General features: G+C 40.2%; 53 protein-coding genes and 1 tRNA gene. 32 read left to right on the top strand and 22 right to left on the bottom strand.

Annotated features, from left to right (window positions below; translation table 11 throughout):
- Positions 1–270: 270 nt before the first annotated feature.
- The 5 genes from ebgA to CXF93_RS03205 all read left to right on the top strand — a co-directional run bounded on the left by ebgA (position 271) and on the right by CXF93_RS03205 (position 7517).
- Complete coding sequence (gene ebgA, locus CXF93_RS03225) at positions 271–3354, top strand: beta-galactosidase subunit alpha (protein WP_101060984.1); 3084 nt, start codon at positions 271–273, stop codon at positions 3352–3354.
- The gene (locus CXF93_RS03220; RefSeq protein WP_101060982.1) at positions 3354–3806 is read left to right on the top strand and encodes a beta-galactosidase subunit beta; all 453 of its coding nucleotides are present in this window, start codon (positions 3354–3356) and stop codon (positions 3804–3806) included. Before ebgA ends, CXF93_RS03220 begins: the two co-directional genes overlap by 1 nt.
- 130 nt (positions 3807–3936) lie before the next feature.
- The gene (locus CXF93_RS03215) at positions 3937–5367 is read left to right on the top strand and encodes an amino acid permease (RefSeq protein ID WP_101060980.1); all 1431 of its coding nucleotides are present in this window, start codon (positions 3937–3939) and stop codon (positions 5365–5367) included.
- Between the two features lie 225 nt (positions 5368–5592).
- Positions 5593–7023, top strand: a complete 1431-nt coding sequence (locus tag CXF93_RS03210; protein WP_101060979.1) for an amino acid permease — start codon at positions 5593–5595, stop codon at positions 7021–7023.
- A gap of 116 nt (positions 7024–7139) precedes the next feature.
- Positions 7140–7517: a nucleoside 2-deoxyribosyltransferase gene (locus CXF93_RS03205; protein ID WP_101060978.1), complete on the top strand. Its 378-nt coding sequence runs from the start codon at positions 7140–7142 to the stop codon at positions 7515–7517.
- A 104-nt stretch (positions 7518–7621) separates the two neighbouring features.
- On the opposite strand, the gene aroC is transcribed toward CXF93_RS03205, so the two are convergent.
- Positions 7622–8710 (bottom strand): chorismate synthase, encoded by a 1089-nt coding sequence (gene aroC, locus CXF93_RS03200; RefSeq protein WP_101060976.1) that lies wholly within the window; start codon positions 8708–8710, stop codon positions 7622–7624.
- Between the two features lie 471 nt (positions 8711–9181).
- On the opposite strand from aroC, the gene CXF93_RS03195 reads away from it, so the two are divergent.
- Positions 9182–9745 (top strand): hypothetical protein, encoded by a 564-nt coding sequence (locus CXF93_RS03195; RefSeq protein WP_101060974.1) that lies wholly within the window; start codon positions 9182–9184, stop codon positions 9743–9745.
- A gap of 92 nt (positions 9746–9837) precedes the next feature.
- Here CXF93_RS03195 and prmB read toward each other — a convergent pair whose 3' ends face one another.
- On the bottom strand, positions 9838–10767 hold the full coding sequence (prmB, locus tag CXF93_RS03190) for a 50S ribosomal protein L3 N(5)-glutamine methyltransferase (protein WP_101060972.1): 930 nt from the start codon (positions 10765–10767) through the stop codon (positions 9838–9840).
- A 77-nt stretch (positions 10768–10844) separates the two neighbouring features.
- Here prmB and smrB point away from each other — a divergent pair, with 77 nt between their 5' ends.
- Entirely contained in the window at positions 10845–11471 is a 627-nt protein-coding gene (gene smrB, locus CXF93_RS03185; RefSeq protein WP_101060970.1) for an endonuclease SmrB, read from the top strand.
- Between the two features lie 22 nt (positions 11472–11493).
- Positions 11494–11760, top strand: a complete 267-nt coding sequence (locus tag CXF93_RS03180; protein WP_101060968.1) for a hypothetical protein — start codon at positions 11494–11496, stop codon at positions 11758–11760.
- A 105-nt stretch (positions 11761–11865) separates the two neighbouring features.
- Here the strand turns inward: CXF93_RS03180 and CXF93_RS03175 are convergent, their stop codons facing one another.
- Positions 11866–12063 carry a DUF1107 family protein gene (locus CXF93_RS03175; RefSeq protein ID WP_017222965.1) on the bottom strand — a complete coding sequence of 66 codons (198 nt, stop codon included), beginning with the start codon at positions 12061–12063 and terminating at the stop codon, positions 11866–11868.
- Between the two features lie 159 nt (positions 12064–12222).
- Positions 12223–12690 (bottom strand): phosphohistidine phosphatase SixA, encoded by a 468-nt coding sequence (gene sixA / locus CXF93_RS03170; protein ID WP_101060966.1) that lies wholly within the window; start codon positions 12688–12690, stop codon positions 12223–12225.
- A gap of 329 nt (positions 12691–13019) precedes the next feature.
- Between sixA and CXF93_RS03165 the strand changes: the two genes are divergently transcribed.
- Complete coding sequence (locus CXF93_RS03165; RefSeq protein WP_101061506.1) at positions 13020–15827, top strand: insulinase family protein; 2808 nt, start codon at positions 13020–13022, stop codon at positions 15825–15827.
- Between the two features lie 103 nt (positions 15828–15930).
- Here the strand turns inward: CXF93_RS03165 and CXF93_RS03160 are convergent, their stop codons facing one another.
- The 5 genes from CXF93_RS03160 to traF all read right to left on the bottom strand — a co-directional run bounded on the left by CXF93_RS03160 (position 15931) and on the right by traF (position 22087).
- Positions 15931–16542 (bottom strand): LysE family translocator, encoded by a 612-nt coding sequence (locus tag CXF93_RS03160; RefSeq protein ID WP_101060965.1) that lies wholly within the window; start codon positions 16540–16542, stop codon positions 15931–15933.
- Positions 16543–16610: 68 nt separating this feature from the next.
- Complete coding sequence (locus CXF93_RS03155; protein WP_101060963.1) at positions 16611–17537, bottom strand: LysR family transcriptional regulator; 927 nt, start codon at positions 17535–17537, stop codon at positions 16611–16613.
- Complete coding sequence (locus CXF93_RS03150; protein WP_101060961.1) at positions 17530–19983, bottom strand: bifunctional acetate--CoA ligase family protein/GNAT family N-acetyltransferase; 2454 nt, start codon at positions 19981–19983, stop codon at positions 17530–17532. Before CXF93_RS03150 ends, CXF93_RS03155 begins: the two co-directional genes overlap by 8 nt.
- Positions 19984–20000: 17 nt before the next feature.
- Complete coding sequence (locus tag CXF93_RS03145) at positions 20001–20822, bottom strand: crotonase/enoyl-CoA hydratase family protein (RefSeq protein WP_101060959.1); 822 nt, start codon at positions 20820–20822, stop codon at positions 20001–20003.
- Positions 20823–20995: 173 nt separating this feature from the next.
- Complete coding sequence (gene traF / locus CXF93_RS03140; protein WP_101060957.1) at positions 20996–22087, bottom strand: conjugal transfer protein TraF; 1092 nt, start codon at positions 22085–22087, stop codon at positions 20996–20998.
- A 415-nt stretch (positions 22088–22502) separates the two neighbouring features.
- Between traF and CXF93_RS03135 the strand changes: the two genes are divergently transcribed.
- The 3 genes from CXF93_RS03135 to CXF93_RS03125 all read left to right on the top strand — a co-directional run bounded on the left by CXF93_RS03135 (position 22503) and on the right by CXF93_RS03125 (position 25378).
- Positions 22503–22590, top strand: a tRNA-Ser gene (locus tag CXF93_RS03135).
- 149 nt (positions 22591–22739) lie between these two features.
- Positions 22740–24398: a site-specific integrase gene (locus CXF93_RS03130; protein WP_157824411.1), complete on the top strand. Its 1659-nt coding sequence runs from the start codon at positions 22740–22742 to the stop codon at positions 24396–24398.
- Between the two features lie 113 nt (positions 24399–24511).
- The gene (locus tag CXF93_RS03125; protein ID WP_101060953.1) at positions 24512–25378 is read left to right on the top strand and encodes a hypothetical protein; all 867 of its coding nucleotides are present in this window, start codon (positions 24512–24514) and stop codon (positions 25376–25378) included.
- A gap of 2 nt (positions 25379–25380) precedes the next feature.
- Here CXF93_RS03125 and CXF93_RS03120 read toward each other — a convergent pair whose 3' ends face one another.
- Positions 25381–25914, bottom strand: a complete 534-nt coding sequence (locus CXF93_RS03120; protein ID WP_101060951.1) for a recombinase family protein — start codon at positions 25912–25914, stop codon at positions 25381–25383.
- A gap of 601 nt (positions 25915–26515) precedes the next feature.
- On the opposite strand from CXF93_RS03120, the gene CXF93_RS22460 reads away from it, so the two are divergent.
- Together CXF93_RS22460 and CXF93_RS03115 are read left to right on the top strand one after the other, a co-directional pair.
- On the top strand, positions 26516–26662 hold the full coding sequence (locus tag CXF93_RS22460; RefSeq protein ID WP_369832188.1) for a helix-turn-helix domain-containing protein: 147 nt from the start codon (positions 26516–26518) through the stop codon (positions 26660–26662).
- Positions 26663–26797: 135 nt separating this feature from the next.
- A complete protein-coding gene (locus CXF93_RS03115; protein WP_101060949.1) occupies positions 26798–28174 on the top strand; it encodes a primase-helicase family protein in 1377 nt (458 codons plus the stop codon).
- A 430-nt stretch (positions 28175–28604) separates the two neighbouring features.
- On the opposite strand, the gene CXF93_RS03110 is transcribed toward CXF93_RS03115, so the two are convergent.
- From CXF93_RS03110 to CXF93_RS03100, 3 genes are all read right to left on the bottom strand, one after another.
- Positions 28605–29009: a hypothetical protein gene (locus CXF93_RS03110; RefSeq protein ID WP_101060947.1), complete on the bottom strand. Its 405-nt coding sequence runs from the start codon at positions 29007–29009 to the stop codon at positions 28605–28607.
- Between the two features lie 52 nt (positions 29010–29061).
- Positions 29062–30288 (bottom strand): OmpP1/FadL family transporter, encoded by a 1227-nt coding sequence (locus tag CXF93_RS03105; RefSeq protein ID WP_101060945.1) that lies wholly within the window; start codon positions 30286–30288, stop codon positions 29062–29064.
- Between the two features lie 76 nt (positions 30289–30364).
- Complete coding sequence (locus tag CXF93_RS03100; protein WP_101060943.1) at positions 30365–31195, bottom strand: SDR family NAD(P)-dependent oxidoreductase; 831 nt, start codon at positions 31193–31195, stop codon at positions 30365–30367.
- A 343-nt stretch (positions 31196–31538) separates the two neighbouring features.
- Here CXF93_RS03100 and CXF93_RS03095 point away from each other — a divergent pair, with 343 nt between their 5' ends.
- The 5 genes from CXF93_RS03095 to CXF93_RS03075 all read left to right on the top strand — a co-directional run bounded on the left by CXF93_RS03095 (position 31539) and on the right by CXF93_RS03075 (position 35897).
- On the top strand, positions 31539–32084 hold the full coding sequence (locus CXF93_RS03095) for a hypothetical protein (RefSeq protein ID WP_101060941.1): 546 nt from the start codon (positions 31539–31541) through the stop codon (positions 32082–32084).
- 81 nt (positions 32085–32165) lie between these two features.
- Positions 32166–32654 carry a methylated-DNA--[protein]-cysteine S-methyltransferase gene (locus tag CXF93_RS03090; RefSeq protein WP_101060939.1) on the top strand — a complete coding sequence of 163 codons (489 nt, stop codon included), beginning with the start codon at positions 32166–32168 and terminating at the stop codon, positions 32652–32654.
- A gap of 339 nt (positions 32655–32993) precedes the next feature.
- Positions 32994–33947 (top strand): DUF1722 domain-containing protein, encoded by a 954-nt coding sequence (locus CXF93_RS03085; protein WP_101061505.1) that lies wholly within the window; start codon positions 32994–32996, stop codon positions 33945–33947.
- A gap of 19 nt (positions 33948–33966) precedes the next feature.
- Positions 33967–35388, top strand: coding sequence for a deoxyribodipyrimidine photo-lyase (gene phrB, locus CXF93_RS03080; protein ID WP_101060937.1), 1422 nt, complete (start codon positions 33967–33969; stop codon positions 35386–35388).
- A 161-nt stretch (positions 35389–35549) separates the two neighbouring features.
- On the top strand, positions 35550–35897 hold the full coding sequence (locus CXF93_RS03075) for a winged helix-turn-helix domain-containing protein (RefSeq protein ID WP_232784088.1): 348 nt from the start codon (positions 35550–35552) through the stop codon (positions 35895–35897).
- A gap of 186 nt (positions 35898–36083) precedes the next feature.
- Here the strand turns inward: CXF93_RS03075 and CXF93_RS03070 are convergent, their stop codons facing one another.
- Positions 36084–36938: a crotonase/enoyl-CoA hydratase family protein gene (locus CXF93_RS03070; RefSeq protein ID WP_101060933.1), complete on the bottom strand. Its 855-nt coding sequence runs from the start codon at positions 36936–36938 to the stop codon at positions 36084–36086.
- A 372-nt stretch (positions 36939–37310) separates the two neighbouring features.
- Here CXF93_RS03070 and CXF93_RS03065 point away from each other — a divergent pair, with 372 nt between their 5' ends.
- Complete coding sequence (locus tag CXF93_RS03065; protein ID WP_101060931.1) at positions 37311–37784, top strand: ATP synthase subunit I; 474 nt, start codon at positions 37311–37313, stop codon at positions 37782–37784.
- Positions 37785–37838: 54 nt separating this feature from the next.
- Here CXF93_RS03065 and CXF93_RS03060 read toward each other — a convergent pair whose 3' ends face one another.
- Both CXF93_RS03060 and CXF93_RS03055 read right to left on the bottom strand, forming a co-directional pair.
- On the bottom strand, positions 37839–38498 hold the full coding sequence (locus CXF93_RS03060) for a DUF2913 family protein (protein ID WP_101060929.1): 660 nt from the start codon (positions 38496–38498) through the stop codon (positions 37839–37841).
- Between the two features lie 17 nt (positions 38499–38515).
- On the bottom strand, positions 38516–38758 hold the full coding sequence (locus CXF93_RS03055) for a hypothetical protein (RefSeq protein WP_101061504.1): 243 nt from the start codon (positions 38756–38758) through the stop codon (positions 38516–38518).
- Between the two features lie 195 nt (positions 38759–38953).
- Here CXF93_RS03055 and CXF93_RS03050 point away from each other — a divergent pair, with 195 nt between their 5' ends.
- Genes CXF93_RS03050 through CXF93_RS03030 form a run of 5 tightly spaced genes read left to right on the top strand, consistent with a single transcriptional unit; the run spans position 38954 to position 42879 of the window.
- A complete protein-coding gene (locus CXF93_RS03050) occupies positions 38954–39397 on the top strand; it encodes a YHS domain-containing (seleno)protein (RefSeq protein WP_101060928.1) in 444 nt (147 codons plus the stop codon).
- A 52-nt stretch (positions 39398–39449) separates the two neighbouring features.
- The gene (locus CXF93_RS03045) at positions 39450–39953 is read left to right on the top strand and encodes a hypothetical protein (protein WP_101060926.1); all 504 of its coding nucleotides are present in this window, start codon (positions 39450–39452) and stop codon (positions 39951–39953) included.
- Between the two features lie 49 nt (positions 39954–40002).
- Positions 40003–40830: a hypothetical protein gene (locus CXF93_RS03040; protein WP_232784087.1), complete on the top strand. Its 828-nt coding sequence runs from the start codon at positions 40003–40005 to the stop codon at positions 40828–40830.
- Positions 40790–41698: a cyanophycin synthetase gene (locus tag CXF93_RS03035; protein ID WP_101060923.1), complete on the top strand. Its 909-nt coding sequence runs from the start codon at positions 40790–40792 to the stop codon at positions 41696–41698. The genes CXF93_RS03040 and CXF93_RS03035 overlap by 41 nt, the downstream gene beginning before the upstream one ends.
- Positions 41698–42879, top strand: a complete 1182-nt coding sequence (locus CXF93_RS03030) for a hypothetical protein (RefSeq protein ID WP_101060921.1) — start codon at positions 41698–41700, stop codon at positions 42877–42879. Before CXF93_RS03035 ends, CXF93_RS03030 begins: the two co-directional genes overlap by 1 nt.
- A gap of 119 nt (positions 42880–42998) precedes the next feature.
- On the opposite strand, the gene CXF93_RS03025 is transcribed toward CXF93_RS03030, so the two are convergent.
- Both CXF93_RS03025 and CXF93_RS03020 read right to left on the bottom strand, forming a co-directional pair.
- Complete coding sequence (locus CXF93_RS03025) at positions 42999–43868, bottom strand: NRDE family protein (protein ID WP_101060919.1); 870 nt, start codon at positions 43866–43868, stop codon at positions 42999–43001.
- Positions 43856–44398 carry a hypothetical protein gene (locus tag CXF93_RS03020; protein WP_101060917.1) on the bottom strand — a complete coding sequence of 181 codons (543 nt, stop codon included), beginning with the start codon at positions 44396–44398 and terminating at the stop codon, positions 43856–43858. The genes CXF93_RS03025 and CXF93_RS03020 overlap by 13 nt, the downstream gene beginning before the upstream one ends.
- Before the next feature lie 228 nt (positions 44399–44626).
- On the opposite strand from CXF93_RS03020, the gene CXF93_RS03015 reads away from it, so the two are divergent.
- The 3 genes from CXF93_RS03015 (at position 44627) to CXF93_RS03005 (ending at position 47901) form a co-directional block, all read left to right on the top strand.
- Positions 44627–44968 (top strand): HopJ type III effector protein, encoded by a 342-nt coding sequence (locus tag CXF93_RS03015; RefSeq protein WP_101060915.1) that lies wholly within the window; start codon positions 44627–44629, stop codon positions 44966–44968.
- 182 nt (positions 44969–45150) lie between these two features.
- The gene (locus tag CXF93_RS03010) at positions 45151–45828 is read left to right on the top strand and encodes a hypothetical protein (RefSeq protein ID WP_101060913.1); all 678 of its coding nucleotides are present in this window, start codon (positions 45151–45153) and stop codon (positions 45826–45828) included.
- A 243-nt stretch (positions 45829–46071) separates the two neighbouring features.
- Positions 46072–47901 carry a methyl-accepting chemotaxis protein gene (locus CXF93_RS03005; protein ID WP_101060911.1) on the top strand — a complete coding sequence of 610 codons (1830 nt, stop codon included), beginning with the start codon at positions 46072–46074 and terminating at the stop codon, positions 47899–47901.
- Between the two features lie 104 nt (positions 47902–48005).
- Here the strand turns inward: CXF93_RS03005 and CXF93_RS03000 are convergent, their stop codons facing one another.
- Both CXF93_RS03000 and CXF93_RS02995 read right to left on the bottom strand, forming a co-directional pair.
- Complete coding sequence (locus CXF93_RS03000; protein WP_101060909.1) at positions 48006–48545, bottom strand: acyl-CoA thioesterase; 540 nt, start codon at positions 48543–48545, stop codon at positions 48006–48008.
- Between the two features lie 125 nt (positions 48546–48670).
- Positions 48671–49285 (bottom strand): LysE family translocator, encoded by a 615-nt coding sequence (locus CXF93_RS02995; RefSeq protein ID WP_232784086.1) that lies wholly within the window; start codon positions 49283–49285, stop codon positions 48671–48673.
- Between the two features lie 132 nt (positions 49286–49417).
- Between CXF93_RS02995 and CXF93_RS02990 the strand changes: the two genes are divergently transcribed.
- The 3 genes from CXF93_RS02990 (at position 49418) to CXF93_RS02980 (ending at position 55071) form a co-directional block, all read left to right on the top strand.
- A complete protein-coding gene (locus CXF93_RS02990; RefSeq protein WP_369832187.1) occupies positions 49418–50404 on the top strand; it encodes a GlxA family transcriptional regulator in 987 nt (328 codons plus the stop codon).
- A 170-nt stretch (positions 50405–50574) separates the two neighbouring features.
- A complete protein-coding gene (locus CXF93_RS02985; RefSeq protein WP_198551574.1) occupies positions 50575–53310 on the top strand; it encodes an EAL domain-containing protein in 2736 nt (911 codons plus the stop codon).
- Positions 53311–53778: 468 nt separating this feature from the next.
- A complete protein-coding gene (locus CXF93_RS02980; protein WP_101060905.1) occupies positions 53779–55071 on the top strand; it encodes a serine/threonine transporter in 1293 nt (430 codons plus the stop codon).
- 79 nt (positions 55072–55150) lie between these two features.
- Here the strand turns inward: CXF93_RS02980 and CXF93_RS02975 are convergent, their stop codons facing one another.
- Both CXF93_RS02975 and yjjG read right to left on the bottom strand, forming a co-directional pair.
- Positions 55151–55753, bottom strand: coding sequence for a hypothetical protein (locus CXF93_RS02975; RefSeq protein WP_101060903.1), 603 nt, complete (start codon positions 55751–55753; stop codon positions 55151–55153).
- A gap of 155 nt (positions 55754–55908) precedes the next feature.
- Positions 55909–56589 (bottom strand): pyrimidine 5'-nucleotidase, encoded by a 681-nt coding sequence (gene yjjG / locus CXF93_RS02970; RefSeq protein ID WP_101060901.1) that lies wholly within the window; start codon positions 56587–56589, stop codon positions 55909–55911.
- A 490-nt stretch (positions 56590–57079) separates the two neighbouring features.
- On the opposite strand from yjjG, the gene CXF93_RS22030 reads away from it, so the two are divergent.
- The gene (locus CXF93_RS22030; RefSeq protein ID WP_174216915.1) at positions 57080–57247 is read left to right on the top strand and encodes a hypothetical protein; all 168 of its coding nucleotides are present in this window, start codon (positions 57080–57082) and stop codon (positions 57245–57247) included.
- The last annotated feature ends 424 nt before the right edge of the window (positions 57248–57671 follow it).

Here is a 57671-nt window from a genome sequence, read left to right as displayed (position 1 = left end):
TACCTACCAATCCGCTATTAACATTTAAAATTACGCATTAACATTACGAGATCTACATCACACTAGCACCACATTCTAGCTACATCGCAACGAGTCATTAACGTTAGCCAGCTCACAAACCTCGCCATCAAGTGTGATCAAGTTAAAACTAAAACAACATTTTTATTTGTTTTACTAAAACTTTAGTTAATATCATTTACCAGAAAGCAGCTCGCTAAAATTAACTCGTATTATTTATTCGCATTGTCGTTATCGACTTGGAGGCTACACGTGAACAACTGGGAAAACTTCTTCCGCCTTAATGAAAATAGAATGGCACCACGTGCTTACTTTTTCTCATATGACTCAGTATCAACAGCAACAACGTTCCAACGTGAATTAAGCAGCCACTACCAACTATTGAGTGGCCAATGGAACTTTAACTTCTTCACTAACCCGCTGTTAGTACCTGACGAATTCTATACTCAGTACATGAATAACTGGGACAAGATCACTGTTCCGAACATGTGGCAAATGGAAGGCCACGGCGATCTTCAATATACCGATGAAGGTTTCCCATTCCCAATTGATGTACCTTTTGTGCCAAGCGACAATCCAACCGGCGCTTACCAACGTACATTTACGCTTGGCGAAACATGGACAGATAAACAAACCATTATCAAATTTGACGGCGTTGAAACTTATTTTGAAGTTTATGTGAATGGCCACTACGTTGGCTTTAGTAAAGGCAGTCGCTTAACCGCTGAATTCGATATATCTGCATTCGCACAGCAAGGTGAAAACTTATTGTCTGTACGCGTTATGCAATGGGCTGATTCAACTTACATCGAAGATCAAGACATGTGGTGGACAGGCGGGATCTTCCGTGATGTTTACTTAATTGGTAAAGAACAAGTACACGTGCAAGATCTAACAGTTCGCACAGACTTTGATGAGTCTTATCAAAGCGCAACGCTTTCTTGCAAAGCAGTAATTGAAAACTTAACTGCAGATCCTGTGGCTAGCTATTCCCTTGAATATACTTTATTCGATGGTGCTACCGCACTGGCAGCAGGCAATATCGAGTCACTGAGTTTTTCGTCGACTGAAGATGTAAACGTTACCATTGATGTGGTAAACCCGACTCACTGGACTGCTGAAAATCCATACTTGTATCAACTCGTACTGACGTTAAAAGACGAGCAAGGCAAGGTACTAGAAGTCATTCCACAGCGTGTTGGCTTCCGAGATATTAAAGTCCGTGATGGTCTGTTCTACATCAACAACAACTACGTGATGCTACACGGTGTTAACCGCCACGATAACGATCATCTAAAAGGTCGCGCAGTGGGCATGGATCGTGTTGAGAAAGACATCATCTTGATGAAGCAACACAACATCAACTCAGTCCGTACTGCGCACTATCCAAATGATCCACGTTTTTATGAACTGTGTGATGTCTATGGTTTATTCGTCATGGGCGAAACAGATGTGGAAACGCACGGTTTTGCTAACGTTGATGACTTAAGCCGTATTACCAATGATCCTGAATGGGAACAGGTATTTGTAGAACGTATAGAACGCCACATTCACGCACAAAAAAACCATGCCTCTATTATCATGTGGTCACTCGGCAATGAATCAGGTTATGGCTGCAATATCAAAGCGATGTACGCAGCAGCTAAAGCCATTGATGATACTCGCCTAGTCCATTATGAAGAAGATCGTGATGCTGAAGTGGTTGATATCATCAGTACCATGTATTCACGCGCACAACTAATGAATGCCTTTGGTGAACACCCACATAACAAACCACGCATCATCTGTGAATATGCCCATGCGATGGGTAACGGCCCTGGTGGTTTAACGGAATACCAAAACGTATTCTACAAACATAACTCTATTCAAGGTCACTTTGTTTGGGAATGGTGTGACCACGGTATTCTAGCGAAAGATGAAAACGGCACTGAATTCTTAAAATACGGTGGCGATTACGGTGATTACCCAAATAACTATAACTTCTGTATGGATGGCCTCATTTATTCAGATCAAACACCGGGACCAGGCCTAAAAGAATACAAGCAAGTCATTGCGCCAGTGAAAATCCACGCTAAAGATGCAGCCAAGGGTATTTTCACGGTCGACAACAAACTGTGGTTCTCTAACCTTGATGATTACACCATTACCGCAGAAGTACGCGTTGCTGGTGAAACAGTACAAAGCACGACATTAAAAGTCACTGAGCTAGCAGAAAACAGCAGCCGTGATATCGAGATCACTCTGCCTGAATTAGATGGCCGTGAAGCTTTCATTAACTTCACTGTACGTAAAGATTCTCGTACTCGTTACAGCGAAGCCAATCACGATATAGCCGTTTATCAAGTACAGCTAAAAGAGCAAACCCAGCAGTTACCGGTATTCACTAATCGTAATGCCATTGCTTTAGACATTGTTGAATCTCGCTTAGATTATGTAGTGAAAGGGCTAAACTTTACGCTTAAATTCTCTAAAGTGAATGGGAAGTTGAACTCATGGTTAGTCAATGGCGAAGAGCTGATTGCTAGCGCCCCAAAACTGAACTTCTTCAAGCCGATGGTTGATAACCACAAGCAAGAACACGATGGTCTGTGGGAGCCTGCGCACTTACACATTATGCAAGAGCACTTCCGTTCAATTAATCTTGAACAAGTCGATGGCAAAGTAATTTTCACCGTGACCAGCATTATTGCCCCACCGGTATTTGATTTTGGTATGCGCTGTACTTACGTGTACGAAATCAATAAAGAAGGTCAGTTAAACATTCAACTATCAGGCGAGAAATACGGTAATTACCCACACGTGATACCTGTACTTGGTCTGGACTTAGGTATTAATAATGACTTTGACCAAGTGCAATACTATGGCCGCGGTCCTGAAGAAAACTACCAAGACAGCCAGCAAGCGAACCTGATTGATGTGTATAAAACTAACGTTGCCGATATGTTTGAGAACTACCCATTCCCACAAAACAACGGTAACCGCCAACACGTACGCTGGGCATCATTAGCTAATCGCCAAGGCTCTGGTTTATTGGTGAAACCAGCGCAAGAAATTAATTTCAGTGCCTGGTTCTATACCAACCAAAACATCCACGCAGCGCAGCACACTATTGAGCTTGAGAAGAGCGGTTATATCACAATTAACCTTGACCACAAGTTAATGGGCTTAGGTTCAAACTCTTGGGGCTCGGAAGTATTAGATTCATACCGTGTGTACATGGAGAAGTTTAACTACGCATTAACGCTAGTGCCTTTTCATCAAGGTGGTTGTAAGCCAAGCGCGTTAGCTAATCACACGTTCACGTCAACCAGCCAACCTGCAGGCGGAGATAAGTAATGATCATTTTAGACAACCTAGACCACTTCAAATCAGTGTACCGCGATGGGCGTAAATGGAATCGTTGTATTGAAGCTATTGACAACATCGGCAACCTAAAAGATGGCGTGATGTATTCCATTGGTGATTCATTGGTGTATATGATTGCCGATGGCGTGGCGGAAAATACCGACACGTTTGAAGGTAATCGTCGTTATTTTGATGTGCACTATTACCTTGAAGGTCGTGAAACTGTCGAAGTCGCTGATAAGTCTGAACTTGAATTAGTACACGCTTACGCCGATGAAACTGACCGTGAATACCTTGCGGGTCACGGTGAGATAAAACAACTTTGTGAAGGCCAAGTGGCGGTATTTGATAATAGCAAAGCGTATCGATTCCACGGTGATAATCGCGTGCGAAAAGTGGTACTAAAAGTGACTATTGAAGATGGCTACTTTTTGAATAAGTAGTTGAATAAATAGCTACATGAATAATAAAGTCTGGGCACGTATCCAGAACTAAAAATAAGAGAGGGATTGGGCCCTAACCGTCCAAACCTCTCCTTACCTACATTTGAAACACGATACATCGGAGTACCTAATGTCAACATCTAAACGGGGCACGATAGGCAAATTTGCCCTACTGTCAATGACCTTTGCAGCAGTTTTTAGCTTCAATAATATTATCAATAATAATATTGAGATCGGCTTATCTTCAGCCCCAATGTTCTTTCTTGCAACCATCTTTTATTTTATCCCGTTCTGCTTGATTGTGGCTGAATTTGTGTCTCTCAACAAAAATTCTGAAGCCGGTGTTTACTCTTGGGTAAAAAGTTCGTTAGGTGGTCGCTGGGCTTTCATTTCTGCTTATACATATTGGTTCGTTAACCTATTCTTTTTTACGTCTCTGTTACCACGAATCATCGCTTACGCGTCTTATGCATTCTTAGGGTTTGAGTATATATTCACCCCAATGACAACAGCAATTTTAAGTACCCTACTCTTCGCTGTTGCAACGCACGTATCAAATAACGGAGCCAAATTACTGGGTCCAATTACAACCGTTACATCGTCATTAATGCTGTTACTCACACTGTCTTACATCATCCTATCTGCTGGTGCATTGATGGGGGGTATTGTACCTGCCGACCCAATTACGATAGAAGCAATGACACCAACGTTTAATTGGGCATTCCTTGGTGTGATCACTTGGATCTTTATGGCAGCCGGTGGCGCTGAATCCGTTGCTGTTTATGTGAATGATATTAAAGGCGGCCACAAGTCATTCGTTAAAGTCATCATCATTGCAGGTATCTTTATTGGCGCGCTTTACTCTGTGGGTTCTATCTTAGCGAACGTCTTTGTGACGCGTGACGCCTTGAAGTTTACTGGTGGCTCTGTGCAAGTATTTGAAGGTCTTGCAAGACACTTCGGTTTACCTGAAATAATGATGAACCGTTTTGTTGGTATCGTGTCGTTTACGGCCATGCTGGGTTCATTATTGATGTGGACAGCAACACCAGTAAAAATCTTCTTCTCTGAAATTCCAAAAGGTATTTTTGGTGAAAAGACCGTTGCACTCAACAAACAAGGTGTACCAGTACGTGCAGCATGGATTCAATTCTTAATTGTTATACCTCTGATGTTTATCCCAACATTAGCTTCTGACACAGTTCAAGACTTAATGAGCACGATCATCAACATGACAGCTGCAGCATCGATGTTACCACCTCTGTTCATCATGATTGCTTACCTCAACCTTCGATTAAAATTAGATCATCTAGAGCGTGACTTCCGCATGGGTTCTCGCTTTACCGGTATAGCTATTGTGTCTGTACTTATCGCTATCTTTACTGTTGGGTTCTTTGCTTCAACCTTCCCTACGGACGCAGACATCATGACTATTATTTTCTACAACGTTGGCGGGATTGTTATTTTCCTTGGCTACGCATGGTGGAAATACAACAAGTATGAACAATCACTTACACAAGAGGAACTTGCTGAAGAAGCAAGACCGACAATTCAATTATAGGAGTTGAATTACATCATGAAGCACCAGTGACATCGGTGCTTCCCTTTGTTAAACACCTTCGTTAAACACCGTTCAATAAGCACAGCCACCTGTTCTATTATACTCACTTGGCTTGTTGCTTATGTTCTGTTTAATGACTTTAACCACAGTAATTTTTAGTAAGCTAATAGTGGCCATTTACTAAAGATCACTTAATAATATTAATTAATATAGGATGCGTTAATTATGTCTCAATCTGTACGTGGCACGATAGGAAAGTTCGCTTTGCTATCAATGACTCTCGCGGCGGTATTTAATGTCCGTAACATTGTTAATAATAATATCGAATTAGGCTTAAGCTCGGCACCGATATTTTTACTTGCAACGTTGGTCTATTTCATTCCATTTGTGTTTATTATTTCTGAATTTGTATCAGCAAATAAAGACTCTGAATCAGGCATGTACGACTGGCTTAAAAAACCACTTGGCACCAAGAATGCTTACCTTGGCTCGTTCCTATATTGGTTCGTTAACTTGTTCTGGTTTGTATCACTACTACCAAACGTAATTGCTTATGCGTCTTATGCAATGTTAGGTTATGAATATAACTTCTCTCCTGTGGTGACATCTATTATCTCGATTGTGTTGTTTGCTGCAGCAACACACATCTCGACTAAAGGTGCGTCTTGGTTAGGTAAAATATCTGAGCTTGTGGCTTACGGTGTATTTGCGCTGTTTGGTATCTATGTTGTGGGTGCAGTAATGGCACTTGGTGGTGATCATGTTCCGGCTCAACCGATTACGATGGAAGCAATGACGCCGACGATCAACTGGGCAACGATTGGTATCATGTGCTGGATCTTCCAAGCAGCAGGTGGTGCTGAAACCGCAGCCGCTTACTTGAAAGATGTGAAAGGCGGTCAGAAGACCTTCATTCGTGTAATCATAGCATCAGGTATCCTTATCGGTATTATGTACGCAGTTGGTTCGCTATTAGTAAACGTATTCGTTCCTCGTGAGTCATTAACTTACGCTGGCGGTATGGTTGAAATCTTTACTGGTATGGCACAATACTTCAATATTGATGAAAACATAGTGGGTCGCTTAGTTGGTATCGTTCTGTTCATTGCGATGTTTGGCTCGATGATGATGTGGACTGCTGCACCGGTTAAAATTCACTTCTCAGAAATTCCAAAAGGCGTTTACGGCGAGAAAACAACTGAACTTAACGAGCACGGTGTACCAGTACGCGCCGCTTGGTGGCAGTTCCTGTTCGTTGTGATCATGTTAGTAGTGAATGGTTTCGGTTCTGAATCTGTACAAGAAATGATGAGCACTGCGATTAACTTAACGGCTGGTACAGCGATGTTACCACCTATCTTTATTATGGTTGCTTACTTCATCTTCCGTCTTAAATACGATGATACGCCACGTGATTTCCGCATGGGTTCTCGTAAAGTGGGTATGAGTATTGTTTCAGTACTTATCGTTATCTTTGTGGTAAGTATGACAGCGTCTGCATTCCCAACAGGTGTTGACCTAGTTAATGCATTCTTCATTAACGTATTCATGACCATGGTGTTCTCTGCCCTTGCATGGTGGTGGATATCTCGCTTTGAAAAGAAGCAAGCACAAGGTGAAACTGCAGCGAAGCAAACTCTAGCTTCAGCGAAGTAAACCTGATTAGAAATAGATAAATTCTAAGTAAACGTAAAGGCACTGATATTTATCATCAGTGCCTTTTTTATTTTTGATATAATACAACCAAGTAAAACACATTAAATGGAACCTTAATGAAACGTGTATATTTTGGTATTAAATATCATTCCGATAATACAAATCGAAACGTTATCAATGAATTTGAACTGTGTTTTTCTAAACATAAGTTAAAGTCATATTGTGTTGTAAGGGATATGGAGAAATGGGGTGAACGTGCATTTTCAGCAACAGAAATAATGCAAGAAACCTTCGCTAAAATAGATCAATCAGATATGGTTATCATCGATGTTTCAGAAAAGGGAGTCGGTTTAGGCATTGAAGCTGGATACGCTAAGGCGAAAGGCAAAGAACTTATTGTAACAATTAAAAATGGCATTGAAATCAGCACAACCATTCAAGGTACAGCAGATAAAATAATTACATATAATGAAATATCAGATATTAGGCTTTAGAAAAAATCATGCTCAGAAAATAGAACAGACAAAAAAATACCCATCAACCTAAGCTGATGGGTATTTTTCAATTAACAGTCTAACTATTCCTAGCCAAGCAAAAACTACATATTTGGTGTATCTGTTACTACATGCAGGTTCTGCGCACGGTGTCTTAGCAAGTGGTCCATTAGCGTGATAGCAAGTTGTGCTTCAGCAATTGGCACTGCGCGGATACCTACACATGGATCGTGACGACCTTTGGTAACCACTTCAATGGCGTTACCAAACTTATCAATTGATTTACCAGGAATGGTAATACTTGAAGTTGGCTTCATAGCAATGTGAGCAATGATATCTTGGCCACTTGAAATGCCACCTAGAACGCCTCCAGCGTGATTAGAAAGGAAACCATCTTCTGGTGTCATCTCATCACGGTGCTGGCTACCAAGCTGTTCTACAACGCCAAAACCGTCACCTATTTCAACGCCTTTCACTGCGTTGATGCTCATCAGTGAATGGGCAATTTCAGCATCTAAACGATCAAATACTGGTTCACCTAAACCAACAGGTACGCCTTGCGCAACAACTGTTACTTTAGCGCCGACAGAATCACCTGATTTTTTCAGCCCACGCATGTATTCATCCAGCGCTTCTAATTTACTTGGATCAGGGAAGAAAAATGGGTTTTGTTCAACTTGATCCCACTGCAGTACTTCTGCTTTGATTGGACCCAGTTGGGATAAATAACCACGGATAACAATACCGTGTTGTTGTGCTAGATATTTCTTGGCGATTGCACCTGCCGCAACACGCATTGCAGTTTCACGTGCCGATGAACGACCGCCACCACGGTAATCACGGTGACCGAATTTTTGATGGTAGGTGTAATCAGCATGACCCGGACGGAAGGTATCTTTGATGTTTGAATAATCTTGTGAACGTTGATCGGTATTCTTGATCATCAGTCCAATTGAACAACCTGTGGTTTTACCTTCAAAAATACCAGAAAGGATCTGAACTTCGTCTGCTTCACGTCGTTGGGTAGTATAGCGAGATGTGCCAGGCTTACGGCGGTCAAGATCAAGCTGTAGATCTTCTAGTGAAATTTCCAGTCCTGGAGGGCAGCCGTCAACAATGCACCCAAGTGCTGGACCATGGCTTTCTCCGAATGTGGAGATCTTAAATAATTGCCCAATACTATTCCCTGCCATAACAGCGTTTCCTTTATATAATGCTTACCGATACCTTCGAGAATACAAGACCCGCGGCTTAGCGACAATAGCAAACAGAGAAAAAAGTTAAGACCGAGCGAATCATAAACCCAACTAGAAAATGCCTCAACCAGCCAACAATATATAACCGCCTAAAGATAAAAAAACAAACGCAGAATTTAACACTTAATACCAAGTGTCGTACAGAGTGATCGCCTTGTAAACTTTAAGTGCTGTGCTATTGTTTGTGTTACTTCCTTACATCTAAATGTATCAACATAAACACGGCTACATGGTGATTCGAAATCATGGATGTCAGTGCGTCCAATTAAAAAAACATTTTGAAAATAAAACCACTTTATTTTCATTGCCATACAAACAAGTTCAAAAATAATGCATAACATTAATTTACTCATTATCACAAACATACTTTCTATCATTGTAAGTATTGTTGTGAAGGGACAATTTATTATGAACATAAAAATTGTAATTATAGCTGTTATCTCTATTTCCCTCGGTCTTTCATCAGCAGTGTCAGCCGCAGATAAGAAAGGAGGGAAGATACTGGTGATGAATTTAGTTGGCTCTGGTGCGATGTACGAAAGAACGGTTCCAGATATTGATGGCGATGATGTCGATGATCCTGCGATCTGTTTTGATGTCGACTTAATCAATTCAAAAAATGGCCAACAGGTCGGAACGGCTACAGATTGCCTTTCTAACATTACGCCCATTGGTTCTGGTCTAGGCTTAGTTGGCACAACTTATTTTAATTTACCGCAAGGAAACCTAGTCACGAGAGGGAACACGACAGTGCAACCAGTGACGCACGGTATAACCACTGCAGATGGGCAATTAATAACGCATGTCACTGGCGCTGCTGGTACAGAGAATGCGATCTTAGAAGGAACAGGACGATTTAGGAACAGTACTGGAACAGTACGTTTGTCTGGCATGGTTGATATGACGAATTTTGCAGGCAATCCTGGTGAACCAATTGCATTTGATTGCTTATTTGTGATCATACTCGATTGATCACAATACTAACTTTATGACAGTTAAACAAAGAGCAACACATTAGGTTGCTCTTCGTTTTGCTCGCAAGGCTATTTAAACAGTACGACTATTTATTTAAACGGAGCAAACTCTGCCATTGAATCTTCGATCTGCTCTTTGCTGATCACGAAGATACCGTGGCCGCCATTTTGCATTTCTAACCATGTAAATGGTACTTCTGGGAACTTCTCTTGCATGTGAACCATGCTGTTACCGATCTCAACGAACAGTAAACCACCATCGTTTAGCATATCAGGTGCTTGAGCAATCATTTTAAGCGTTAGCTCTAGGCCATCAAAACCAGACTGTAAACCAATCTCAGGTTCATGCTTGAACTCTTCAGGTAGGTTATCAATGTCTTCTTGATCAACGTAAGGAGGATTAGATACGATCATATCGTAACGTAAACCCGTTAAGTTAGAGAACAAGTCAGATTGAATTGGTGTTACTTGCTGATCAACACCATGATCTTGAATATTAATTTCGGCAACTTCAATCGCGCCGTGTTCAATATCAACCGCATCAATTTCTGAATCTGGGAATGCGTGTGACATCGCAATCGCAATACAACCACTACCCGTACACATATCCAGAATACGCATAGGTTCGTGTGTCAACCAAGGTTGGAAACCGTTCATGATAAGTTCTGCGAACGGTGAGCGTGGCACTAAAACACGTTCATCAACAAAAAACTCTAAACCAGCAAACCAAGCTTTGTTAGTCAGGTATGCAGCTGGGATACGTTCATTAACGCGGCGAACAATGAGCTCAACCAATTTTTGACGTTCAGAAGTAAGCAGTTTCGCATGACGAATTTGAGGGTCAATATCTAATGGTAAATGTAGTGTCGGTAAGATCAACTGTACAGCTTCATCCCACGCATTATCGGTACCGTGACCATAAAAAATACCGGCATCGTTAAAACGGCTAACCGCCCAACGGATGATATCTTGTATTGTCGTTAACTCTTTGACTGCTTCGTCAATAAAAATCCTGTCCACAATTGACTCCAATTTTGGTAAAGTAACAAAATGTTTAATCAACTGAGCTTAGCAGTTGAATCTGGGTAACTAACATTATGTTTAATAAACAAATGAAAAAAAAGATGCTGCAACAAATAGATGTAGCAAAAGAACAGGTACAAGCAGCGCAAGTGAAAGTATCACAAGCCGCATTGAAACCGGATGAACAAGCTCTTTTCTCTGATAGTATGAAAGGTATAAAACCTTTGGCACAGGATACCATACGCAAAACAAAAATCAGGGCAAATAAACCTAAAACTCAAGCAAATGATTCAATCCGACAAGAATCAGCGCAACGTGAACATTTTTTCTCCGATCAATTTGAGCCACACATTGCTGACGAAGGCCCTACCCGGTATATACGTGAAGGCGTTTCTCCGTATGAGTTGAAAAAATTACGTCGTGGTGATTACGAGCCTGAATTGCTGTTGGACTTACATGGTTTAACCCAAGAGATTGCCAAGGTAGAAATATCCGCATTAATTGCCGAATGTCGTAAACAACATATTCGCTGCTGTAATGTGATGCACGGTCATGGCAAGAACATTCTTAAACGCCAATTACCGATGTGGTTAGCCCAACATCCGGATATCGAAGCGTTTCATCAAGCAACCAAAACTTGGGGTGGCAGTGCAGCCATATCTATCTTGGTTGAACTAACAACTAAAGAAGACATGTTTTAGTTGCCGATGAGGTAATAGAGTAATGGAGACTGATAAACAAGAGCTGTGGTTTGCAGAGCTAGAACAAGAAAATAATGAGCGACTCGCGCAGCTAGAACAAGCAATGCTTGCTGAAGACCAACTAAACGCAATCAAAAAAGAAAGGGCAAGGGTAAAGGCGCTTGCTGCTGCAGCGTTCAAAGCCAAACATCCAAGGCTTAGCTTTCTAAAGCGTTACAATGTCATTATTCTGATGCTGCTGGGTTTGTGCATTACGGTAGGATTTAATGTTGCTATGTTTTTCGGTTAGCAGCAAACTATTTATCAATCAGTACTAAATTATTTATCGTTCAGCACTAAAAAATAGGCACAAAAAAAGGCTAGTGCGTGACACTAACCTTTCAAGCTCAGTCTGTTAAACTGCAAATCGTTTAATTTCACGATTCACTTCCGAGATGCGCATTTTAACATTGTTACCTGCGTTACTCGGCATGACTAACATACCTTGCTGAAACTCTAATAATCCCAAACCTGTGACATAGAGAGTTCCACGAAAAAAACTTTTTACATATCTTGCGATACGTAACGAGTTAAACTGTTTAAAACTACGCATTTAGCACTCCTTTATACGCTTATATAGGTACCATCCAAGTACCCAAACAGAAGCGGCATAATATACTAACAATTGGGTAATGCAAAGGGATTTAACGCTGCATTAACCTTTGTATAAAGTGTAAGCACTAATCATAAAAATAAATAATAAATCAGTTAACTACTTTATACTCGCTGGTGTTTCTAACCACTTAAAATTACAATCTTTTTCATCAAGTTCTAAGCAAGCAATCGCCGATGTTGCGAATGCGGGCATATGTTTACTGGTTGTTAGCGCTGAGGTTAAATAACTCACCACTGGTAAATGTGAAACCAGTAACACAGTTTTATAATTATGTTGCGCTACCAGAGCTCGAACATAATCAGCAATAAATTCGGCATCACCATAAGGAGTAATGTCTTCACATACTTCGACCTTGTTTACCGTGAAAAAGTTCCCGATAACTTGCCAAGTTTGTGCAGCGCGTACATAAGGGCTGTGTAGCACACAATCTAACGTCGGTTCAATCGCACTTAACCAATCAGCCATATCAGCAGATTGCTGGCGTCCAGTACCCGTTAATTCACGTTCCGCATCGCTGTTTGCATACAATCCCGCTTGACCGTGTCGCATAATATAAATTTTCATACCACCACACTATAATATCTGTTGAATCCTTTAATAGATATTAACATACCCCTATAAAACGACTGCATGATAACGCTACTTGATGACAGAAATATTAAAAACCACGTTTAGCTTATGTTTTTAAACATTGTTTTCAAAAAATAATTACTTACAGTCATTTTAGCGCCATACTGACTTATATATTATGAGTAAATTGTATCGTCATCGCACGATTTGTTTCTTATTTAATAAGATTAAACCTCAGCATTCATTACTGCATTTTAGATTTTTCATTCTTTGAACTTGATCTAATTTATTTTTCTATGCAGTCATCACATGGAGCATCTGCCTTGATAACTAGCCCTAATGATCATAAACAATACCGTCACATCACGCTCCCTAACGGTTTAACCGTATTACTCATTCAAGATGAACAGTGTAAAAAATCTGCCGCATCCATGTCTGTTGCCGTTGGTCATTTTGATGATCCCCAGCAACATGAAGGGCTTGCACACTTACTCGAGCACATGTTATTTCTCGGTACAGATAAATATCCCAAACCTGGCGAATACCAGTCATTTATTTCCATGCATGGTGGCAGTAACAACGCCTGGACTGGCACCGAATATACCAACTATTACTTTGATATTAACAACAGCTACTTCCATAACGCCCTTGATCGTTTCGCGCAGTTTTTTATCGCGCCCAGTTTTAATGCTGACTTGTTAGAACGCGAACGTCATGCTGTTGATTCCGAATATAAGCTCAAGCTTAAAGATGACGTGCGCCGTTTCTACCAAGCGCACAAAGAAACCGTTAATCCGACCCACCCTTTTAGTAAATTCTCGGTGGGTAACCTGACGACATTAGCCGATACCGAAAGCTATACGTTACGTGATGAGTTGTTACGATTTTACCAACAGCATTACTGTGCATCCTTAATGAAGTTAGTGATCCAATCCGAACTGACTCTCGATAAGCAAGAACACATGCTGAATGAAATGTTCTCGGCCGTGCCAAATCGCGGCATCAATGCCGTGCCTTTAGCGACCCCGCTGTATACCAATGCACAATTACAGCAAGCAATATGGGTGGAATCACTCAGCGGTCACAAGAAGTTATATATCTGCTTCCCGTTAGGCAATACCCTACCTTATTACCAAATTAAGCCGCTGAGCTACATCAGTCAGTTAATCGGTGATGAAACGGAAGGCAGTTTACTGTCGTTATTGAAACGTAAAGGTTGGGTAACGGCGTTATCAGCAGGCAGTGGCCAAAGTGGCGCTAACTTTAAAGATTATAATGTCATTATGGGCTTAACCAGTGATGGCTTTAAGCATATCACCGAGATTGTTGAGTTCTGCCTGCAATATATCAAACTGATCGCCGAGCAAGGTTTACAAGCGTGGCGCTATGACGAGAAGAAAAATTTCTTAGAACAAGCGTTCCGCTATCAAGAGAAAATACCAGCCGTTAAAAACGTTTCACACCTATCGCAAAATTTGCATATCTATCAGCCTGAGCATGTCATTTACGGTGACTACATGATGAAGGGATTTGATATCGAGGCTTGCCGTTTCTTTTTACAGCAGCTTAACCCGAAAAATATGCGCTTGATGATATCGGCACCCAATTTAGACACCAATAAAAAAGCCGCTTGGTATGATACCCCTTATCGCGTGGATGCATTTACAGCGAGCCAACAACAACGCTGGGCGAATGTCGAGATTGATGAAAGCCTAGCGCTACCAATCAAGAACCTGTTCATGAGTCCGTCTTTAGAAGCCCTTGCGCTAGATAAAGCCAACCTCTCAGAGCAACCAAAGTTGATTGATCACAGTGACGGCTTTAAAACTTGGTTTATGCAAGAACATGAGTTCCATCTACCCAAGGGCAACATCTTCATTTCCATTGACAGTGAATATGCCATTGCTAATACCCATAATATAGCCATGACCCGATTAGCGGTTGAGCTGTTGATGGAGCAATTAAATAGCCTGACTTATCAAGCAGAAATTGCCGGTATTAATTACCATATTTATGCCCATCAAGGCGGATTCACCTTACACCTTGCAGGGTTTGCGCAGAAACAGTTCGAGTTATTAAAACTGATCATTGGCCATCGTCACTTACAAACCGTGGACAATGAAACCTTCGCCAGTATTCGTAATCAGATGCTTATTTCATGGGAAAATCATAAACAAGCGAAACCGATCAATCGCTTGTTTTCAGAGTTAACTTCGGTGCTGCAACCCAATAACCCGTCAAGTGAGCGCTTAGCCAAAGCCTTGGCCAGTATTAAGCAAGAACAATTGCCCGAGTATCTAGAAAAGGTGTATCAAAACATCAGTGTGGAAATATTGATCCACGGTGACTGGCATCAATCTCAAGCACTCGAAATTGGCCAATACGTCAAAGATAAACTACATCCGATTAGCACGCCAGGCAAAGAAACAATACGTAAACTGGTGGATATCCAAGATACCGGCTCTTTAATACACGAGGTCGCTGTTGAACATAACGATGCTGCGCTGATTGTTTACTATCAGGCACCGAAGATATCACCGAAAGAACTAGCCTATTACAGCTTGGCGAATCATGTAATGTCATCTAAATTCTTCTATGAACTGCGTACCCAGCAACAACTGGGTTATGTGGTCGGTACTGGCAACATACCGCTGAATCGCCACGCGGGTTTGATGTTCTATGTGCAATCACCGCATACGTCACCAACCAAATTGCTGGATGCGATCAACGACTTTATTGATTTCTTCCCGTTCGGGATGATCTCGTTTACCGAGCAGCAATGGCAATCAAGTAAGCAGGGATTGGTCTCTAAATTGCGTGAACCAGATTCTAACATAAACAGCAAAAGTAAACGGCTGTGGCACTCTATTGGCATTAAAGATAAAAGCTTTGATAAGTCCGATAAAATTGCCGAAGAATTGGAAAAAATAGAACGTGTCGACCTGATCCGCTTCATGGTGGAATTAAAGTCTCGGACTTCTGACCGCTTGATCATGGCAACAATCAACCCATCAAACTCGCATGATGAAGAAGTAGATGAATACGAAGAACGTCCTGTAGATAAGTGTGAAGGCACCTATATTAGCGATGTAGAAACCTTCCAACAACAAAGTAATATTTTTGAGCTTTAAGCCCTTCACTCGAGATCTTAAGTACTAAATTAAAAGCACAAAAAAGGCGCTGTCGGTATTCACCCACAGCGCCTTTCTTTTATCAATTTATCGTTAACGCATGTTAACTACTTAAACCGATGAAACCACCGAGGGTAATTAACAGACCACCGGTTGCTTTGTTGATCTTATCTTGATAACGGTTAAGCATAGGTTTTAAGCCTCCACGGTTAAGCAATATAATGAAGCAAGACCACAGTACTGCCGTTTCAACGAAGATAGATAAGCTGATTAATAACTTATCTGATGTGGGCGTTTCAGGGGCAATAACCTGACTGAATGCAGCGACCATGAACATCAAGATTTTAGGATTTAATAGATTACACAATAAGCCGTCTAAATAAGCTTTAGTGGGACGATAGTTTAGTGTACCCGCATCTACTTCAATTTCGCTTTTACCCGCTCGCAGCGATTTAATACCGATATAAATAAGGTAAGCAGCACCTAACCAACGTACTACATTGAATAGCATTGGGTTGCTGGAAATAAGTAATGAGATACCAAATAGACCTAACATCATGTGTACAGCTAGACCACTAATGATGCCGCCAACACAATACCAAGCAGCACGTTTCGCATTTAGGCTACCGTATTTTAAAACCAGCATCATGTCAGGCCCAGGGCTGAGCATACCAAAGAAGTTAATAACTAATAAAGACACTATAATTTCGTACATGATGCTCACCATTCCATTGCGTTGCAGTAATAATAGAACGCATATTGAAATGAATAAAATGACTTCTTTTACTCCTCTGTAGTCCCATTTGGAATATTGCTACTTAATTGAGCATGTAGTTCATCACGCAGCCACTTATGCGCCAAATCATGGTCAAAACGCGGATGCCAGATGATTGCCGCCTGTAAAACAGGTAATTTAATTGGTAATTTTTTTCGACTGAATTGCTCGCCGATGATGAGTTTATCGGCAATCGAGTTAGGAATGGTTAATAAATGGTCGGTTTTGGCAATAATACTAAAGGCCGAAGAGTAAGATGGGATACGTAATGCCACGTCTCTAAATACCCCTTGTGCCGACAGCGCCACATCAATATCACTGGATTTGTCTGCACCCGAGGTAATAATACCGTGCGGATACTGAGTGTAATTAGACAAGGTCAGTGCCACCTGCTCTAACGGATGGCCTTGACGCATAATACAAACATAACTGTCTTGCTCTAGCGGTAAATAAGAAAGGTGTTTATGTTCAGGGCGGATAATCGTTGCCCCTAAATCAATCTCACCCCGCTCCATCGCCGCAAGTGTAAACGTATCCCAATAGGTCAGATTAAGTTTAATATTCGGTGCATGTTGGTACAAATGCGCCAATGCCATAGGCAGAATATAATCCGTCACATAATCGGTTGAGGCTATGGTAAATTGACGTTGTGATTGCAAAGGGTCAAAGCCGCCCGTTATCAATAAGCCATCAATGTTATTTAAGATCTGCGCTAATAGTGGTTTTAACTGCTTAGCCTTTTCAGTTAACTGACTTTTATTATCGATTTTGATCAGTAAAGGATCAGCAAATATTTCGCGTAATTTAGCCAGGTTTTTACTCATTGCCGACTGGGTAATAAATTGGCGCTGTGCAGCCGCCGTCACTTGCTGCTCTTGCAACAAGTACTGCAAACTGAGTAATAAGTTGAGATTGATTCGTTGTAAATTAATCATTTAGCTTTAATTTCAAATCTGCGTTGCCTTCTCGGTAATCCATTACCACTTTAAAGCCACAATATTTTGCTAACTTAATCATGCCTGAGTTAGTTGGCATGGTGAAGCCAACCATGGTTTTTAAGCCTGATTGACGGCAAAAATCAATAATTTTCAACATCAGTGCTTTACCTAAGCCTTGGCCTTTCAAATCTGAGCGAACTGAAATAGCAAATTCTGCTTCACCAGTATCCCAATCAAAAATAGCCCGTACCACGCCTAAGGTTTCAGCTTGACCCATCGGATTTTTAGCACTGGCAATAAACGCCATTTCCCGTTCATAATCAATTTGCGTTAACATCGCCATTTCAAAGTGACTGAATTTAGAACGAGCGCCAAAGTAACGTAAATAACGATCATCTGCAGTTAATGAGGAATCAAATACTTGATGCTCAGGCTCATCTTCATGACGAATAGGTCTGAGTAGTACCCCTTTACCATTTTTCATGGTGTAGATACTTTCCAGCTCTTTCGGGTAAGGTAATATCGCCAGTTTTTGCTGTGAACGGCGACCACGTAAGCCAATTTTAACGTTTTCGATCTTGATGTTATACGCCGTGCGACCTAACTCTAATGGCTCCAGCAAGATCGATTTTATCATCGGGAAATCAATAATCATCTGCGAAATACGGGTTAATATTTCACACAAGCCGTCCATATTTAAGCGTACCGATAAACTACGCTCACGGATAATGCCCTGCTTAATAGCCCCGACAACAAGATAGCGCGATAGCGCCATATTCAATGGCGGTAAAGCAACTTCAGCATCTTGATCTATGTCCCAATCACCACCCGCTTCGCCGAGGCAGATAATCGGCCCAAATGCCGCATCATCAATCACTTCGATACGGAATTTATTGACCTCATCTCGTGATAACGCCGTATCAGAGGTAATGCCATAAGCGCTAAGCAACAAATTAATGCCTTTTTCATTCACTTCTTTGACGCCTTTGCGCATCGCGTTATCAATCATCACCTTCGCTGCAGTCATCGAATTTGGATTTAAATCGGCTAAGGTTTCAGGTGTTTGAATAAGGAGCTTTTGGTGGCGTCTAAACTTAACAATATAATTGAAGGCATTCACCGCCACTTCAGGGGTACCGTATGACGGGATCCCTGCTTTAATCAAGGTTTGACGGGCAATGCGACCACTGGTTTCGCCCATCCAAGAGGTGAATATAATCGGCCCTTTTTTGTTATTTTTAACTAATTGCGGGATTAACTTTTCAGCCGTCACATGGCATGCTTCAGTCACTTGCGGGGCATGAATAATAAGCAGCGCATCGTATTGTGCATCTTCCAATACAATTTCAATCACTTTGCTGAAAGCCTCAGCATCAACACCACCAAGGATGTTAATCGGATTCATACTGGTGATTTTACCCGGCAGTGCTTTTAATAATTTTTGTTCTGTTTCATAACTTAATTCTGCCAGTTTACAGCCAGATTTTAGCAGTACATCAACGGCCATATAAGCGGGTGAACCGCCATTAGAAATGATCAACATTTTATCGCCACGCACAGATCGCTTGACCGTAGCAATGGTTTTGATTGCCGATAATAACTCGAAGGTATCATTAACACGCAACATACCAGAACGTTGGAATGCGGCGGTATACGCGGTGTTATAAGAGACCTTATTACGTCGATTTTGCAATAACTCGGTGGTCCCACCTATGTTGGAACTTGAACGTACCACCACAATGGGTTTTTTAAATGCCGCGGCTCTAGCTGCCGACATAAAACGGCGAGTATCGATAATATTATCAACATACAAGGCAATCGATTTAGTAAAACGGTCACGACTTAAGTAATCGATTAAATCGGCAAAATTAACGTCAATGCGGGTACCAATGGAAATGAAACAAGAGAAGCCGACACCACGGGTTTCAGCCCAGTCAATCATCGAGGTAGCAAACGCCGCAGACTGGGAAATAACCGCAACATCACCGGCAGGCGGTGCCACGTGAGCGACACTGACATTTAATTTTAACCGTGGATTTAATACACCTAAGCTACTTGGGCCTAATACGCGAATATTATATTTTGCCGCAATCAAGCCAATTTTTTCCCAAGTATCAGCATTACCTTCATAAGGTTCGTCACTAAATAAAATAACGGCTTTACAGCCAATCTCACCCAGTTCTTTAACGATCTTGGGAACAAAACGGATCGGGGTACAAATAGCGCCAAGATCCGGTGCTATCGGTAAGTCACTTGGTTTCTCATACGCTAAAATCCCACAGACATTATTAGCCTTTAATGATACCGGCATAATCGGACCATCATACTGACTGGCTATTAAATTTTTAACTACCCAATAACCAATACTCTCAGTGCTATTTTTAGCGCCAATAACGGCTATTGATGAAGGTTCTAATAATGCTTTTATATTCAGTTGGGACATAGTTATAAGACCGCCTTTTAAATACTACGTTTTCTATAGGGTAATGATTTTTTAATGAAATTACGAGTCACAGCCGCAATTTGATTCCACTTGCCCATGACTTTTTTCTGAGTTTGGGTTTCCAGCACTAAAGCTGCTTGTTCTGATGCCACCCAGGTTTCATTCAGTAATGATTTGGCCGCGACAATGGCATCGGGAGAACGGGTTTTCAAACTATCGACAAAGGTCATAGCCGCCGCCATCGGATCGTCACAAACATGGGTGACTAAACCGTATTTTTCAGCTTCGACACCGCTAAATTTACGCCCTGTCATGGTCAATTCTTTGGCAATATCAATACGGGTAAGTTCACGCATGGTCACCATGCCACTCATATCAGGGATCAAGCCCCATTTAATTTCCATCACCGAGAATTCACAATCTGCGGTGCTGTAACGAAAATCAGCCCCGAGTGCAATTTGCAGCCCGCCACCAAAACACACACCGTGGGTGACAGCAATGACAGGTACCGGAATTTGGCGCCACAGATAGCCGACTTTTTGCGCCAGATTAGCCAGTTCGCCTTCTTCGCGTTTCAATAATTTGCCGGGATTGAGGGGATTTTTGATAATGCTTTTGACATCAAGGCCAGCGCAGAACACCTTACCATCGCCACGTACGATCACTGCTCGGATGGCTTTGTTATCAGCGAGTGCTGATGCGGTATTATCTAATGCATGAAACATATCCATGTCTAACGCATTATATTTACTGCCTCGATTAAGGGTAACAATGGCGACATCATCGTTAATATCAACAGTAACGCGTGGCCCTTGTATTGCAGTTTGATTTGCTGGCATCTCTTAACACTCCTTGTATTAGATTCAATAATAAATCGTATTACAAGATAGTAGAGTAAAGCACGCATTTAATTCATGACTTATCTCAAGCTTTCATACTCTTAGAGTAATTACCCGAATTTGATTGAAATACCATACTTAGGTTCAACTATAGAGGCTACTATAAGTTTTACTTAAAACCACACCATGGTTTGTGCTGCAAGACCAAATTTATTTGAACCACCATAGCTTGCACCAAGGTCAAGTTGGAAAACATTAAACGGTGATAAACCTACACCGGCGGTAAAGGCTTGGCTTTTATTGCCTTGTAAATCGTACATATAACCGGCACGAAACTGTATCGCTGACTCTGAACCTATTTCACCACCAATTTTCAACATTTGAGTGTCGTCAAAACTATTTCCCACACCAGATAATGTATTCATATCTTCATAACGTTGTGTGGCATTTAAGTCAATATCCATCGCTAGCATGGCATAATTACCGCTCCAACTAATTCCGGTAGTCACGACAGGATTGAGATTATAACTAGCACTAGAGCCATTCATTGGTTTTAAATCAACTTCTTGTGGTATTAAGTTTTTTACTGCCGCGCCGACACTTAAACCATATAACAATCCCATCTCCATACCTAAATCAAGGTTAAAACCTTTTTCATCACTGCTAGCACCATCTTTGTACTTGTCAGGATCAAAATCATTAACGACTTCAGAATAATTATAAGTGGAAATAACGTTATATTTCGGTGAAAAACCAAAATGCATGCCACCGTAACGAGTATCAAACTTACGCGCAAAAGTCATTCCTAATTCTAAAACAGAGATGGCGTATACGCTTACTTTAGAATTGATATCGCCGGAAACTACATCTGCAAATGCAAATGAATCGGCATATCCCTTGATAAATACATTGGTGGAATAATAGCGCGTAGGTACTGATGCAACGAGGCCAAAGCCAGCTTCGTAATAAGATTTATCACCAATAAGTTCTAACGGATCAGACGGTAGATCATCAAATAAATCATTTTCGTCATCAATCTGAACACCAAGTACAGGCGCGAGCAAACCAAAATCATCACGTACATCATGCTTAGCAGCCATTGCCGGGTTATGAAACGAAGCGGTGACATAATCTGCCGTCGTGACACCAACACCACCCATTGCATATGAGCGCGCGTCAAACTCAGTCGCAGACAGCGAGCAACTTGTGAGCGCAAATCCCAGAGATAGAGGCAATAATAATGCTTGGCGGCGTTGAGTTTTCATCGGCTCATGGATCCTTATGATATTTGAATCGCGATATCTTTAATCGCACAAATTATAATATTTATATCGTCAGCTCTGCTGACAACTTTAGGCAATTCGTATTGCCGCCTAAAATATACAATTAAACATGCTATTTATGTGCCAATTAGTCATGGTAGGAAAATATGTAATACGGTATGTATGTTCAGTAATGCAGCAGTCAAACTGTAAATCTTAGTTTTTCATTGACCTTTACAGAGTGATTATCTAAAGTACGAATCGTTATATTTATATAACATTCTGATTAGGTGACGTGTCCGAGTGGCTGAAGGAGCACGCCTGGAAAGCGTGTAAAGGGTAACCTTTCGAGAGTTCTTATATAAGGTTGTTATTGAATGCACCTTATTACCTAGATGAACAGTACAAAACAAAATTTGGTGACGTGTCCGAGTGGCTGAAGGAGCTCGCCTGGAAAGCGTGTAAAGGGAAACTTTTCGAGAGTTCGAATCTCTCCGTCACCGCCATTCTCTTCGTTAAAACAATTCTTATGATATTCTCGCTTTATACCAATAAGTTACGCTAATATAAGCACTTATATTACATAACCGACTCTTTTTTGTGCCTGCTACTTTCTGGAAGTGGTACAAAGAGGTGGTACAAAATGGTGTTAGCGATGACTCGTCCAACTACAAATAGAAACGGCACTTACCAAACTCGTATCGGTGTTCCCGCAAATCTGCGAGATACTATCGGTAAGTCAGAGTTAAAGCGATCTTTAGGCACTAAAAGCGAAAGTGAAGCTAAATTAAAGCATCCTATCGTACTTGCTGAGTTCGAAACGATACTAGAGCAAGCAAGACGCTCACTAGAAACCGAATCAAAACTAACTGATGCTGTTATTAAAAATATCATTTTCGCATGGCGTAAAGATGTTGCTACATCATTTAGTTCGCAATCGGATGCAATTAATCCATACATTTTTGAATGTGGCGGCTTAATTGAAGGCAATTGTATTCCTATTACAAGTCTACTCGAAGATATTGACCGACTTAAGCCAACCAGTCCACGGTTAGAATCAAAATACGCACAATTAGACTCAATACTTAGAAGCTTCTTTAACAACCAGCTAGACAAGTATCAAATAGTCGCAAACCCTAGCAGCCTTCAATACCGAAAACTGCTAAATGATTTTGCATTCGCTTATATAAAGATGACATCAAGCGCACTAAAGAAGAAAACGAGTGATATTGACTTAATTCATCAAGGCGCGACCTTACATTACGCATCGACTAAAGAAGTAAATCACTCAGGTGAGACATTTAGCGATGTGTGGAACGAATTCAAAACAGCAATTACCCGCAGAGAACCAGATAAAGCTGACATTAGACTTCGTGACTATTCTAGTGCTGCTAATAAGTTTATCAAAATGTACCCAAACAAAGCCTTCGCTCTGTTAACTAAGGCGGACATAGCACAGTTCAGAAATGTACTGGAGCAACTACCAACTAGACCGAAGGCTGATATTGCCAAGTTATCGTTGACCGAACAAATTGCTAAAGTTAGTGAGCTAAATTTAAACACGACTTCACAATCAAGCACTAGAAAGCAGATAAATACTATATCCGCAGTTTTTACTTATGCTATTCAACAAGGCAAAGTTCAAAGTAATCCAGTCATCGGTACTGTATCTGATATTAAAAAATCAAAACAATCCAATGATGAAAAAGGTTATTCGCCTGAAGAAATAGCGACTATTTTTGCATCCAAGTTATTTCAAGATAACTATAAACCAGCACGTTCAGACTATGGTAAAGCTCATTACTGGTTACCGTTGATTCTTCACTATACAGGCGCAAGAGCAGAAGAAATTGCACAACTATACGTTGCAGACATTGATTTAAACCATGGCATACAACACTTTCGGCTTCATGATGAAAGACATGATCAATCAATCAAAACTGGTATCGCAAGAAAAGTACCTATCCACCAGCACTTACTTGATCTTGGTCTTATTGACTACATCAGCTCATTACCATCTGACGGTCGACTATTTCCCAAGTTAACAGCAGGTAGCATCAAAAAGTATCATCGAGGTGTTGGCAAGTGGTTTGCGAAATTTGTTCGAGAAGAACTCGGTATCAACCGAGCAGGACTACAACCGCTTCATGGTTTACGCCATGCCTTTATTACGTCATGTCGTGAACGCGATGTGCGATACGATGTGCAAAAGGCAATTACTGGTCACTCACAGACTGATGTTGCAAGTCAGTATGGTCGATACCCACTATCAATGATGAATAGTATTATCCAAGGTATGCCTAAGTGCATGTAATGTGTCATTAGGATCTACCCAATGAAAAAATAGTGTCAGAATAGATAAAACCACCCTAAAGAAAGACTTTACGGTGGTTTTTTAGTTTGTCACAAGGGTATAATGTATTGATAATGAAACCTATGAAACCTATGAAACCTATGAAACCTATTCTAACTCTACTTATTTTTTTTAGCTTGATTCCGCATACCTATGCGAACCAAGATAAAGCTGGCTACGTAGATTCTTTAGGAAGAAAATCCCTACCGAGTTTTGCAGCACCAGAAACTGTTAATGAAAATTCTGATATTTTGATACTAGGAAATAGTTTAACCCATCATGATCCGTCCAATAAAGTAGAATGGTTTGGTGATTACGGGATGGCAGCATCAGCTAGAAGTAATGACTATTCTCATCAATTACTAAAGCTACTAAACATCCCTAGTGATAACGCTTATGTAAGAAATTTATACCCTTTAGAGATTAATTCAGCACCACTCCAACGATTTAGCAAGGAACTAAACAAAGAAGTTGGTCCTCAGACAAAAACTATTATCATTCAATTGGGTGATAATGTACCAGATGCAATTGATAAAACAAAAGAGCTAGAAAAATCATTACTAGGCCTATTTAATAATGTTTTTTTATCTCACCCACAACTCGAAGTTTTTTGTTTATCTACTTACTGGGGCAAATCTCATGTAGACCAAGTAATTGAAAGAACATGTAAAGCAAATAATGCTCACTATATTTATATTGGTGATATTTTTCCTACTCAGAACTTAAATAAAAGTCGCTTTGAGCATAACGGTGTAAACATGCACCCGAAAGATAAAGAGATGAGAAAAATTGCTGAAAAAGCCTTTGAAAATATAGCTATTCAGCAATATAAATGCCCTAACTGGGTACCGTCAATAATTATCAATGCTGACACTTATCAATTGAATTTTCCTAAATATTTACTAGAGTATATGTGTCATAATTACAGTATAAAAAGCTAATTTTATATTACTCGATAGATACTTGAAAGGCTTATACCAAGTTCTTTCGCGACTTGTGATTTACTCATTCCACCAGCCAGAAGCTCAGAAACCTGTACCTGTTTAGCTCTGGCTGTGGGTTTGCGCCCTTTGTACTTCCCCTTCTGTTTAGCCAACCTGATACCTTCCGCCTGTCGCTCAAGTAACAGCTGCCGTTCAAACGTAGCTATAGCTCCGATTAGCGTAACCATAAGGCGACCTGTTGGACTAGCTGTATCAATACCTAGATTCAATACCTGTAATGACACCTTCTTCTCGTCTAGCAACTCTACTATTTCCAATAGATGCTTTGTATTACGAGCAAGGCGACATAACTTAGTTACCTTGACCACATCATTCTCACGTACATATTCCAACATCCGCTTTAACTCTTCACGCTCAGTCTTTGCACCGCTATCTTTCTCCTGAAACACCACATCACAACCTGCTAACGCTTGTAATTGAACGTCTAAGCTCTGTCCTGCCGTACTTACCCTTGCATACCCGACTACTGCCATTATTTGTTCCTTGAATTTGATAACCCTGTACGCCACTGCGCACAGAGTATGGTTAGTTACTGATATGAGAAATCATTATTAGGTCGTAAATACTCAAGTAGTTTAATCAGTATTGTAATAGCAACTGATTTCAGAATATCGATATACAGTTTGTTAAATTTCATTAGGTTAACCCTTGTCTAAAGTAAGTGTGAATTGAACTTTTTTAGTGTGTTGAGGTCTAAACTTGCATGCTGATATGTACGGTATCTGATATACCTGCAGCTCACATTTAGGTCTCTATAAGAGCCTACAAGCCATTATTCCGAACTAAATAACCCTTAATAAGGCTTGTGTTAATAACGCCTCAGATAGGCTTATAAGCACGATGACGCAATTAGTTCTATCACGTGTTAATTCATCATTTTTAAACCCCAAGTCACTACCAAACGCTGGTGGTTTACCTATTAAGTCAGCCTACTCCACCGTTAGTTATCGTTACCTTACTTATAACGAAATGATGATCAGATATTGAATTAAGTGTGCGCAAACGGTCTTTAGCGTTCACACCTGTTCAAAACGATTAAAATATAAGTGTCATCAACAGAAACACGGAGGATTCATGCTGACAAACCGCATAACTAGAACTAAACGAAAAAAAATAATCGAGCTTCGAGATGAGAACCTAGCCCACACAGCGATCGCTGAACAAGTTGGATGCCACCGAAATACTGTAGGTAAGGTGCTAAGGCAAGAGGGGGTTAAGTAGATGTTATGTACCTAAAACTTAAAAAAGCAACGTACGAACAACTGCTTGATAACGCAAACAATGCAGGTATGGCACTGGCAAGCTATATCAATCTAATACTAGAACAAAATACTATCCAACAAGGAAAGGCAACACATGAACGAATGGACTCAACCCGAATCACAAACAGTAGAACAATGGACTGATGAATTAATTCTTAACGGCTGGTGCTGGTATGAAGATGATAAACCTCAACCGCATCTATGGAATCGCTTCACAGATGTAACAAGCAGCATCGGCAATATGCTAATTCGAGCAAGCAAAGTTGGCATTGACAAAAAAACGGCTCTAACCCCGTTAGAGAAGCGTATACCAATTGTATCAGGTAAACGCTTTGCTCCTGAGCTACCTGAGTTTGTGGTAAAGAACAATTGCACCTTCATCAATACATTCAAATCACATGAGCTCGATTTTGAAGAAGAACACGGCTACTGGGATACAGATAGCACACTGCTACCTAGTGATCCAAAATCACGAAAGAGAGCGTTAAGACCCTTTCTTGAGTTCTGCAATCGCCTTGTATCAAATAGTGACGATCTCGAATGGTTACTTTGCTGGATCGCTCACATGCTGCAAAAGCCAAGTGAACGACCAAGCGTTCACCCGTTATTCAGAACTGAACATGGTATAGGTAAGAACGTACTCGTCGAAGTGGTTATCGACAAGTTACTCTGCAAGCAAACTGTGACAACCAGTCTTAAAGAAATACGAGGTTCACACAGTGAAAGTGCAGCTAGTAACTTGCTTGTTTTCGTAGATGAAAGTAAAGCTAAAGGTATGAATGTTTATTTGGAACTGAAAAGCTTGCTCACAACCAAAGAATTACTCGTTAACCCTAAGCATATCCGTCCTTACAAACAAGAGATATTCAGTCGTTTCATGTTTGCTGACAACACTGAAGGTAGAGCATTTAACATCGAACAAGAAGATAGACGAATATACGTGATGCAGTACGTTACTCACGAAGAAAATAAAGCTGAAACTCAAAAGTTCGTGGCTGAATTTATCGACTGGTTCAACGTACACTGGGAACTTGTATTCGCTTTTCTAGATGAATACGATATTTCGGAATGGAGTCCACATGTCTGCCCACTAACTGAAGCAAAGCGTGATTATCTCAACATGTGCCTTGATCCAGTGGACGCCATAATTCAGCAGTACCTGACATCAGGCAAGCAATGCATTACTGAAGATAGCTGGAATAATTGTGTTCAAACGAATCGTTTTGAGGATGAATTCTTATTCCACCAGCTATCTATGACTGATAACTTCAAGTACAAACTTGAGGCTGCTGGATACCATAAAAGCCGTCCACAAGGTGCTAACGGAAAGAAAGTATCGGGGTACTTTCTCAATGGGCTAAAAGGTAGGGCTGCTTATGATAAACTAATGGCTGAAGCTGGTCATCGAGTTGATCCGAGGGTAAGTACAGAAGATGCGATAAGTGAGCTAGCTTCTGAATATACCTGTTAAGCCGGCTATATAAGAAAATAACTCACTATAGCCCTGTCACCCCTGTCGAAATATTGCCATGGAAGATATTGCATTGTATTTAAACGGGATTTGACAGCTTTGAAATAAACACCCTAGTCCAAACCATTGGGTATGGTATGTCGATAGCTATGTCGACATTGACTATCGAGTACAAATACATCAGAATAACACTTACTCAGCTGGTACAAAGAAGTGGTACAAAGCAAATAGAAGAAAATCCATAAGCCTTTGTTTTACAACATCTAAAGTAGATAATAGTTGAATCGAGAGTTCGAATCTCTCCGTCACCGCCATTAAACTACTTAGAGATGCTTATGCATCTTTTTTTGTGCCTGAAATTCGTGAGTAAGTGTCCCAAATAAAAAAGACACCAACTCACATCTGTATTCCCCACCTATTTCATCATCAATTACAGTTTCTGTTTATGACGATATTGCTCATACCAATAACCTATCGTATAAACACAAATAGTCACATCCGTGATCGCAAAAGGAATGAAGTCTACGTTCAAATGCGCCGTTTCTGGATTGAAAAAATTCGACATAAATAAATACACCATGAATAATTTTTCAATAAACGAATAAAGTATTATCAAACCACGCCACTCTACAATAAATGCAGACAGGGTGATAAAAAACCCCATTAAACCGACCATGATGCCCCAATGTCTAAATAAGAACACATAGTTAGCGTCATATGGCAGGTTATTCATTTCACGCAACGCTAATTCAGGATTGATCGCATAGATACCCGCGAACATAGTTATTAAACCGCCGATAACAAGAAACGGCTTTAAATGGCGTGTAAAAAACATAGTCTATTCCTATATGAGATTACTTACATAATAGTGCTACATGGCGAAGCATTTAGAATGTTACATTGACTCCGATAAAGTGGATCTTACCGTCAAATGTACCGCTCACGTTTGCTTTACTTCTATCAATATCAACTGAACCTAAATCAGCATATTCATAGAACATATCAATGCGGGTATCATCCCAATACGTGGTAGCACCAATAGAGTAGCGGTACTGTTCACCGACAGGTAGATCAACCCACTGTTTAGCTGGATCATCTTGCGGTGATGTTTCATAAGAAAAGCCTGCCTTTAATGCCCATTCAGCATTTAATTGGTAGTCTGCCCCGACTGCAAATTTCCATACATCATCCCAGTCACGATCAATCTCAAGATCTACGTCATAGCTCTCTAGAGTATCGTTGTAAACAGGCGTACCGCTAAAGTCACTCCATTGATGGAACTGCACTGAAGAAAGTAACGTTAGTTGCCCATTAACATCATAACTCCCACTTAAATCGATGATTGCGGGGGCAAGTAACTCAGTGCCGACGGTAAAAGATGATGGGAGTGGCAATATACTTGGATTGGCAGGACCTGAACCAAGATTTGGAGCGATTACATCCGCATTAATATCATCAAACTCAAATTCTATTTTTGAACGGTAACTTAAACCAACAGCCCATTTTTCAGCTTTATACATGGCGCCCGCATTGTAGCCAAATGCCCAGTCAGTACCGGCTTCAGTATCAAAACCCGCCGTACTCACTTCGATAATGCCGTAGTTGATTTGCGCCCCAATCCCAACCGACCAGTTATGATCAATTTTATAACTCATCGTTGGGTTTAGCTGCACAGCCTTCATTACCGCTGTATCTAAATGATTACCAGCATCCCAATTAGTGCCGTAATCAACGGACGAGCCACCAACCGCACCAAAGTTAACACCTAAATGGATATCCTCACTCACTTGCATTACATGAAATATACCAATCGAAGGCATCACAGTTTCTGCATCACCATCACCTGTATATCTAGCACCTTCAGCACCTGAATTTGTATCAATATCGGTATAATCCATCTGCAGATCTAGCACCATCATATTAACCGTGGTTTTCTGTTCCCCCATGTGCGTCATCGTCGCCGGGTTAGTCCAAGATGCTGTCGCGGTTTCGGTATATACACCATCACCGGCACCTGTTGTACCTGCGTTAGCAACAACAGCTTCTTGTAACAGCAGTCCACTGGCATTGGCGTATGTCGAGCAAATCAATAATGCTAATAGTGTTTTTTTCATCAGAATATCCATCAATATTGGTCATTAAAATCTACGAACATGATAGATAGAAAGCATCGTGAAAAAATCAGTAATATTACGGATTCACTTTGGTTTTTTTAATCAAGAAAACAAACAGTTTACCAATTAATTTTTCGCCAAAAATACGCTGCGCCCAAAACATTAATTTCGCATCAAGTGTGCTTTGATAACTGAGGTTAGGTGATTTGCTAAAGCCTGCTTTTATCAAGGTATTAACCGTTGAGGTGGTGTCCGAACCAGACTGATAAGCATTGTCTAAAAAATCATGGGATTTATGCACCACCTCTTTATAACAGGCTAATTGATTGGTTTTTTTCATATCTGCTAATTGAATAGCATCAAATTCTGTTTGCACACAGCCAGGTTCAACCGTGACAACTTGAATATTAAAGCCTTCTACTTCCTGCGCTAAGCCTTTAACCATGCCATTAAGTGCGTGTTTACTCGCTGAGTACCAAGCATTCATACTGGTAGAAACACGACTGGCAATCGAGGTGGTAAACACAATGCGACCAGCGCCTTGCTCTCGCATGTGTGGTAATACAGCGCGCGCTAATCTTGCAGCACCATAGACATTGGTATCAAACTGTTGATGCACTTTATCGATACTGGTTTCTTCTACTGGCCCGGCAATGGCAAATCCGGCGTTGGCATAAACAATATCAATATGCCCGACTTCTTTAGCCATTACATCGACGATGTGGGCAAGATCTTTTTCTGAGCATACATCGACTTGATGCACTTTCGCACCAAGGGCGGCAAGATGGTTTAATTTATGCAGTCGACGAGCGCCACAATAAACATGATGATTGCCGTTCAGAAGTTGAATAGCTAAATCGTAACCAATACCTGAAGAGGCACCAATGATAAGTATATTTTTTTTCATAGCCCGTTTCTCAAATTAGATTAAATCTATGTGTTGAGAAATTATAAGGATTGACGAGAACTGGAAATACGGTAATTTTACGGATTTATAAATTTACTCTACTGCAATGAACTAGAACCAGAAAGTCATTAACACTGTCATATCAGGGTAAGTGAAATATAATTTTCGCTATACCACCCAGCCCTGAAATCTGTATAATCCAGCTAAATTTGTCCATCCTAACTAGGTAAACGTATAGACTTGAGTATGACGGTCAAAGTATTACTTAGTGTTAAGTTATCAGTGCTTATTTTATGCGTGCTGATAAGCTATATTTTTAAATTGTAATGTGTAGGTGAAATAATTGAGTGAAAACAACGAGTCACATTTAGTTCCAAGTCGAGAGTGTGGAGAATGTACCGCCTGCTGCGTTGTACTTCTTATTGATGATGACAATTTTAAAAAGCCTGCCGAGCAAGTCTGTTCAAATTTGATGGCAAAAGGCGGTTGTAAGATCTATGCCAAAAGACCTTCAGTATGCCAAGATTGGCATTGTGCATGGCGCTTCATGGCGCAGCTAGACGAGAGCTGGCGACCAGATCTGTCTGGCATAATGCTGCGTTCAGACGAAAATGGCATCATTTTTCAGCCAATTCGAGATCCTAAGACAGTGTTAATCACAGCGCAAGCAATCGAGTTAATTGGTGGTGGTGTTGCTCAAGGCATACCTATGTCTATGTCAATTCCAGTTAAGCAAGGTTACCGCAGTTATAGTACTGCGCTTAATGAACCTTTAGCGGCAGCTGTAGAGGCGAGAAGCCTACCGATGATCCAAGATAAAATGCTTGAACTGATTGAGTTTTCATTAGCACAACAAACTACGCAAATTCCAATCTTTGCGAGTAAGTAATAAGTAGAGTAATCGGACAGCGGCGCTGGCTAACCCGAAGACAGCGTCGAGCACTTTAACGACCTCAAGAGAAACAATGCAATGGACGTATACACCCAATTTGAAAGTCTATTAGGTACCGTTACTGTGCATGGTAATGATGATGGTTTACTGGGTATTTGGTATGAAAGCCACGCAAAACAGCTCAGTGATTTTGGGCAGAAAGCCGATGACCACCCTATTTTGCAACTCGCGGTCATTCAGCTACAAGAATACTTTAATGGTAAGCGTCATGAATTTTCTATTCCGTTAGCGGCGAATGGGACTGTATTTCAAAACAAGGTATGGCAGGCACTCACGACTATCCCTTATGGCGAGACATGGAGTTATAAAGACTTGGCTATCGCAGTTGGTAACCCAAAAGCATCTCAAGCTGTTGGTGGGGCAAATAGTAAAAATCCAATATCGATTATTGTGCCATGTCACCGCGTGATAGGTAAAAATGGCAGTCTGACAGGTTACGCGGGGGGGTTAGATATAAAACAACGATTATTGGACTTAGAAGCTAAACATCATCACTCATCAATATAAAGTTCAACGCCATACACAATAAAGTCAGGACGGGGAACGCAATGTGACTCGTAGTCTTCTCTCATCCCACCTCAATACGACAATGTTAAAATATACAGCTTATCTATGTACCTTATCTATACACCTTATCAAGACGCATAAACTTGCCTGAATATGATGACTTATACGTAACTTAAGTTGCTACTTAATATAGCTGCTTAACTAAATAATAAATTTTTCAATCAATTGTGATCTATTCTCTAATCACTATCGTATTGCTCTTTAGAAGAAATAGATAAGACATCAAATCGTTCCAACATGGATGATTTTTAAATTGATTTTTTGAAAATGGCGGCCACTATGAATACTCCTACATCAACGATAACCTTAGGTATCAGTGCTTGTGTTAAAGGCGAAATGGTACGTTTTGATAAGAGTCATAAAAGATCAGACTTTTGTATGAATGAATTAAGCAAACATATGGAGTTCAAAGGTTTTTGCCCAGAAATGGCGGTCGGTTTACCTACCCCAAGACCAACAATTCGCCAGATTAAACACGGCGATATCATTGCCGTCAGTCGCCCAGATGGTAGCGGAGACGTAACACAAGCATTAACAGACTATGGTCAATCGGTAGGTCGCAACATTGATGGTTTAAGTGGTTTTATATTCTGCCAAAAAAGTCCAAGTTGCGGCATGGAACGGGTAAAAGTCTATTACGAACACGGTAAAGGCTGTGAGAATGATGGTGTAGGTCTATTCGCAAAACAGATAATGGCATTGAACCCACTATTACCTTGTGAAGAAAATGGCCGTTTAAATGATGCAGGATTACGTGAAAACTTTATTATTCGCGTATATACCTACAAACTTTGGCAAGAACTGCTCGCCAGTGGTTTAACAAAACATAAACTGATTAAATTCCACAGTGAAAGAAAGTATCTATTGATGAGCCATCACACCCCATCATATAAAAGCGTGGGTCAATTGCTAGGTCGCGCAGATATGAGCTTAGAAGAGATGGCAGATAAATATATCGCAGGGCTAATGACAGGGTTAAAACACATGGCAAACCGTAAAAGCCATACCAATACCCTCAACCATTTACAGGGTTACTTTAAAAAACATTTAAACAGTGACCAAAAATCTGAACTGACTCAGCATATCGATGATTACCGTACTGGATTATCGCCATTGTTAGTACCGCTAACGCTGCTTAACCACTATTTAAAACAGCATGCGAATGAATATTTAACGTCACAAGTTTACTTATCCCCTTATCCTGATTCTCTGAAACTAAGATACGGTATTTGATGTGATGGAAAGTCAGGTAATGGAAAACAACGCAGAAAGTGTCATGTGGTTTCGCGGCGACTTACGCGTATTAGATAACCCAGCCTTGGCGAAAGCATTAAGGCAAGGCTGCACCAAAGCCTTGTTCATGGCGCCGCTTGAACAGTGGCTGCAACATGATATGGCGCCGATTCAGCTTGATTTTATTGAACGACATTTAAATTTATTACGTGATCAGCTCGCTGAATTAGGCGTTGAGCTAACCTGCTTAACAGTCACTGATTTTGACGAGCAAGTTAGCTGTTTAAGTTCATACTGCCAAACCCAACACATTAAGCATATTTACGCCAACAGCGAAGTCGAACTTAACGAACATCGCCGTGATGAAAAGATCATAACCAATGGACTGCCATTACATCTCAGCGAGGCCGATGTCATCGTGCCAAAAGGCTCTGTACTCAATGGCCAGCAAGAAATGTATAAAGTATTTACCCCCTTTCGCAATGCCTGGTTAAAACAATTAAGACAGCACCCGCTCAATTTGGCTTTTTTACCTGAACCCACAGCTGTCATAGCAGTCCACCAGCCAGCCGAAGACATCGTATTAGCAGGTAATAAAACGAGTTCCCAAAAATGGCCGCTAGCAACCGTCATTTTACAGCAGGTTATTCCCGAATTTATTGCCAATAAGTGTCAGGATTACCAACAATTAAGAGACTACCCAAGTGTAAAAGGTACATCAGGTTTGTCGCCCTACTTAGCCATTGGCGCGATAAGTCCGCGCACTGTAGTCAATGCCCTGACACAAGCATTTCCAACATTACTCGATGATACCGCGTCATCCGCTTTTTGTTGGCTCAATGAACTGGCGTGGCGAGATTTTTACAAGCATTTACTCTTTCATTATCCGGCATTGTGCAAGCATCAAAATTACCAGAAAAAATATAACCACTTGCATTGGCATAACGACAACGCCTTGTTTGAGGCTTGGTGCCAAGGCCAGACAGGTTATCCTTTGGTCGATGCCGCGATGCGTCAGCTATTACAAACAGGTTGGATGCACAATCGATTACGCATGGTCGTGGCGAGCTTCTTAACCAAGCATTTATTAATTGATTGGCGACGTGGCGAACGCTTCTTTATGCAACACCTTATCGATGGTGATTTTTCTGCTAACAATGGCGGTTGGCAATGGGCAGCAGGAACCGGTTGTGATGCACAACCGTATTTTCGGATTTTTAACCCGATAACCCAGAGTAAAAAGTTTGATGCTGAAGGTGCGTTCATCCGCAAGTTTGTGCCTGAGTTAGCAACATTACCCAGCAAATATATTCATTTCCCCCACCAGTATTTACAAGATACGGGTCAAACCGCTATCTACTTTCCGCCCATTGTCGATCATAAAACGGCGCGGGAACAGGCATTAGGGTTTTACAAACAACACCTATCACTCGATGCCTAAACGAGTCTACTTATTTTCTTAGCCAAGTATTAAATGAATCAATTTAAAAACATAAAATTAATTTCTTATTGTTTTATCAATGAAGTAATTTTACGGTACTCGAGATACCTTGCGTTGATTATCATAAGCCAACTTTAAAGCGATGATTAAAACAAGAGAATATGATGCAGCTAGGTAATGACACATTAGACAGGAATAATTTGCTAGAAGAGTTTAAAGTTGAGATTGATGGCAAAATAATATCGTCAAAAACGAAGGTGATCCTCGACTCTAAAACGGGCTTAATGCTAGCAATTATCTCTCGACCACAACGTAATATCATTAATGTTTTATATAACAACGCAGGCATCATCTTTAGCAAGCAAGATATTAAAGACATTGGCTGGCCAGGTCGCATTGTCAGTAATTCTTCAGTGGTAGTGGCGATATCAGAAATTAGAAGCATCATTGGTAATAATAAAATTATAACCATCTCGGGTGAAGGTTATCTATTTAACAATTTGTTATAGCCCTTAATATATTATGAATCCCTAATCATTGTCGATAATGAACCAACCAATAACGAAGACCTACAAATGTTTCTCGCAGGTCTTCGAACAAACAACTTGTACCAGGCAATACATTGTCACGACACACACCTAACGTAAATACAACGTAAATGTAACGTAATGACCGCTAACTACGTTAGATAATACTTACTCAGCAAATAAGCCTGTTACTTTACGTAGCGGATCTAGTACCGGCGCTTTTCGCTGCTTTTTCGCTTGCATGATCGTCATCGTTTCTTCTAAACACAACATCCCTGATTGCCAAGTCGCCATGTATTTCAAGCTGTCATCGACGCTATGATCACGGCTATAATTAAGCATTTCTTTACTGCCCGTCACAGCCAATGGTGAGTGGGCGGCAATTTGACTGGCGATCTGTAATACCCCATCCAACATCGCCTCTTGTGTTGTAAACACCTGATTAACCAAGCCAAACTTGTCTGCTTCAGCAGCACTAAAATTACGCCCCGTGTATGCAAGTTCACGCACAATACCTTGCGGTAAAATGCTCGGCAAACGTTGCAATGTACCGAGGTCAGCAGTAATACCTAATTCTACTTCTTTAATGGTAAAGAACGCATCTTGGGTACAATAGCGCATGTCTGATGCTGCGACTAAATCTAACGCGCCACCAATACAGCCGCCTTGAATAGCCGTTAATACTGGCACACGTAATTGCTCAAGATCGGTAAACACTTGCTGTAATTGCATGACAAAGCGGCGCATAGCCTCACTAACCCGGGCTTTATCTTTACCCATCGGAAACTTATCAGGGCTTTGGAATACTTCTAAATCCATACCAGCGCAGAAGTGTGGGCCTTGCGCCGAAATAACTAAAACACGTAGATCATCACTCATAGAAAGTGCTGAGATAGCGGCTGGAAACTCGCGCCAAAAATCTAAATTCATCGAATTCAACTTTTCCGGGCGGTTAAATTGTAAATGCGCAACGCTGTTGGCAACTGTGAGTGTAAACGTGTGGTAACTCGATTCAATGTCCATGCTGATCGCTTCCTTGATAGTGATGACGTTATGCTAACAAAATCATACCTTAACAGCATTATCTTTACCGGACATATGTTTATCCTTATTCAACAAAATTCTTTATAATATTACCAATAACAATAAATACGCGATCCGCTTCTCACTCTTCACTACAAATTCAAATAAGCGTTATGGTAACCAATACATCTTGTTTTACATCAACATATTAACTGTTATCTCATGATAAAAGTATGCGGCTAGCTAGGCAATCTAGGATTCGCTTGGGAATATTTACACTTAATGACACAATATTTCCATGCATAACTAGCTAGAAAGCGGTAAAATAGCAATCGTATAATTCATTTAATATCGTTGGAGGAACAGCTGTAAATGCCACATCATGCATATGAATTAGCCATCAGAGGTTATGCACTAAAACTAATTTTAGGTCAGTTGCTGTTAGTATTATTTATTGTTTCAGCGACTTATCTTGGTACAGATCATAAATCGACACGCTCGGCAGCGTTAGGTGGGATGATTTTCTTGGTACCACAGTATATCTTTACTCGATTATCATTTTTGTATACAGGCTCAGCAAATATGATGCGAGCCAATACTTTTATGATCCTCGGTCATGCTTGTAAATTTGCACTCATCTTTATTTTGTTTAGCGTGATATTACCGTTACCTGACATCCAGCATTTCTATTTGTTTATTACCTTTGTCTTGGTGATGTTTTCACAAATATTTAGCTTGTTGAAACCACTACCAGAACAGTATCCAGCTAGGTTAGTATTATCAGAAAAGGTAGTAATAGAAGAGAAAGAAAGTGTAGATATCGAAGCGGGTAAACAAGGTATTTAATAGCAAAAGCATACAGGGATAATCAAGATCATCCCTGTTGTATAGCAGGCTAAATTAGTCTGCTAACGTCGGCAGAATAGCTAATTTTTTAGCGTGATTAAACGGACGTAAGATATAACGGTTATGACGTTTTACAATCGAACGATTGGTTGAACCAAAGACTAAATAACCGTGTGAGTACATTTTATCAATAAATGCCTGATCACCATGACGAATAAATACAGAAAGCGGGCTTTCCAATGCTCCGTCGGTATCAGAAAAAGCGCGATCATAAACTTCAGCACAAATCACCAGTGAATTTTCACCACTTGAGCTTAATTTAAACTTATCCGTCACATTACTTTCAGTTTCAATCAACCAGCCGTCTTTATCCAGCTCAGTTAAAATATCTTCCAAAATAAACTGGGTTATATTTTTATATTCTAGTTCGCAGATCTGGGTATAAACACGTTCGATGGTCTCAAATCGCAGTTTAAAATCAGCTTTTGGCCCTAATGTTCGGCTTTCTTGCAACCAAATTCTTAAATCACCCGCTAAGATGATATCAAAACGCTTTTCTTTTAACGCAGTAATGATCCAATTACCCAAAAAATGTGTTTCAGATACTGGATTTTGTAAACTACGTTTTTCTGCTTGCGCATCAGATAACGCCGTTAAACCTTCTCTAACGAGGTTCAACATATTCACGTTATAGGCTTTTTCTTTATCAGACATGTTTGTTCCTCAGGATATTAACCTGCAAATAATGCACTTAATGGCACATTATTGATACCCGCGTACGATATATATGCACCAAACACAATTGGTAGGACTACATATATAAGAGAATAAATGGTAAAACCAAATGGTCGACCTAATGCTTTGGTCATAAAGTCTAAACGAGCTTTTTGATGTTTTGCTTTAGCACGTGTTACTAAAATATAACCGCCGTGACAGAACATGAATAGACCTAATGCTAACGTATAAAAATCCATAAAATAACCTTGGTAAAGAACAACAAACAATAAACAATAAACAATAAGTGCTAACAGCGCAAAATTTATCACCATGCACTGTTTTGCTATTAAATTGTGATAACTTCGTGATAATTATAAATTGAATTACCGCTATAGTATATACAACAGCTAGTGCATACCTCACTAGATAATCTATAAGATGGATGAATAGAGATGAAATATATAATAAAGTTGTTAGCTATCAGCACCCTACTCTTATCATTTAACAGTTTTGCTAAAGATCCTATCTATACCGGTTATTTTAGCAGTGAAGCGGTAAGCGGATACGATACTGTTGCTTATTTCACCCAATCGAAAGCAGTGAAAGGGTTGAAAAAATTCAGCTATGAATATCAAGGTGAAGACTGGTACTTTAGTAACAGCCAACATCTGGCTTTGTTTAAACAAAGCCCAGAAAAATACGCGCCACAATATGGTGGTTACTGCGCCTTTGCAGTGGCTAAAAATGATACCGCATCATCAGATCCAACCCAGTGGACAATCGAAGATGGTAAGCTTTATTTAAATTATAATGCTGATATTAAACAACAATGGTTAGCAGACAAACTAAACTTTATAGAAAAAGCCGATCAAAACTGGCCTAACGTATTGAACTAAGCAAGTCGCCACAGAGTAATGGAATATAAACATAATTAAAAGGACATTTTATATGCTAACAAAAAACCGTATTTACACTATTGCCAACTGGGTCATCGTAGCTTGGATTGCTAAAGTATTTTTATCATCAATCCCATACAAATTTTCAGGCCACCCAGATACTATGCATATTTTTTCCACTATCGGTTCATGGATGGCAACGACCTTATCAGTTGATTTAGGTAGCTTCTTTGCTGAGTACGGTGCGATTGTTGTTGGTAGTGCAGAGTTAGCGACAAGCCTATTGCTATTAAGTCCTTTAGTGTTGTTAGTGAAAGATAAAATGTCCGGTAAAAGCAGTGCACTTTTACGCGCTAAAATTCATGCCCTTGGTGGTTTAGCGTCATCTGCTATTATGGCTGGAGCGGTATTCTTTCACCTATTCACGCCATTAGGTGTTGAAGTCTTACATCAAGGTAAAAGTGACGGTGGGTCATTATTTATGGCGGCTGTATCAATTCTTATTTTAGGCTTAGTGTTATGTGCCATTAACTTAAAACTAATCAAAGCAGAGTGATCCTATGCTTATACGTGGCTTATTAATATTACATTACATGGTCTTTTGCTTGCGATTTTTGACTATTCCGTGGCGTTATTTCCAGTTAAATGCGCGCTACTTTAATCGTCAAAAAAAGATATTCTCCAAGCAAGATTTAGATGCGATAACGCCGGTAGAATGGCGTTTAAATCAGTATATTGATAGGCCTGAATTGATCCCAGCTCGCTACCCTGTGTTTGCAAAACCAGAGTGGGGACAAAATTCAACGGGTGTTAACTGTATACATAACTTCGCTGAGCTTGAAGCATTAAGAGCAACCCCGAGTTATCAGGTGCAGAATTATTTAATTCAACAAGCGGCAACGGGTGCCATTGAGTTTGAAGTATTTGTGGTTAAACACCCTGTAAAAGCGGGACAATTTGCAGTAATGTCGATAACCCAAGTGATTAACGCCAGCGCCGATAAATTTCCTGTCAATGGCATTTATAATAGCGATACTCGCTACCAAGATATTACCGAACAATTAACATCTGCAGAGCAACAACAGCTATGGCAAGAACTTAATCGTATGGGCGACTTTACCCTTGCGCGATACAGTTTGAAAGCAGACTCATTAGGCGCATTATTACAACGACAGTTTAAATTGGTCGAAGTAAATTTATATGTGCCAATGCCACTGAGTTTATTAAGTCATAATTTGACCCGCTTACAGAAATACCAGTTACTGTATAAAACCACGCATTCTCTTGCTCAATTAGCCCAACAGCTAAACAGTACCAAAGTAACGCAAGGTATATTTTTTAATAAGTTGATCGCCGCCAGACGAGGTCAAAATACAAGGATTTTGAATCAAGATGAAACTACTAAAGCAACTAATTTACAAATGGATCAGTAGTAAATTCATGGATGGCTGTAGTAACTACAACAGCCTAGAAGTACGCCGCGGTTGTCGCTCAAAAAAACAGGCACGTGATAAGTTTGCTGCGGGGAATATTCCCCATGCCCAAGGTACTATCTTCTTCAATCCTTTTACCGCGATAAAATTTGCCAAAGAGCATGGTTTTCCATTAGTGATTAAGCCTAATGTCAGTGGTTTTTCCCGTGGCAGTCATTTCCCCATCCGTAATAATAAAGAGCTATGGCGGGCAATATTCTTGGCTAAATTATGGTGGCCGACAACAGTCGTCGAGCAATACTTACAAGGTAAAAATTACCGTGTGGTGATCACTAAAGCTGGGGTTATCTCGGTATTACAACGCTACCCTGCTTTTGTGAAAGGTGATGGCATAAATACCATCAACGCGTTAATTAATACCGAAAACGCCATTCGTGAAGAGATGGGCCTGTACCCATGTAACAACCCTATATCTCAAGGCCCACAAACGGTCAGTTATCTTGCCAAACAAGGTCTAAGCTTGGCGTCTGTGCCAGACAATGAACAGCAAGTTGAGTTATTTTATCGTATTTCGTTAGCACCTGGTGGCGTGGTTGAGACCATTCAGCGCGATCTGATACCGGCCTACAATCATGAGTTGTTTGCCAAAGTATTAGATTTATTTGATGCTGAGATCTTAGGTATTGATGTGATCATGGAGCAAGGTATTGAACATGATGCTCGTGAACAAAAGTTAATCTTCTTAGAAGTAAACTCACGTCCTTACTTAAAAATGCATAACTACCCACGTTATGGACAAGCTGATGACCTTTCTGAGCACTTAGGCTTAATTAGCGTCGCGACAGATCAACAAGCCGACATCTTCTAATGTCTACGACCTTGTTTAAGCTAGCGCCTGCTAACTACTTCACTGTATTTTCGGCCATTCACAGCTTTGTGATTGGCCTTTTACCTTTCTATCTGCCCATCCTTATTTGGCAACAATACCAACAACTCGCGCCACTGACTGAATTTATTGCTTGGACTGGCGCAGGCTTTGTGATGGCATTATGGGGCTGGCATCAGTTATTCATCCGCGGATATTGGCGTACATTAGTAACCTTGTCGTTCGTGTTTGAGGTTGGACTCATCTACGTCGCGCTATTTCATGTAGCGAGTACTAACTTAATCATACTTGGCTTACTTAATGGTTTATTCAATTGCAGCTATTGGATGTTACAACGCATCCTGTTTAATAGTATCAGTGGCAGCAATAATACTGGGCGACTGTTCGGTAATTTACAATTGATATTAGGCTTGAGTCTAAAACTGGGGATCTTGTTGGGTGGTTATTTTATGCAAACCCACCCTTGGGTTATTTTTGCCTTAAGCCTTATTGCCGGTATGGGGTTTTGTGTCATGGCTTTAAGCTCGCTCACTACCCAAGCTTTCGTCTATAAGCAAAGCGATCACGCACAAGCTAAATCGGCGCTCAGCTTACGCGATAAACTAGTGTTCCTCGTTGATGGCCCGTTTTTATACCTCGAAAGTTACTTGTGGGTGGTAAGTATTTTTCATCTTACCAACAACGATACCAGCCAATTTAGCTTAACAGTCATAGCCCTGTCTTTGGCCTTAGGCGTTATTTTTTACTTCATTAAAAACACCATAGATAAACAACCTCAACAGCGATTATATCAAGTGGCGACATTACTGTATCTTGGTGGCTGGTTAGTACGCGGTTGGATCACTGCAGATTGGAGCGGCTTTACCATTGGCTTAGGCCTATTGAGTATTGCGTTTGCTACCGCGCTGTTCCGTTTATACTTCAACAAGCGGTTTTATGATAAAGCCAAGCAACAAGCCAATTATCATTACTTAATCAGTAAGAGTCTGTACTCTCAGCTTGGTATCCTAGTGTTTTTTAGCGGCTTAACCCTACTCGCTAATCTAATCACGTTTAGCTTAAGTCAGGTTTACTGGGCTGTCTTACCTTTGATCGCCGTTTATGTGTTATATCAGCAGATTGATAGCAAGGATAAACCTATCGACAAATGCCTCAGCTCATAAACAACAAAGCCGTATTACCTCATTCTCTTCGAGGTCTACGGCGACAGCTTCTGCTTACTTTTTACTACATAACTACATAACAATATGAATTAACGTCACATCATTAAATACCAGCAGCATTAGACGACCTCGACGTACGTTTCCCGTTGTGGATATAATGCATAAGACTGATGTTGCTTTGATGAACACGGACAGCCACAGACATAATTCATTTTAAGTTGCTTGCGAGAAGCGACCAGATGGGTAAAGCTCACCGTGTGCGCATCTTCTCGATGCATACAAACAGACAGATAAGAAGGAGTTGGCTCATGACTGGCGTGAAATCGAGTCAGTGCTAGACTATTTTTGTCTTCGATGCAGCGCTGATTGGTCAATTCAATAATATTTTCTTCAACATTCTCAACGTCTACTAATGCTGCATTTTCTTTCATCTCTAGATCATCATTACAACCTTCACCTGAGAATAAAATCGGATGCTGCAATAAGATTGAGTTGTGGTGATCTTCTCGGTAGTTCGTCACCTCTGCTAAAGCCACTGATGACGACACCATAGGTGATATAGCAGTCACGGTAGTAAGTGTATTACCATCCCAACGAACGGCGTATACATTGCCAGTCTGCGCGGTTAAATGGCTTGGGAAGACTAATAACGTAAACGCAGCATAGTGCTGTAAAGACAGTTTTTTTAACGCCGAACGGATCTTAGTCAGTGAGGTATTACTGACTAATGATTTAACTAATAAACCACGACTGATTAATTCTTTCCCCGGTGGTTTTTGCTGATAATAATTCAATAAACAGATCGATAAACCTGCTTGGTTCATCGCGATCCAACTACCACCACCAACTGGATCCACTGGCATTAGGTATTTAACGCCGACATCGTTAAAGTACTTAGGTGAGTGCGCAAGTGCACGGCCCTTTTGTTCATCTCGGTTAAAGAATACTTGATAGCCATCATTTGCCAACAACCAACTTACTGTACACATGATGGATTATTCCTTAATGCTGTGAGTGTAGCAGGTGCAATACCCATATTTTTCGGGGTATTGAAGTCACATAACTTAGCCGAAATATCCATTAATGCATAATGATGGATCGCATGGGTACTGACAAATATAAGTTCACGGATTAATGTTGTTTCAACTTGTGCGACCAAGGTATTAACCACCGAAACCTCTGTCGACATGACTATTTTAGTATTCATCATCTGTGGTTGTAAGGTTAACAACCAGGCTTTGATACATGCTAATTCAGCTAATCCCGTCAGACGACATGATTCAACTAATGCACCACGACGACGCACATCATAATCAATCACGTCGACATCTGCTTTTACGGCATAATAAAGATCCAGCACATGACGTAAATGCTCACCAATACAACTCATGATATAAGGCTGTGCACGCATGCAATACTGCTCATTAGTCATTCCAGACAGCAAAGCAATACCTTGATCTAAACCTTCGATATTACCTTTAATTACCGTTTTAAATTGTTCTACGGGATCGATCACCATAACGTCTCCTTTTATTACTACTTATTTTAAGTAAAGCATACAGCAAATACTAAGCTTTACTTATCACAAAAAAATCACAATTTGAGTGAGAAAACATACGCTATAACGCCAATTTAATGCGCGGAATAGCCCAAGATTAAAACTAATTGGTAAATTATCACTCATTTAACCCGCATTTATGGTAAATTAGGGGAAGATAGCAAATACTTTAAATTGATGGGACACTCCATGTTAAATGATTTTTTAAATAAATTAGCAGCACAGCCAACTACTATGCAGTTCGACGATGTCATCGCTGTTATTGATGAAAGCTATGATTTCACTCCCACTAAATTTTATAATGGCTACCTAGCAAACGAAGCAACTGAAAACACTGGCTCATGCAAGTTGTTTGCATTAGGTCGTTTAAATAAATTCACGAAGCAACAAATGCTTGAGTGTTTCGGTACTTATTACCGTGATGACGTACTAAATAACCCAGACGGTGATGATCATGCCAACATCCGTTATTTCATGCGTACAGGCTGGTCAGGTATTCAATTTGAAACGCTACCACTAAAATTAAAATAACATTAACTGATTAACGTTATTTTGAGGCAGAGAAAGTGTTATTTTCTCTGCTCACATTCTTACCTATGTCCTACCTATCATCACACTCTTTTAATCTATCCTGCTAACCAAATTTAATCCGTTATACTTATAGCAACCACGTTATTCCTCCCGCTTTAGCAAATAGCTAACAAGGAGTTGATATGTATATTCATTTAAATGGTTTTGACTTTGAATTTTCAAAGCAAGTGATTGCTTCTTTTATCGACAGTGATGAATATCAACAGCAGTCATCTGACATCGCAGGTATTCACCTTACCGATACTTACCAGCAAATGCTGCAGGCAGGAATCAGTAAAAACGAACTGATAAAAGCAATATTAAACTACCATATCAGTGGCTTAAATGAAGATGGCATTAGTGTGGATGCAATCAAAAAATCAACTTATAACGATAATAATGTCAGTTTTTTAGTTGATGTAAAAAGTGATAGCGTTGCGCGGTTTGTAAGTAGCGATAATAAAAAAGAAAATAGTGTGTGTATTAACCTGCGTAATTTTGAGTATAAATTTACCCTCACTTACTGGCAATTAATTCAACTAGAAGAATCTTATCGCGATAAAGATAAAGAACACCTGCTCATACTATTTTTAGAAACCTTTAAAACCATCATGGAAACTGACGATGCTTCATCACGTCAATGTCATTATGCAGTCCTTGTCACTACTGGGTTATTATTGTTTGCAGAGCAACTCAACATTCTTGATGCCATCCAGTTTAATGAAATAGAGTTTGAGCTTAACAACGATCGGCTGTTATTAAATTTACCCGCAGGTTTAGAAACCTGTTTATTTGAGCTTGAATTTAATACCGAAGATTAAGGTTCCGAGTCTTCAGTTGTTAATACCTCAAACCAACCCCTATAAAGCACAATGACTATATATAATGGAAAATAAAAATAAAAATATTTTTATCTATAACAAACTAATTTTTAAAACGTTTATATTTACACGGCTAAAATGAGTGAATCAAGTCCTGTTTTCGCTTAAAGAAATCACATACAACGCCGCTATATAGACTAAGCCGTAAATTCGGCAATATTAATTAGCTAGGATGTTGTAGATATGAAAATCAGAGATAAATTATTAGGACTTACTGGTATTTCAGTCAGTGCGCTACTATTGGTACTCGGTATGTCTTGGGTTGCTAATGGCAATGTCATGGGGATTAACCGTGCAGCTACCGATGTGAAACAACTCGAAGTCACCTTACTAAATTTACGCCGTAACGAAAAAGATTTTTTACTACGACATGATGTAAAATATCTCGACAAATTTCAAGCTAACTACACATTATTCCAAGCGGAATTAAACCAATTAGAAGCTGAACTGACAAGCCTCAATATTGTCGTATCCAGCGTGGCAACGTTACCAAACGCCATGGAAGATTATAATCGCAGTATGCTGGCCTTGGTTAGTCATTATCAAACACTGGGGCTCAATATTGAACAAGGGTTGTTACAGCGTCTTAGTAATAACCACAAACGTTTACTGCAAACCGCGGACCGATATAACCGTAATATTTTGATCACCACCGACCTTACCCAAACCGCAAAAATGTTTGCTCTACTGGGTAAACCAGAATACCGCTTAGACTATAAGGCCAAGCTAGCGCTTTACGACCAACAACTCACCCTTGATTTTGGTAATAGCCACACCGAATTCCGTCAAACGATGAGCGATATCATTACACAATACAATATCATCGGTGATAGCCCAACGCTGGGCTTACGTGGTGAAATGCGCGGTTATTCCCATCAAGTTGAAAAAATATTTAAAGCGATGAGTGTTCAGCTTAATGACGAAATAGCAATCCAGCAGCAGCAAACAATAACCCTTATTATAGCGGCTATATTAGTGGTGATTGGCGCTTTGCTGACCCTATCATGGTTGATTAGTAGCTCAATCCAACGTCGTATACAAAACCTTAGCAACTTGATGGCGACAATCGCACAGAGCCATGATTTAACCGCCGTAGCTGATGAGCAAGGTAACGATGAGTTATCCCATATGGCAGGTAACTTTAATTACTTATTAACCCACTTACGTGAGCTGGTCAGTAATGTCCAATCTGCTGTATATGAGCTTGGAGCAGCATCCACTGAATTACAAGACCGTAGTGTCGATTCAGAAACCGCAATGAGTCGCCAACAAGCTGAAACGGACGCAGTTGCTACAGCAATCACTGAAATGGGTTCAACCATTAGGGAAATTGCCAACAACACTGAAAGTGCAGCAAGTAATGCGGACAATAGTCATAATGGCGCAATGGAAGGCTTGTCAGAAGTCAGTGCGACCAAAGATCGTATTCGCGTTTTATCTGACGACTTATCTAAAACCAGTAATGAAATCTCAAACCTGTCGACACTGTCAGACAATATTGGCACAGTGCTTGATGTGATCCGTTCAATCGCAGAACAAACTAACCTGCTTGCACTGAATGCAGCCATTGAAGCCGCAAGAGCGGGTGAACAAGGTCGCGGGTTTGCCGTGGTAGCAGATGAAGTCCGTTCGCTGGCGTTAAGAACGCGTCAATCAACAGAAGAGATCACCGGTATTATCTCGACCCTGCAACAACAAACAGGTCAGGTTGTTGTGCATATCGCTCGTTGTCACGAACAGGGCGAATTAAGTGTGCAACAAGTTGATAATGCCGAATCTAAAATAGGTCAGATCATGACTGACATGCAACTCATCATGGATACCAGCACCCAAATTGCGACGGCGGTTGAGCAACAAACTGTGGTATCCGATGAAATTGGCCGTAACGTCACTTCAATTCGTGATATCACCAGCCAAAACTCACAAATCGCCCATGAAAATGCACAAGCAGCTAGCTCCGTTGCAGTTCAAGCTAAAAACCTAGATCAGGCCATTGCCCAATATACTGTGTAAGCATACTGCTTAATTACACAGGTTAAGAAGCACAGATACAAAAAGACCGAAGTCATCGCCTCGGTCTTTTTCCGCTCGTCCGGTATCACTATCAAAAAATAAGACTAGCTGTTTTCTTTTATCGCTTGCTGCATCGCCAGCCATTTTTCAACCACCGGGTGTAAACTTTTATCATCGGTATTATGCATAACCGAGCCGTTAAGCTCTGAGTCTGCCATTAAGAGGGAACTAGGCGTAATAGCCTTGCCTGATTTCAAGTTAATCTCTTTCACCAAACCAATCGCCACCAATTTATCACCACAAAAGAATTGGTGCTGATAATAGAAATATTTCTCATCCCAACTTAATATTTCCGTGGTCATGGTAAACGCTTGAAAGGGACGAATAGGTTTTAAATAAATAAAATCTTGCGCCGCTATCATGCGTAAACTATAACGACCAGACAGTGCCAATCGAGAGCTGTGCCAAATACCAAAACGACCTAACTCCATGAAACTAAATACCCGATAATTAGGTAAGTGATCACGCCAACCTAGATCGTGTAACCAGACTCGAAATCGATCACTGCGTTTATCAACCAGCGCCACCGCATCCTGCTTTCGGGCACTAAAGATAATAATCAGCATTCTAAAAAATAAATTCATGTTACTCCCTTACATAAAATAAATTGAGCTAACATACTGACTCAAAGCTATAAAATGTAAAGTGCATAGATATGAATATAAAACAATGTAGCCATTAAATAGCATTAACATGGTATTTATTCTAGCTAGGCTAAAGTCATCGAGATGCCGAGTACAATAAACAACACGCCACAGCACTGATTAAAGCCCTGCCCATTTTTCATTAGCTTCGGACGAATACTGTGAGCTACACAGGCAATAGCATATTCAGCTAAAAACTCAACACAAACAAAAGTCACCGCGATGACAATAAACTGCGGCAGTAACGCGACTGTGGGATCAATAAACTGCGCTAAGAATGCGGTAAAAAACAGCAATACTTTCGGGTTGGATAGTGCCGCAAAAAAACCTTGTCTAAACAAAGTAACAGGACTATACAATTGGCTTTCAGCCAGTTCAGTCAACTCCAACGCAGGGGCATGCCATAGCTTGAACCCAAGCCAAACAAGATACGCCGCACCAACCCATTGCAGCGCGGTCATGGCGTCAGGTTGCGCTGCTAATACCGCGCCTAAGCCAAACATCGCGATGGCAATTAAGATCAAAAATCCAAACACACCACCACATATGGTAAACAGTGTTCGTCTATGTCCATAGCGCGCACCATGACTCAATGCCAATAATGAATTAGGCCCAGGAACGACCGCTAATCCCATCGCTGCAACTAAAAAGACTAACCAAAGATTAAACGCCATCATCATATCCACATTAATAAAAGTACCATGAGTATAAATTCCAACAATAAAAACTAACGGTGTAATGTGGACGCTTAATGGTACTATTTGGACAACTAGTTAAATGAATAGCTAAATAAACAGTGAGGCAAGCCATCAATGAACACCACCATGAATTCAGCAGAGGTGCGCTTTCTACTGCTGCCCTTACCCGAATTTAATATGCTACCCTTTGGTGGATTCTTAGATAAGCTGCGTTTTTCGGCTGATGATGCAGACCATAGCCAACAACGACATTGTTCATGGCAAGTTGTCGGTTTAGACAAGGGCCATGTGGTATCCAGCAGCGGCATCCCCATTGAGATACCAGCAACGCCTGCAGATATAAACCTGTGCCAGTATGATTATCTGGTTATTTTTGGTTGTCGCACCGCACGGCAAGCACAGCAGCAAGCCCAACATTACGGTGCACTTTTAAAACAAGCCGCAGCACAGGGGTTAACCTTAATTAGCATAGATAATGCTTGCTTTACTCTAGCGGAACTAGGTTTATTAAATGACCATAAAGTCACCGTTCATTGGCGGCATATCAATGAATTTAGCCATGCTTATCCACGCTTAGAGATCGCCAGCGAGCAGCTATACTGCATTGATAATAAGCGTATCAGTTGTTCCGGCGGGAGTGCTGCAATTGATTTAGCCGTGGCGATACTCAGTCGCCATCTTGGACAGACCTGGGCAGTTAAAGGACTAGCAGATATGCTAGTTGATGAAAGCCGCAGTCAATTACATCAATTAAAATCACGCCAACAAATACTGCATCACGATCGCCACCTTGGTCGTACCATTGCCTTGATGCAAGAACTCATGGCCAGTGATACCTCAATAGCACAGTTAGCAGCGCTCACAGGGTTAAGCCGCCGACAATTAGATAGACATTTCAAACTCCATTTTAAGCTATCAGCGCATCAATATTGGAGCGAGATACGTTTACAACATGTGCACTGGCGATTACTTAATTCAGACCATTGTTTAGCAAATTTAGCTGATGAAGTAGGTTTTCAAGATAGCAGTTATTTATGTAAAGTATTTCGGCAACGATTCAACCTATCGCCTGGTCAGTTACGCCGTCAGGGAAAAGTTTAATGTAAATCAGATATATAATTAATCGTCTATTACCTATACGAATACCAGCACTTAACTGATAGTCTTTAAAATTATACCCTTAGAGGTAGCATAAATCGTTCAGGCGTATTGCAATCAATATCCAAAAAAGGCATATTGAAAAATCGTTAACAATTAATAGTTCACTAAAAATGCAGTCTTTGAAATCAAATAAACGGATTTATATTTCAATTGCGATCTATATTTTATCTATTATTAGCTTGGCTATTTATAGCTATTTTCAAGAAAGAAGTCATATATATACAGCACTTGATTTAAAATTAAAGACTGCGGCGCTGACCATATCCTCGTTATTACCCAATAATTTTCATCAACAGAATATGACTTCTGATGAAAATTCGGCGCAGCTAAACTTAAATAACAGAAATGCATTAACGACATACGCTGAAAATGTCAATATTAGCAATTTATATACCCTCATTATACGTGATAATCAGATCCTATTTACGTCGTCGAATACCACACCGATTGATGCTAATAACATAAATAAAAGTAATACCGATTTTTTAACCGTCTATGATGATGCCGACCCTAGCCTCTACGCTATTTTTGCAGACCCTCAGCCACATTTAGTCGAGTACCAAGATAAATGGGGACGCTTTCGCAGTATCTTCATCCCACTGTATGCTACTGATGGTAGCCTTTACATTGCTGCAGCCGACATCACCATCGATGCCGTCGCCGTGCAATTAAACCAACACTTCAACAAAACTATGGTTTTTTCAGCTATTTTTATGTTCTCAGTGTTTTTTCTGTTTTTGATACAAAGCATCAGTTATCGCCAACAAGTAAAAAATCTCCGCTACAAAGTTGCGCAACGAAGCAATGAACTGGTGCAAAGTGAAGCCAAGTTGAACTCTATTTTTGAACATTCGCCAGTGGGCATTTTTCATTATGATAAACAAGGCGTATTGCTCAGAACCAATCGCCATTTGGAAGCCATTATCGGCGCGAATAAAAATGGCTTGGTCGGATTTAACATGTTGGAAAACATTCAAAACACAGGTCTTTCTAAGGCAATAAAATTATCATTAAAAGGCCAGATGAGCACCTTTGAAGGTGAATACATCTCGGTATCACACCGTAAGAAATCTTATTTAGAAGTAGACTTAGTGCCGCTCTATTCCAGCTCAGGCGAAATAGACGGCGGGGTTGGCGTGTGTGACGACATCACCATGCAACAACAAAATACAGCTAATTTACAAAAGCTATCACGCGTTGTCGAATGTAGCTTAGACGGTATTATGATCACCGACACCCAAGGTATCATTGAATACGTGAACCCACAATTCACGCAGATAACAGGTTATTCAGCTCCCGAATCTATCGGTAAAAAAGCCAATTTCTTTCGCTCAAATACCACCTCCAATACCACTTACAATAAACTTTGGGGGAGTATTTCAAGAGGTGAAGAGTGGGCAGATGAAGTACAAAACAAACGCAAAAATGGCGAACTATACTGGGCTAAAGTCACCATAATACCAATGACCAATGCCAGTGGCGAAATAACCCATTTCATCGGCATCCAAGTTGATATCACCAAATCAAGGGTCATATCTAAACAGATTACCTATCAAGCAAAACACGATATGCTCACAGGGCTAATTAATCGTTATGAATTTGAGCATCAACTTAGCGATGCAGTATGCAGCGCCCAAGGTAGCCGACTTACCCACGTATTATGCTTCTTAGACTTAGATCAATTTAAAATAATTAATGATACTTGCGGTCATGCTGCCGGTGACGAACTATTACGTCAAGTGGCAGGATTAATCGGTGATAACTTACAACCAAACGATACCTTAGCACGGTTAGGTGGTGACGAATTTGCCATATTAATACGCAACAGTCAGCTTGCAGAAGCGGTTATTATAGCGAATGAAATATTAGAAAAAGTCAAAAAATTCCAATTTATATGGAAAAAAAATTGTTTTAGTGTCGGTGTCAGTATTGGTGTTGCTGAAATTTGTAGTACTTCGGGGAACACCAGTGAAGTCTTGATCCATGCAGATCTCGCGTGTTACGCCGCCAAAGATCTCGGCCGTAACAGGGTACATACCTATCATGATAATGATGAGTTGTTGGCGACTCGAGATGGTGAGTTTCGTTGGGTAAATGAAATAAAAGAAGCCCTGCATGAAGATCGATTTGAACTCTACGCTCAGCCTATCGTCGCCCTGCAGGATCCTGACCATAAGCCTATTTTTGAAGTATTACTACGTATGCTGGATAAAAATGGCGAGCTGATTGCCCCAGGTATATTCTTGCCAATTGCAGAGCGCTATAACTTATCTCAACCTATAGACCGTTGGGTAATAGACCGCACATTACTGTGGATGAAAACACATAGCCAACAACTTGCTATCTTTGATCATATCAGTATTAATTTATCCGGTGCTTCACTGGGTGACAACGACCTGCTGCAGCATATTATGGCAAAGATAACCCAAGCCAACGTACCACCGCAACAGATCATGTTTGAAATAACTGAAACGGCGGCGATAAGCAACCTTGCTAGTGCGACAGTCTTCATTAATACCTTAAGTACTTTTGGTTGCCAATTTGCATTAGATGACTTTGGCAGTGGCTTGTCCTCATTTGCTTATCTTAAGAATCTGCCGGTCAACATCCTTAAAATTGATGGCATATTTATTAAGGATATCTTAACCAATCCCATCGATGCAGCAATGGTAAAATCAATTAACGAGATCGGTCATCTAATGGAATTAAAAACCATTGCAGAATTCGTGGAGAACGATGCTATTAAGCAAAAAATTGAAGCCATTGGTATCGACTTTGCACAGGGCTATGGCGTAGGGAAACCGCAACCGATAAATAATATGCTCAAATTAAACCGATTATCATAATAGTATTTAATTATTCGCCATTAAAAATACAGTATCTTATGTATGATTGTGGCCTGTCGCTAAAAGTACATTATCAAATACTTCATTATTGCAGCTATTCACCTAAATATTCCCCCATTATTACCTAAATACATTCCCGTATCTGATCTTATTTAACTCTATTTTGATTAATTCATCATCAGCGTCTGTCGAACGAATGGGCTAATAACAAGTGCTGGATCACACTATTTAATGACCACGTCAACAACAGCCGCTATTGGTTCAAATATATTTGACAGATTAAACTATATTTTATAAATTGCAGTCTGAAAGAAGATATATAGTACTAAATAGGTACCTAGATAGGTGTCAAAATAGAGATACGCATTATCCATTTATCATGTGTATTTGTTCACTTTACAGTGAAGCACGGAAGAATTATGACTATAGCTCTTTGTAGGTTTATACCTCTTATAGGAGATATCCATAATGGATACGTTAACAGCAAACATTTCGACTTCAGCTACAACAACAAAAACCAGTTCAACATGGTCTAAAAGTGACATCGTTTGGGTACTTGGTCTATACGGCACAGCCGTTGGTGCTGGTACTTTATTCCTGCCAATCACAGCAGGTGTAGCAGGCCTTATTCCTTTATTGATAATGACAGTATTAGCATTACCGATGACTTTCTTTGCTCACCGTGCCATGACTCGCTTTGTATTATCAAGCTCGAAGCCTGGTGCTGATATTACTGAAGTGGTTGAAGAACATTTTGGTGTGGGCATGGGTAAACTAATCACCCTACTATATTTCTTTGCTATCTATCCAATTTTACTTGTTTATAGTGTAGCACTAACAAATACAGTCCAAGATTTCATGTTAAATCAACTGCACATTCAACCACCACCACGTGCAATTTTAGCACTTGTTCTTATCTTGGCTTTAATTGCGATTGTACGCCTTGGTGAACAACTCATCATCAAAGCAATGAGTGTCTTAGTTTTTCCATTCGTAGCAGTATTATTAATGCTAGCGTTTTACCTCGTCCCTTATTGGAATGGCGCAATCTTCGAACAGGTAATGCCTGCAGAAGGTGGCATGGGTACCGTAATGATGGCGGTTTGGTTGATCATACCTGTGATGGTGTTCTCGTTTAACCACTCACCTGTTATCTCTTCATTTGCAGTGGCAAAAAGAAATGAATACGGTGATGATGCCGAGAAGAAATGTTCACGTATTTTATTGTGTGCACACATAATGATGGTAGCAACAGTGATGTTTTTCGTATTCAGCTGTGTATTAAGCCTATCACCGGCGAACCTTGTTGAAGCTAAAGAGATGAACATATCTATTTTGACTTATTTAGCGAATCACTTTGATACTCCAGTCATCGCTTATGCTGCACCCGTTGTAGCAATCATTGCTATAACCAAATCATTCTTAGGTCATTACATCGGTGCAAGTGAAGGTCTTAATGGTCTAGTTGTAAAAGCGGCACGTAGTAAAGGTAAAGAAGTCAGTAAAAAAACATTAAACAACTTCACGACTATCTTTATGCTTGTGACTGCATGGGCAGTGGCAACGATTAACCCTAACATTTTGCACATGATTGAAAGCTTAGGTGGCCCAATCATTGCGCTACTATTATTCATTATGCCAATGTATGCAATCCATAAAGTACCGGCAATGAAGAAGTACTCTGGTGCGCTAAGTAATGTTTTCGTTACTCTTATTGGTCTGATTTCAATTACCGCTATTTTTTACTCTCTGGTTCAATAAAACCAAAAAGTAATTCCCTGCAGATACAAAAAAGACGAGAGCAATCTCGTCTTTTTTTATATCTACATATCAGCAACCACTATTCAAAGTATAGGCTAAATGACAGCCCTATATTATCCCAGCTAATCGCTTTATCTTGCTCTTTAATCCACACATACGATAAACCCACAGCCATCGCCTGATCGATAAAATACTTACCGCCGATCGTAAATGACGTTGAATCAAGATAACCATAAGTATATTGGCTATCACTAAAACCATGATTCACATTGAAATCAGCTTCAAACTGTTCGTTAGCAGACAGTTTTACACCGGCAATCACACTCGGATAAAAGTTTGTTTCGTCTGCTCGTGCAGCACCGTTTTCCCAAGAACTAATAGAGCTTTGCACTAGGTTAGCACCGGCATAAAATTCGGTCATATGACCAATACTGCTAGACGTCATTATACCAGCACCCAATATCTTGGCTTTGGCTTTCACGGTCGGGCTAAGCGCAATATTATCAGTATGATGGTAAAAACCGGTGATATAAAAATCTTCAGTAATAGCACGCTCAACATTTAACGCCCAATGCTCCGCCCGATAACTTACCTGCGCATTATTATGGTTAAATGGTTCAGCCATTAGTGTTGGTGCAACAATAAGTAACGGTATACTGGCAAGTGTTGAAACTTTCAACATGAATTTTTCCTATAAAAAATTAAACTGAGATTTACATATTCAATTGATAGCTAAAATATAACTATATTGGATACTAAAAATATAACTGTATGGATAGCTAAAGTATATCGGCAAGCAGGCAAAAAATATAAGCATTTTTATAACCGCTATCGAAATTAAGCCTCTACTAGTAACAATGATTGTAACTGTGTTAATGATGTCACTTGATAGCTGGGTTTAATACCGTCAGGTAAGGCTAAGTTATCGCTATTGAGCCAACAAGTATCAAAACCTGCATTCATGCCACCTAAGATATCCGAATGGGGGTTATCGCCAACCATCAATACTTGCTCACGTTGTATTCCTCCCATGTGGGTTAACGCGTGATCAAATATACCAATATCGGGTTTAGCGATACCAACTTGCTCAGAGATAATCAGTGGTGAAAACACATCTTTTAAGCCCGTTTTTTCTAAACGAATACGCTGTAATTCTGTAAAGCCATTGGTAATAATACCCATGTTTACTTTGCCTGTTAATGCAGCAATAAGTTCTTTCGCACCCGGTAGCAAACAACAAATATCCGCCATGGCGGTCATAAACGCACTGTTTAAAGTTTGTGTCGCCACCTTTAATTTTTCAGCCCAAGATTGAAAACGACGATTTTGTAACTGCGTCGCAGTAATTTTTCCATCTTGATAATCAACCCACAAAGGTAAGTTGACCGTTTGATAATGACTAAAATCATCTCGGCTAAAGTCGACATCAAACCGAGAGAACATCAGCTGTAAACCTTTGAATGCATCAAAGTGGAATAATGTTTCATCGGCGTCAAATAAGATCCATTGGTATTTCATGTAAATCACTCCAACGGCTAGCCGTTACAATAAAAATTAAAGTTAGAATTAAAAAGATGAACTTGCATTTAAAACATCAGGTTATCTTAATCATTAAGGGATATGATAGCGGAAAAGTGAGATACAACTAAGCGATAACTAAAAAATAATTAAACATATATAAAATAAAAATAAAAATAAACTTGCTACTTAGAAAGTACGCTGCTACTATCGCTTAAGATTTATTTAATAACAATCCTCGAAATAAAAATCAACGATTAAGCCTTACCTAGAAAATTCCGTAAGCCAGATTAAAAAATCCAACACATAAAGCTAAATTATTGAACAACGAAATACAGCAAATGTTGCGTGCTGTAAACACTTCTTATTAAGTCAGCTATTTATACAAGAATAAAGATAGTGAGATTTCAGAATATTATCGTTATACGGTAATGAAGCTTATTACAAATGATGCGATAGCTTAAGCTACGCCTATATAGTGAGTTTTATTATGACTATTATTTTTAATGGTACACAGATCCAAATTAAACAACCGGTACACTCGATTTCAGTTCACAAAAACCGAGTAGCATTTACAGATTCACAAGGTGAGAAAATTGCTCAACTTGCAACAGTAAAAGAACGCCGTAACTTTATTGATATGCTAGTAAATAGCTAATTACATCAATACCAATTCCCGATGTTTTAACTAAAAAGAGTTTTAATATCGGGATACTATCCCCCCCCTTTTTTTTATATATATTCCTGCATCTTCTTCCTAAAAAACCATACTTATTCAACGATCTGATAAAAATCAACATTCGTTTATTGGCATTATTAGTGGCAGCTAAATTGAAAGGCATCATTGACTGGAATTTAAGACAAAAAAAAGCCAGGTTGTTAGCCTGACTTACATATATGGGAAAAGAAGGTCGACTGAAATATATACTTCTATCTTCGCAATACTTTTCTTACTTACTTTACTTACGTTCTTCACTTACTAACTTCCTTACACTTACTTACTACTTATTCGTACTTGTCATATACGCTCTTCGTCTTCATTTACACTTTCTTTTGCACTTACACGTACCTTTCACGCACGT

This window comes from Moritella sp. Urea-trap-13, from assembly GCF_002836355.1.
Classification (GTDB): domain Bacteria; phylum Pseudomonadota; class Gammaproteobacteria; order Enterobacterales; family Moritellaceae; genus Moritella.
Note: the sequence above shows the minus strand (reverse complement) of the source record. Positions and strands in the feature narration are given on the sequence as shown.

Excerpts from the sequence above, each read along its gene's own strand:
- CXF93_RS03060 (WP_101060929.1), bottom strand. The coding sequence starts at position 38,498 with ATGTCTGATAAAGAAAAAGCCTATAACGTGAATATGTTGAACCTCGTT.
- CXF93_RS03215 (WP_101060980.1), top strand. The coding sequence starts at position 3,937 with ATGTCAACATCTAAACGGGGCACGATAGGCAAATTTGCCCTACTGTCA.
- CXF93_RS03155 (WP_101060963.1), bottom strand. The coding sequence starts at position 17,537 with ATGATTAATTTACAACGAATCAATCTCAACTTATTACTCAGTTTGCAG.
- CXF93_RS03145 (WP_101060959.1), bottom strand. The coding sequence starts at position 20,822 with ATGCCAGCAAATCAAACTGCAATACAAGGGCCACGCGTTACTGTTGAT.
- CXF93_RS03150 (WP_101060961.1), bottom strand. The coding sequence starts at position 19,983 with ATGTCCCAACTGAATATAAAAGCATTATTAGAACCTTCATCAATAGCC.
- CXF93_RS03115 (WP_101060949.1), top strand. The coding sequence starts at position 26,798 with ATGAACGAATGGACTCAACCCGAATCACAAACAGTAGAACAATGGACT.
- CXF93_RS02995 (WP_232784086.1), bottom strand. The coding sequence starts at position 49,285 with ATGATGATGGCGTTTAATCTTTGGTTAGTCTTTTTAGTTGCAGCGATG.
- CXF93_RS03005 (WP_101060911.1), top strand. The coding sequence starts at position 46,072 with ATGAAAATCAGAGATAAATTATTAGGACTTACTGGTATTTCAGTCAGT.
- CXF93_RS03075 (WP_232784088.1), top strand. The coding sequence starts at position 35,550 with ATGATGCAGCTAGGTAATGACACATTAGACAGGAATAATTTGCTAGAA.
- CXF93_RS02985 (WP_198551574.1), top strand. The coding sequence starts at position 50,575 with ATGCAGTCTTTGAAATCAAATAAACGGATTTATATTTCAATTGCGATC.
- CXF93_RS03100 (WP_101060943.1), bottom strand. The coding sequence starts at position 31,195 with ATGAAAAAAAATATACTTATCATTGGTGCCTCTTCAGGTATTGGTTAC.
- CXF93_RS03010 (WP_101060913.1), top strand. The coding sequence starts at position 45,151 with ATGTATATTCATTTAAATGGTTTTGACTTTGAATTTTCAAAGCAAGTG.
- CXF93_RS03070 (WP_101060933.1), bottom strand. The coding sequence starts at position 36,938 with ATGGACATTGAATCGAGTTACCACACGTTTACACTCACAGTTGCCAAC.
- CXF93_RS03110 (WP_101060947.1), bottom strand. The coding sequence starts at position 29,009 with ATGTTTTTTACACGCCATTTAAAGCCGTTTCTTGTTATCGGCGGTTTA.
- CXF93_RS03195 (WP_101060974.1), top strand. The coding sequence starts at position 9,182 with ATGAACATAAAAATTGTAATTATAGCTGTTATCTCTATTTCCCTCGGT.
- CXF93_RS03175 (WP_017222965.1), bottom strand. The coding sequence starts at position 12,063 with ATGCGTAGTTTTAAACAGTTTAACTCGTTACGTATCGCAAGATATGTA.
- CXF93_RS22030 (WP_174216915.1), top strand. The coding sequence starts at position 57,080 with ATGACTATTATTTTTAATGGTACACAGATCCAAATTAAACAACCGGTA.
- CXF93_RS03045 (WP_101060926.1), top strand. The coding sequence starts at position 39,450 with ATGCTAACAAAAAACCGTATTTACACTATTGCCAACTGGGTCATCGTA.
- aroC (WP_101060976.1), bottom strand. The coding sequence starts at position 8,710 with ATGGCAGGGAATAGTATTGGGCAATTATTTAAGATCTCCACATTCGGA.
- traF (WP_101060957.1), bottom strand. The coding sequence starts at position 22,087 with ATGAAAACTCAACGCCGCCAAGCATTATTATTGCCTCTATCTCTGGGA.
- CXF93_RS03120 (WP_101060951.1), bottom strand. The coding sequence starts at position 25,914 with ATGGCAGTAGTCGGGTATGCAAGGGTAAGTACGGCAGGACAGAGCTTA.
- CXF93_RS03000 (WP_101060909.1), bottom strand. The coding sequence starts at position 48,545 with ATGAATTTATTTTTTAGAATGCTGATTATTATCTTTAGTGCCCGAAAG.
- CXF93_RS03065 (WP_101060931.1), top strand. The coding sequence starts at position 37,311 with ATGCCACATCATGCATATGAATTAGCCATCAGAGGTTATGCACTAAAA.
- CXF93_RS03035 (WP_101060923.1), top strand. The coding sequence starts at position 40,790 with ATGAAACTACTAAAGCAACTAATTTACAAATGGATCAGTAGTAAATTC.
- CXF93_RS02990 (WP_369832187.1), top strand. The coding sequence starts at position 49,418 with ATGAACACCACCATGAATTCAGCAGAGGTGCGCTTTCTACTGCTGCCC.
- CXF93_RS03105 (WP_101060945.1), bottom strand. The coding sequence starts at position 30,288 with ATGAAAAAAACACTATTAGCATTATTGATTTGCTCGACATACGCCAAT.
- sixA (WP_101060966.1), bottom strand. The coding sequence starts at position 12,690 with ATGAAAATTTATATTATGCGACACGGTCAAGCGGGATTGTATGCAAAC.
- CXF93_RS02980 (WP_101060905.1), top strand. The coding sequence starts at position 53,779 with ATGGATACGTTAACAGCAAACATTTCGACTTCAGCTACAACAACAAAA.
- CXF93_RS03210 (WP_101060979.1), top strand. The coding sequence starts at position 5,593 with ATGTCTCAATCTGTACGTGGCACGATAGGAAAGTTCGCTTTGCTATCA.
- phrB (WP_101060937.1), top strand. The coding sequence starts at position 33,967 with ATGGAAAACAACGCAGAAAGTGTCATGTGGTTTCGCGGCGACTTACGC.
- CXF93_RS03130 (WP_157824411.1), top strand. The coding sequence starts at position 22,740 with ATGACTCGTCCAACTACAAATAGAAACGGCACTTACCAAACTCGTATC.
- CXF93_RS22460 (WP_369832188.1), top strand. The coding sequence starts at position 26,516 with ATGCTGACAAACCGCATAACTAGAACTAAACGAAAAAAAATAATCGAG.
- CXF93_RS02975 (WP_101060903.1), bottom strand. The coding sequence starts at position 55,753 with ATGTTGAAAGTTTCAACACTTGCCAGTATACCGTTACTTATTGTTGCA.
- CXF93_RS03160 (WP_101060965.1), bottom strand. The coding sequence starts at position 16,542 with ATGTACGAAATTATAGTGTCTTTATTAGTTATTAACTTCTTTGGTATG.
- CXF93_RS03180 (WP_101060968.1), top strand. The coding sequence starts at position 11,494 with ATGGAGACTGATAAACAAGAGCTGTGGTTTGCAGAGCTAGAACAAGAA.
- CXF93_RS03025 (WP_101060919.1), bottom strand. The coding sequence starts at position 43,868 with ATGTGTACAGTAAGTTGGTTGTTGGCAAATGATGGCTATCAAGTATTC.
- CXF93_RS03015 (WP_101060915.1), top strand. The coding sequence starts at position 44,627 with ATGTTAAATGATTTTTTAAATAAATTAGCAGCACAGCCAACTACTATG.
- smrB (WP_101060970.1), top strand. The coding sequence starts at position 10,845 with ATGTTTAATAAACAAATGAAAAAAAAGATGCTGCAACAAATAGATGTA.
- CXF93_RS03125 (WP_101060953.1), top strand. The coding sequence starts at position 24,512 with ATGAAACCTATGAAACCTATGAAACCTATGAAACCTATTCTAACTCTA.
- CXF93_RS03220 (WP_101060982.1), top strand. The coding sequence starts at position 3,354 with ATGATCATTTTAGACAACCTAGACCACTTCAAATCAGTGTACCGCGAT.
- CXF93_RS03030 (WP_101060921.1), top strand. The coding sequence starts at position 41,698 with ATGTCTACGACCTTGTTTAAGCTAGCGCCTGCTAACTACTTCACTGTA.
- CXF93_RS03020 (WP_101060917.1), bottom strand. The coding sequence starts at position 44,398 with ATGGTGATCGATCCCGTAGAACAATTTAAAACGGTAATTAAAGGTAAT.
- CXF93_RS03085 (WP_101061505.1), top strand. The coding sequence starts at position 32,994 with ATGAATACTCCTACATCAACGATAACCTTAGGTATCAGTGCTTGTGTT.
- CXF93_RS03090 (WP_101060939.1), top strand. The coding sequence starts at position 32,166 with ATGGACGTATACACCCAATTTGAAAGTCTATTAGGTACCGTTACTGTG.
- CXF93_RS03050 (WP_101060928.1), top strand. The coding sequence starts at position 38,954 with ATGAAATATATAATAAAGTTGTTAGCTATCAGCACCCTACTCTTATCA.
- CXF93_RS03205 (WP_101060978.1), top strand. The coding sequence starts at position 7,140 with ATGAAACGTGTATATTTTGGTATTAAATATCATTCCGATAATACAAAT.
- CXF93_RS03055 (WP_101061504.1), bottom strand. The coding sequence starts at position 38,758 with ATGGATTTTTATACGTTAGCATTAGGTCTATTCATGTTCTGTCACGGC.
- yjjG (WP_101060901.1), bottom strand. The coding sequence starts at position 56,589 with ATGAAATACCAATGGATCTTATTTGACGCCGATGAAACATTATTCCAC.